Source organism: Chloroflexota bacterium (assembly GCA_023475225.1).
Classification (GTDB): Bacteria; Chloroflexota; UBA6077; order FW602-bin22; family JAMCVK01; genus JAMCVK01.
In genome coordinates this window covers 1-57671 of sequence record JAMCVK010000034.1, presented here as the reverse complement: position 1 = coordinate 57671, position 57671 = coordinate 1, and the positions used below count along the sequence as shown (strand labels likewise).

46 protein-coding genes, 1 other RNA gene, 2 pseudogenes and 1 riboswitch (1 of these 50 running past the window's edge) are annotated in these 57671 nt (G+C 52.1%); of the genes and pseudogenes, 26 read left to right on the top strand and 23 right to left on the bottom strand.

The window, feature by feature from the left end:
* Positions 1–519, bottom strand: the start of a protein-coding gene (gene mnmE, locus M1136_08090) for a tRNA uridine-5-carboxymethylaminomethyl(34) synthesis GTPase MnmE (protein MCL5075593.1). Its footprint begins 846 nt before the window's first position; 519 of the gene's 1365 nt are visible here — the first part of the coding sequence; it begins with the start codon at positions 517–519; its stop codon lies off the left edge, out of view.
* Between the two features lie 145 nt (positions 520–664).
* A riboswitch (TPP riboswitch) is annotated at positions 665–767 on the top strand.
* Positions 768–888: 121 nt separating this feature from the next.
* Here mnmE and thiC point away from each other — a divergent pair.
* From thiC to hflX, 6 genes are all read left to right on the top strand, one after another.
* On the top strand, positions 889–2187 hold the full coding sequence (gene thiC / locus M1136_08085) for a phosphomethylpyrimidine synthase ThiC (GenBank protein MCL5075592.1): 1299 nt from the start codon (positions 889–891) through the stop codon (positions 2185–2187).
* 32 nt (positions 2188–2219) lie between these two features.
* Complete coding sequence (locus tag M1136_08080; protein MCL5075591.1) at positions 2220–3014, top strand: sulfide-dependent adenosine diphosphate thiazole synthase; 795 nt, start codon at positions 2220–2222, stop codon at positions 3012–3014.
* A 76-nt stretch (positions 3015–3090) separates the two neighbouring features.
* A complete protein-coding gene (locus M1136_08075; GenBank protein MCL5075590.1) occupies positions 3091–3909 on the top strand; it encodes a hypothetical protein in 819 nt (272 codons plus the stop codon).
* Positions 3909–4553 carry a thiamine phosphate synthase gene (gene thiE, locus M1136_08070; protein MCL5075589.1) on the top strand — a complete coding sequence of 215 codons (645 nt, stop codon included), beginning with the start codon at positions 3909–3911 and terminating at the stop codon, positions 4551–4553. Before M1136_08075 ends, thiE begins: the two co-directional genes overlap by 1 nt.
* 48 nt (positions 4554–4601) lie before the next feature.
* Positions 4602–5552, top strand: coding sequence for a tRNA (adenosine(37)-N6)-dimethylallyltransferase MiaA (gene miaA, locus M1136_08065; protein MCL5075588.1), 951 nt, complete (start codon positions 4602–4604; stop codon positions 5550–5552).
* Positions 5553–5697: 145 nt separating this feature from the next.
* On the top strand, positions 5698–6972 hold the full coding sequence (gene hflX, locus M1136_08060; protein MCL5075587.1) for a GTPase HflX: 1275 nt from the start codon (positions 5698–5700) through the stop codon (positions 6970–6972).
* Positions 6973–7009: 37 nt separating this feature from the next.
* On the opposite strand, the gene M1136_08055 is transcribed toward hflX, so the two are convergent.
* Entirely contained in the window at positions 7010–8020 is a 1011-nt protein-coding gene (locus M1136_08055) for a tyrosine-type recombinase/integrase (GenBank protein MCL5075586.1), read from the bottom strand.
* Between the two features lie 178 nt (positions 8021–8198).
* Here M1136_08055 and M1136_08050 point away from each other — a divergent pair, with 178 nt between their 5' ends.
* From M1136_08050 to M1136_08020, 7 genes are all read left to right on the top strand, one after another.
* Complete coding sequence (locus M1136_08050; GenBank protein MCL5075585.1) at positions 8199–9416, top strand: S41 family peptidase; 1218 nt, start codon at positions 8199–8201, stop codon at positions 9414–9416.
* Positions 9416–9688, top strand: coding sequence for a PaaI family thioesterase (locus M1136_08045; GenBank protein MCL5075584.1), 273 nt, complete (start codon positions 9416–9418; stop codon positions 9686–9688). The genes M1136_08050 and M1136_08045 overlap by 1 nt, the downstream gene beginning before the upstream one ends.
* Before the next feature lie 11 nt (positions 9689–9699).
* Entirely contained in the window at positions 9700–9861 is a 162-nt protein-coding gene (locus M1136_08040) for a hypothetical protein (GenBank protein MCL5075583.1), read from the top strand.
* The gene (gene smpB / locus M1136_08035) at positions 9848–10318 is read left to right on the top strand and encodes an SsrA-binding protein SmpB (protein ID MCL5075582.1); all 471 of its coding nucleotides are present in this window, start codon (positions 9848–9850) and stop codon (positions 10316–10318) included. The genes M1136_08040 and smpB overlap by 14 nt, the downstream gene beginning before the upstream one ends.
* A 5-nt stretch (positions 10319–10323) precedes the next feature.
* Positions 10324–10676: a transfer-messenger RNA gene (gene ssrA / locus M1136_08030) on the top strand.
* 37 nt (positions 10677–10713) lie between these two features.
* On the top strand, positions 10714–11310 hold the full coding sequence (locus M1136_08025) for a hypothetical protein (GenBank protein MCL5075581.1): 597 nt from the start codon (positions 10714–10716) through the stop codon (positions 11308–11310).
* A gap of 126 nt (positions 11311–11436) precedes the next feature.
* Positions 11437–11940, top strand: a complete 504-nt coding sequence (locus M1136_08020) for a hypothetical protein (GenBank protein ID MCL5075580.1) — start codon at positions 11437–11439, stop codon at positions 11938–11940.
* A 1164-nt stretch (positions 11941–13104) separates the two neighbouring features.
* Here M1136_08020 and recJ read toward each other — a convergent pair.
* On the bottom strand, positions 13105–14901 hold the full coding sequence (gene recJ, locus M1136_08015) for a single-stranded-DNA-specific exonuclease RecJ (protein MCL5075579.1): 1797 nt from the start codon (positions 14899–14901) through the stop codon (positions 13105–13107).
* Between the two features lie 115 nt (positions 14902–15016).
* On the opposite strand from recJ, the gene M1136_08010 reads away from it, so the two are divergent.
* Positions 15017–16234, top strand: a complete 1218-nt coding sequence (locus M1136_08010) for an AI-2E family transporter (GenBank protein ID MCL5075578.1) — start codon at positions 15017–15019, stop codon at positions 16232–16234.
* A gap of 75 nt (positions 16235–16309) precedes the next feature.
* Here M1136_08010 and M1136_08005 read toward each other — a convergent pair whose 3' ends face one another.
* The 6 genes from M1136_08005 to M1136_07980 all read right to left on the bottom strand — a co-directional run bounded on the left by M1136_08005 (position 16310) and on the right by M1136_07980 (position 25768).
* A complete protein-coding gene (locus M1136_08005) occupies positions 16310–18577 on the bottom strand; it encodes a DUF3488 and transglutaminase-like domain-containing protein (GenBank protein MCL5075577.1) in 2268 nt (755 codons plus the stop codon).
* Positions 18552–19601: a DUF58 domain-containing protein gene (locus tag M1136_08000; protein MCL5075576.1), complete on the bottom strand. Its 1050-nt coding sequence runs from the start codon at positions 19599–19601 to the stop codon at positions 18552–18554. Before M1136_08000 ends, M1136_08005 begins: the two co-directional genes overlap by 26 nt.
* A gap of 214 nt (positions 19602–19815) precedes the next feature.
* Positions 19816–20769, bottom strand: a complete 954-nt coding sequence (locus M1136_07995; protein ID MCL5075575.1) for a MoxR family ATPase — start codon at positions 20767–20769, stop codon at positions 19816–19818.
* A gap of 55 nt (positions 20770–20824) precedes the next feature.
* A complete protein-coding gene (gene secA / locus M1136_07990; GenBank protein MCL5075574.1) occupies positions 20825–23524 on the bottom strand; it encodes a preprotein translocase subunit SecA in 2700 nt (899 codons plus the stop codon).
* 12 nt (positions 23525–23536) lie between these two features.
* The gene (locus M1136_07985) at positions 23537–24481 is read right to left on the bottom strand and encodes a ribose-phosphate pyrophosphokinase (GenBank protein MCL5075573.1); all 945 of its coding nucleotides are present in this window, start codon (positions 24479–24481) and stop codon (positions 23537–23539) included.
* A 30-nt stretch (positions 24482–24511) separates the two neighbouring features.
* Positions 24512–25768, bottom strand: a complete 1257-nt coding sequence (locus tag M1136_07980; GenBank protein ID MCL5075572.1) for a hemolysin family protein — start codon at positions 25766–25768, stop codon at positions 24512–24514.
* Positions 25769–26112: 344 nt separating this feature from the next.
* Between M1136_07980 and M1136_07975 the strand changes: the two genes are divergently transcribed.
* The 3 genes from M1136_07975 to M1136_07965 are packed head-to-tail and all read left to right on the top strand — an operon-like array spanning position 26113 to position 30016.
* Positions 26113–27921 (top strand): hypothetical protein, encoded by a 1809-nt coding sequence (locus M1136_07975; protein ID MCL5075571.1) that lies wholly within the window; start codon positions 26113–26115, stop codon positions 27919–27921.
* Positions 27922–27941: 20 nt separating this feature from the next.
* Positions 27942–28637 carry a hypothetical protein gene (locus M1136_07970; protein ID MCL5075570.1) on the top strand — a complete coding sequence of 232 codons (696 nt, stop codon included), beginning with the start codon at positions 27942–27944 and terminating at the stop codon, positions 28635–28637.
* A 5-nt stretch (positions 28638–28642) separates the two neighbouring features.
* Entirely contained in the window at positions 28643–30016 is a 1374-nt protein-coding gene (locus M1136_07965) for a hypothetical protein (protein ID MCL5075569.1), read from the top strand.
* Positions 30017–30077: 61 nt separating this feature from the next.
* Here M1136_07965 and M1136_07960 read toward each other — a convergent pair whose 3' ends face one another.
* Entirely contained in the window at positions 30078–30917 is an 840-nt protein-coding gene (locus tag M1136_07960; protein ID MCL5075568.1) for an SAM-dependent chlorinase/fluorinase, read from the bottom strand.
* Positions 30918–31161: 244 nt separating this feature from the next.
* Here M1136_07960 and tatA (M1136_07955) point away from each other — a divergent pair.
* From tatA (M1136_07955) to M1136_07945, 3 genes and pseudogenes are all read left to right on the top strand, one after another.
* Positions 31162–31281: pseudogene (tatA, locus tag M1136_07955) on the top strand (twin-arginine translocase TatA/TatE family subunit).
* Between the two features lie 187 nt (positions 31282–31468).
* On the top strand, positions 31469–32299 hold the full coding sequence (gene fdhD / locus M1136_07950) for a formate dehydrogenase accessory sulfurtransferase FdhD (protein ID MCL5075567.1): 831 nt from the start codon (positions 31469–31471) through the stop codon (positions 32297–32299).
* Positions 32286–33572 (top strand): molybdopterin molybdotransferase MoeA, encoded by a 1287-nt coding sequence (locus tag M1136_07945; protein ID MCL5075566.1) that lies wholly within the window; start codon positions 32286–32288, stop codon positions 33570–33572. Before fdhD ends, M1136_07945 begins: the two co-directional genes overlap by 14 nt.
* A gap of 15 nt (positions 33573–33587) precedes the next feature.
* On the opposite strand, the gene M1136_07940 is transcribed toward M1136_07945, so the two are convergent.
* Entirely contained in the window at positions 33588–35963 is a 2376-nt protein-coding gene (locus tag M1136_07940) for a YfhO family protein (protein ID MCL5075565.1), read from the bottom strand.
* Between the two features lie 115 nt (positions 35964–36078).
* Here M1136_07940 and M1136_07935 point away from each other — a divergent pair, with 115 nt between their 5' ends.
* The 6 genes and pseudogenes from M1136_07935 (at position 36079) to M1136_07910 (ending at position 39549) form a co-directional block, all read left to right on the top strand.
* Positions 36079–36954 (top strand): GntR family transcriptional regulator, encoded by an 876-nt coding sequence (locus M1136_07935; protein MCL5075564.1) that lies wholly within the window; start codon positions 36079–36081, stop codon positions 36952–36954.
* A 23-nt stretch (positions 36955–36977) separates the two neighbouring features.
* Complete coding sequence (gene lgt / locus M1136_07930; GenBank protein MCL5075563.1) at positions 36978–37742, top strand: prolipoprotein diacylglyceryl transferase; 765 nt, start codon at positions 36978–36980, stop codon at positions 37740–37742.
* Complete coding sequence (locus tag M1136_07925) at positions 37742–38566, top strand: sulfite exporter TauE/SafE family protein (protein MCL5075562.1); 825 nt, start codon at positions 37742–37744, stop codon at positions 38564–38566. The genes lgt and M1136_07925 overlap by 1 nt, the downstream gene beginning before the upstream one ends.
* A gap of 74 nt (positions 38567–38640) precedes the next feature.
* Positions 38641–38781, top strand: a pseudogene (gene tatA / locus M1136_07920) (twin-arginine translocase TatA/TatE family subunit).
* Between the two features lie 9 nt (positions 38782–38790).
* Complete coding sequence (locus M1136_07915; GenBank protein ID MCL5075561.1) at positions 38791–38904, top strand: zinc-ribbon domain-containing protein; 114 nt, start codon at positions 38791–38793, stop codon at positions 38902–38904.
* A 96-nt stretch (positions 38905–39000) separates the two neighbouring features.
* Positions 39001–39549, top strand: a complete 549-nt coding sequence (locus M1136_07910) for a DUF1003 domain-containing protein (protein MCL5075560.1) — start codon at positions 39001–39003, stop codon at positions 39547–39549.
* Positions 39550–39554: 5 nt separating this feature from the next.
* On the opposite strand, the gene M1136_07905 is transcribed toward M1136_07910, so the two are convergent.
* From M1136_07905 to M1136_07850, 12 genes are all read right to left on the bottom strand, one after another.
* Positions 39555–40547, bottom strand: coding sequence for a flippase-like domain-containing protein (locus M1136_07905; protein ID MCL5075559.1), 993 nt, complete (start codon positions 40545–40547; stop codon positions 39555–39557).
* Positions 40548–40600: 53 nt separating this feature from the next.
* Positions 40601–43636 (bottom strand): TIGR03663 family protein, encoded by a 3036-nt coding sequence (locus tag M1136_07900; protein MCL5075558.1) that lies wholly within the window; start codon positions 43634–43636, stop codon positions 40601–40603.
* 36 nt (positions 43637–43672) lie between these two features.
* On the bottom strand, positions 43673–45397 hold the full coding sequence (locus M1136_07895; GenBank protein MCL5075557.1) for a glycosyltransferase family 39 protein: 1725 nt from the start codon (positions 45395–45397) through the stop codon (positions 43673–43675).
* The gene (locus tag M1136_07890; GenBank protein ID MCL5075556.1) at positions 45394–47889 is read right to left on the bottom strand and encodes a DUF2298 domain-containing protein; all 2496 of its coding nucleotides are present in this window, start codon (positions 47887–47889) and stop codon (positions 45394–45396) included. Before M1136_07890 ends, M1136_07895 begins: the two co-directional genes overlap by 4 nt.
* Positions 47889–52121, bottom strand: a complete 4233-nt coding sequence (locus tag M1136_07885; GenBank protein MCL5075555.1) for a DUF2298 domain-containing protein — start codon at positions 52119–52121, stop codon at positions 47889–47891. The genes M1136_07890 and M1136_07885 overlap by 1 nt, the downstream gene beginning before the upstream one ends.
* Before the next feature lie 71 nt (positions 52122–52192).
* Positions 52193–52729: an ECF transporter S component gene (locus tag M1136_07880; GenBank protein ID MCL5075554.1), complete on the bottom strand. Its 537-nt coding sequence runs from the start codon at positions 52727–52729 to the stop codon at positions 52193–52195.
* Between the two features lie 12 nt (positions 52730–52741).
* A complete protein-coding gene (locus M1136_07875; GenBank protein MCL5075553.1) occupies positions 52742–53590 on the bottom strand; it encodes an energy-coupling factor transporter transmembrane protein EcfT in 849 nt (282 codons plus the stop codon).
* Complete coding sequence (locus M1136_07870; protein ID MCL5075552.1) at positions 53554–54432, bottom strand: energy-coupling factor transporter ATPase; 879 nt, start codon at positions 54430–54432, stop codon at positions 53554–53556. Before M1136_07870 ends, M1136_07875 begins: the two co-directional genes overlap by 37 nt.
* On the bottom strand, positions 54423–55292 hold the full coding sequence (locus tag M1136_07865) for an energy-coupling factor transporter ATPase (protein MCL5075551.1): 870 nt from the start codon (positions 55290–55292) through the stop codon (positions 54423–54425). The genes M1136_07870 and M1136_07865 overlap by 10 nt, the downstream gene beginning before the upstream one ends.
* Before the next feature lie 218 nt (positions 55293–55510).
* Positions 55511–56704, bottom strand: coding sequence for a bifunctional phosphopantothenoylcysteine decarboxylase/phosphopantothenate--cysteine ligase CoaBC (coaBC, locus tag M1136_07860; GenBank protein MCL5075550.1), 1194 nt, complete (start codon positions 56702–56704; stop codon positions 55511–55513).
* Positions 56691–57473 carry a type III pantothenate kinase gene (locus M1136_07855; protein MCL5075549.1) on the bottom strand — a complete coding sequence of 261 codons (783 nt, stop codon included), beginning with the start codon at positions 57471–57473 and terminating at the stop codon, positions 56691–56693. The genes coaBC and M1136_07855 overlap by 14 nt, the downstream gene beginning before the upstream one ends.
* On the bottom strand, positions 57457–57671 hold a 215-nt coding region (locus M1136_07850), incomplete at its 5' end, for a hypothetical protein (protein MCL5075548.1). The genes M1136_07850 and M1136_07855, both read right to left, overlap by 17 nt.

Here is a 57671-nt window from a genome sequence, read left to right as displayed (position 1 = left end):
AAGGTAGGCCAGGAGATTCATAATCTGTTGACGAAGCGACCGAATCTCCTTGGAGAGGTGCCCTCCGAGCTGGCCAACGGCCACGCGTAGGCTAGCAGCCGTCTTGGCGCGTACGATATCCATCACCGACTCAGATTGAGCCAGGTCGATGCGCCCATTGAGGAATGCCCTTAAGGTGAATTCGCCAGGCTTGGCTAAGCGTGCTCCACAATGCAGTACCAGCGTAAGGATGCTTTGGAGTGGTACAGGGCCACCGTGACAGTTGATCTCGACGATGTCCTCACGGGTATAGGTGTAAGGTGCTGGCATGTAGATTGCCAGCACCTCATCGATCGTCTCCCTTGTGGCTGAATCGACTATGTGGCCATAGCGCAGATGGTACGGTAAAATATCAATTCTACGTTTAGGGACGAATAGGTCACGAAGGATGCGCAGGGCGTCGGGTCCGCTGATACGGATAATGCCGATACCTGATTCCCCGATCGGCGTGGAGATAGCAGCAATAGTATCGCTAAGCATTGCCACTCTTGTCCATATCTAGTAGTGATGAGTTATGACTAACCCAAAACATTTTTGATTTTAACATAAAGTAGAGACTCATTTTGAAGATTTCAATTTTATTTGCTTTGGTTGATTTAATCTAGTATAATTATGTACAAAGTGAAGAGACCGCTAGGGGAGCTTGACGGCTGAGAGCGTGCACTGTCCACCGACCCTTAGAACCTGATCTGGGTAATGCCAGCGTAGGGAAGCGGAATTAAGGATTACAGTTCCTGATTATCGCCTTCCCGTCTGGCAAGGCGATTTTCTTTTGGCTGGAAAGAAGCTGCTCAAAGAGAACGATGGTGGATAAGTGATATTGCGCTTGCCTTTGTATGGAGGGAGCTTATGACACAGATAGAGATGGCACGGCGGGGAGAGATAACGGCGGCGACGCGAATGGTGGCTGAGGATGAGGGTGTTGCTGTTGAAGTTATCCAACAGGGTATGGCTGAGGGAATGATAGTCATCCCTTGCAATGTCAATCATAAGGGCTTGCTACCGCTGGGTATCGGCAAGGGCTTACGAACAAAGATCAATGCCAATATCGGTACCTCCTCAGATTACCCCGAGATGGAGCCGGAGCTGGAGAAGGTGCGGGCAGCGGCTGAGGCTGGAGCCGATACTGTTATGGATCTGAGCACGGGTGGTGATATTGATGCTACACGGCGCGGTGTGTTGGGCCTTTTTAATAAGCCGGTAGGAACCGTCCCCATCTATCAGGCTGCCATCGAGGCTATCAATGACCAGGGCACGATCGTCGCGATGACAGTTGATGGCCTCTTTGATACCATTGAAAGACAGGCACGCGATGGCGTCGATTTCATAACGGTTCACTGTGGTGTCACCCAAGAGACGATCAGACGGCTTAAGTCCGAGGGGCGTGTGGCCGATATCGTCTCACGCGGTGGTGCTTTTCTGGTGGGATGGATGCTTTACCATGAAAGAGAAAATCCCCTCTTTGAAGAGTATGATCGCTTGTTGGAGATAGCCTATCGCTATGATGTTACCCTTAGCCTGGGGGACGGACTTCGTCCCGGCTGTTTGGCTGATGCTACGGATCGAGCCCAAACCCAGGAGTTAATCATCTTGGGAGAATTAGTTGAGCGAGCCAGAAAGGCGAATGTCCAGGCGATGGTCGAAGGTCCAGGCCATGTGCCACTTGATCAGATTGCGGCAAATGTGCAATTGCAGAAGCGCATCTGTAAGGGCGCACCATTCTACGTTCTTGGCCCTCTAGTAACCGATGTAGCCCCAGGCTACGATCATATTACAGCGGCCATAGGGGGAGCGATCGCCGCGGCCAGTGGGGCTGACTTCTTGTGTTACGTTACGCCGGCGGAACATCTGGGCTTGCCGAATGTCGATGATGTGCGTGAGGGGGTTATTGCGGCCCGCATTGCCGCTCACGCAGCTGATATCGTCAAGGGCGTGAGAGGTGCCAGCGATTGGGATCTCCAGATGTCTCGCGCGCGTAAAGCGCTTGATTGGGAGCGGCAGATAGCCCTGGCTATCGACCCAGTGAGACCCCGTCATCTAAGAGAAATGCATCGGCTGCACGATCAGGAGGTATGTAGTATGTGCGGACAGTTCTGCGCCATGAAGTTGGTCAGTGCTACCCTTGGGGTGGAGAAAATAAGGTGCTAAATGCACCATAAATTAGAAAGGAGATATGAAAAATGCCATTGTTTCATTCGGTTGCGGAAAAGGATGTCACCAGGGCCATCGTAAGTAGCTTTCTCCGTCAATTCGAGCAATACGCTGATAGTGATGTCATCATTGTTGGGGCCGGCCCCAGCGGCTTGGTAGCTGGCAAGGAGCTGGCGGCGCGAAGGCTTAAGGTGTTGATCGTTGAACGAAACAACTACCTAGGGGGCGGCTTCTGGATCGGTGGCTACCTTATGAACAAAGTTACCCTGCGTGCTCCGGCCGAGACCATGCTCGATGAGCTCGGTGTGCCCTATGAAGAGGCCGTCGAAGGTCTGTATGTAGCTGACGGTCCCCATGCCTGCTCGAAGCTCATTGCGGCGGCCTGTGATGCGGGCGTGAAGTTCGCTAATATGACCATCTTCGATGATATTGTTCTGCGGGAGGGGAACCGTGTTGCGGGCGTCGTCGTGAACTGGACACCTATTGCGGCCTTGCCTCGAGAGATCACCTGTGTTGATCCGGTGGCTCTAGAAGCGAAGGTTGTCATTGATGCTACAGGGCATGATGCTTGTGTGGTTCGTCGCCTCGAGGAGCGTGGGCTCACTCGTACCGTTGGTTTTGGGGCTATGTGGGTAGAAATGTCGGAGGATCTGGTCGTCGAGCATACCGGAGAGGTGCATCCTGGGCTTGTGGTGGCTGGAATGGCCGTGTCTACCACGTACGGACTGCCCCGTATGGGCCCGACCTTCGGGGCCATGCTGCTCTCTGGCAAGCGAGCCGCCGAGGTAGTAATGGGTATTCTGGAAGGGATCACAGTCGCTTAAGGGAGGGCTTTGTCCGCCAGGTCGGAGTCCGACCTGGCGGACAAGCATAATACTTGACATAAATAACGTGCTATCTTTGTTCATTTACCTTTACGACGAAGCGGCGACGCCTACCCTAGATCTCGGAGGCATCACTAACTATATCAAGGACAAGCTACCATCGAGCCAAATCGAGGTCAGGGAAAACTTTATTACCTTCCATCTTGCCCGGCTTGAGAGAAGGGGAAGAGAGGAGAAAATGTCTCACCTGGCCGAGGAATTGGCCAGGGCAAAGGTGAGAAAACTTGGTGCTCCTCTAAATGACCTCTTCGTTCCACTGAAGGGTGAGATTGGATACGAACGACGGCGACTGGAGAACCAGAACAAGAGAGTTGCTGGGATCCTCTATGACGGTTTCGTCTTGAGTGGGATACTGCAAGGATTACTCCCTCCAGAAGAATGCGCGCTGAACCAGGTGCATATCGTGTTCACGAATCAGCTATTCGGCACCTGGGACGAGCACGATCGACGCTACCACGCCCGCGTGAGTATATACAATAAGCCCTCGCTTATCTCCACCACCGGTATCGTCGAGGCTCCGGCAAAACCGAGGGAGTACTATCTCCTTAAGCAACAATATACTGCCCTTGGAATGTACGACGCGGCAGAGGTTGGCTTAAAAGGTAATTTCCGGGGTCGTTTCATCGACTATAACGATGAGCGAATGACAAGGGTGATGAAGGGCTATGTGCTGCAAGCCCTGATGCACCAGCTGACGGGTGAACCCTTTTGCACGGATAAGAGCTGTAGGCTATACAACGCCCATTGGCAAGAAGAGGTTATCCGGTCTCAGGTGGAAAATCCATACGATCTTTGCCCAGCCCATGAAAGAATGCTCGAGGCACTGCTAAGTTGATGAGAGGAAGTTTAGAATTACAAGTCATACTAGATAGCAGATTCTCTCGTGGTCGTAGCCTGGTGGAGGTGGCGCGGGAGGCCATCGCTGGCGGTGCTACGGCCATCCAGTTGCGTGGTAAGGAATTTACCACACGGCAATTACTAAAGGTTGGACAGGAAATACGGCAGGTTACCCATCGGGCAGGGATGCTCTTCATCGTAAATGACCGCGCAGACGTAGCCCTGGCCCTGGAGGCCGATGGTGTGCATCTAGGACAGGATGACCTTCCAGCCGGGTTGGCCCGGAAAATCCTGGGCGAAGATCGCCTCATCGGAATATCTGTTGGCTATGTGGCCGAAGCCTTGCAAGCAGAAAGGGAGGGGGCCGATTACGTCAGCGTTGGCTCTATCTTCGCTACGATCAGCAAAGATGACGCCGGCGAGCCAACGGGCCCTGCTTTGATCAAAGAGGTTAAGCGGGCCGTCCGCATACCGGTAGTGGCCATCGGGGGCATCAATGCAAATAATGTCTTAGAAGTGATCATTTCCGGGGCCGATGGGGTAGCAGTCATTTCAGCCGTGGTAAGTGCCTCGGATGTCAGAGAGGCTTCCTACCGATTGCGTCAGGCTATAACCGCAGCGTTGAAACTTCGCTCAGGATAACTGTGGTCATTTTGTAGCTGTCTCAAGAGAAAGACGGGAGGCTAGAGGATGCTGGGGCAGGCTACGTCTGGGCCAGAATTGATCGCTTTAGTTGGGCCGACCGGTGTGGGGAAGAGTGAACTGGCTATATCACTGGCCCCAGGATTAAACGCCGAAATAGTCTCTGCTGACTCACGTCAAATCTACCGCTACATGGATATTGGTACGGCCAAGCCCACCTTAGAAGATCAGGCCCGTGTACCTCACCATCTAATTGACATTGTAGACCCAGATGAGATCTATACCCTAGCAATGTACCAGGAGGAAGCCTTACATTGTATAGATGGGATCATCAAGCATGGGTGTGTTCCTCTGTTGGTTGGCGGCACAGGGCTATACGTCCGGGCAGTGGTCGAGGGTTTGCAGATCCCCCACGTTGCCCCCAACCCCAAGGTGCGTGCCGAGTTGGAAGAGAAGGCCAGAACCTGTGGCCCTGAAGCACTCTATCAAGAGTTATCAAGAGTAGACCCGGCAGCTGCCGCTAAGATAGATCCACAGAACCTGCGACGCATAATTCGCGCCTTGGAGGTGTATCATCTGACCGGACAGCCCATCTCCCATCTTCAACGAGCTGATGGATCACGCTACCGCGTACTGATGATTGGTCTGACCATGCCGCGGGAGGAACTATACCATCGTATAGATGCGAGGGTCGACCGAATGATTGCCCGAGGGCTAGTCGAGGAGGTTAAGCGTCTCGTAGCAATGAGTTATGGCTATGAGCTGCCGGCGATGAGTGGTCTGGGCTACAAGCAGATTGGCTCATACCTGCGGGGTGAGATCGGCCTGGATGAGGCCATCAAAATGATTAAGTACCAGACACATCGCCTTGCTCGCCAACAGTATATGTGGTTTCGCCTAAGTGACCCTAAGATTCGCTGGCTTGAGCAAGGACCCGAGGCGGCTTCCGCAGCTTACCGCCTTACCCGTGCCTTTCTGAGCGGTACGGGGTCTATTTGACTAGCCTTACAGAACGGACTATGATTATTTTGAAAGGGAATCATCTGGCGATTTGTTAGCTATTGGGAGGAGTAGATAATCTATTAGCCGGAATCAAGACCTATCATCGACTAACCGACCGATTGAGAGGGCCTTTCTGGTCGGTGTGGAGCTGGCTGAAGAACAAGGGCAGTGGTCAACAACCGATTCAATAGAGGAATTGAGGGAGTTGGCCATCACGGCTGGTGCCGAAGTAGTCGGCAGCACCATACAGAGGTTACGAGCTCCCAACCCGACTTACTATATAGGCAAGGGCAAGGTAGAAGAGCTACGTATTCTGAAGAATCGTCTGCAATACGATTTCCTTATTTTTGATGGTGAGCTCTCCCCGTCGCAGCAGAGAAACCTGGAAGAGACGCTCGGTCTCAAGGTTATAGACCACACTGGCCTCATTCTCGACATTTTTGCCCACCGTGCCCGCACCCATGAAGGGCGTTTGCAAGTAGAGCTGGCGCAATATCAATACCTCTTGCCCCGCCTAACTGGAAGGTGGACCCATCTATCCAGACAGATGGGTGGCATTGGGGCACGGGGGGGTCCGGGCGAGACACAGTTGGAGGTCGATCGTCGTCGGGTTAGGGAGCGTATCCGTGACTTGAGACGGGAGATTGAGGATGTACGGAAGCACCGGGCTCTGTATCGTCAGCGGAGGTCGCAAGAAGGGTTACCGGTAGTATCTTTGGTGGGGTATACAAATGCTGGCAAGTCAACTTTGCTCAATGCACTTACCGATGCTGGGGTGTTCGTTGAGGATCGGTTATTTGCTACCCTTGACCCAACGACGCGGCGCATTCGCTTGCCAAGTGGACGCGAGGTATTGTTGACTGATACGGTAGGTTTCATCCAAAAGCTGCCGCCAACAGTGGTGGCTGCTTTTAGAGCCACACTGGAGGAGCTCCATAGCGCTGATGCCTTGATTCACATTGTTGACATAATGCAATCAAGGGCCCTGGCTCAAAAGGAGACGGTTAAAGCGCTGCTGTCTGAGCTTGACTTGGCTGATAAGCCAAGCATTCTGGTTCTGAACAAGATCGACAAGCTGCTGGCGGATAATAGCTCAGGGAAAGAATCTATATCCCTGGCGCGGCGTCTAGCCTCCCCTCTAGCCAGTCGGCTTGAGATGGGGGAACGTAACGTCGTGCTTCTCTCGTCCCTTCGAGGATGGGGCATACTTGAGCTGCTAGCGAGGGTGGAGATGCTCCTGATGCAAGCCTCGCTGAAGGTGACGATAATGTTGCCCTATGATGCTCAGAACCTTGTTTCCTTGTTTCATCAAAAGGGGAGTGTAACAGAAGAAGAATACACTCCGAAAGGCACCCGTCTGAGCGGTCTTCTACCCTCACGATTATTGCCTCTCTTTAAACCGTATATCGTTCGCTAGCGACATTTGAGGATGGCCACTTTTCTGTCTTAAGATCTTAGCCCCTCCCCTTTTCGATCTCGGCAGCCAGTTCGGTTGCTGAGATACTATAACGGTCGAAGGCTTGTCTGAGATGGGATATCTCGTAGTGAGCGTAGATCTTCTTGGTGGTCTCTGGTGAGGCGTGGCCAAGGATATCTTGAACCTCGGAGAGTTTGGCTCCCTTGTTTAACATAACACTAGCCTTAGTATGGCGAAAATCGTGGGTGCTGACATTAACGCCTGCAAGATGGGCGTAGCGTTTGACTGTCTGCCAGATAGATTGAGGCGAGAGTCGAAAGTTGGTGCCATTCTTCTTCGGTTTCCCACGGCCCTTATCGTGGCGAATGAAAAGAGGAGAGTAACGGTCATTACGAGCGGCGAGATAGGTCCGTATAACTTCTAGGGTTGGGTTATCGAAGAAGACGACACGTTCCTTGTGTCCCTTACCTGTAATTATGGCCTGCGTTGACCGTCCATCATCTAAGTCTTCACGATTTAGCGAAGAGACTTCACCACGGCGCATCCCCGTAGAATAGAGGGTATTAACGATGGCCTTGTCACGCAAAATTTCGAGGCGCTTGGGCGGCTTGCCGGGAACGGGCAAATTGTTGACATAAACTACGAGAAGTGGAAGCCCCTTGTCCACCCGAGGGGTCTTATAACCAGATTTACCCATTACTTCTCGTAGGTTATCTCTCATCTGTTCAAAGGAGAGTCCAGCGGGCAAGAGGTTGCGACGAGACAGGAAGCGAACGAAGGCCCGCACACCGGCCACATAGGTGGCCACAGTGAAACGTTGATCTCGGCCATAAGTTTTTATTAACCAGAGGTAGAAATCTTCGAGGAGATCAGCTGGCAGTTCGGCGGTGTGCAAATTATCGGGTGTTTGCTGATTCAAATACTCCTGAAGGCGGTTGAGGGCGGTGGTATAGGTTTGGATGGTCTTCTGAGATTTGCCAGCGATGGATTGCCTGAATAACTGGATAGCCTCGGTGATAGTGGGGTAGGCTGGGGACTCGGTAGTCATCGAAGAATCCTCCTATCTATGATAGATATAATTATCATTATATTTAGCATCAGTATACCATATCCCGAGAGGCAAGGCAACCTTGCAGGTGCTGGTTGCAGGATGGTACAATGACAGCTGTGAGAGACGCTGACATCGGGAATGATCAACGCTCAAAGTCAGATGTTAAGGATAAGATATGCCTAAGATAGCAAAATTGGCCTTGATCGTGGTGCTGGCATTGGCCGTAGTGGCCGGTGCCTTCTTTGCTGGTTACACCTACGGGCAATACGGGGTGGCGGCCACCAGACCTAGCGAGGCAATCATAGGCCTTACTGGTCGCGAGCCAGAAGGTTTTAAGGTGTTCTGGGAGGTCTGGCAACTGGTCGAAAAGGACTTCTACAATCGATCAGCTCTTGATCCCAAGAAGATAACCTATGGATCGATTCGAGGCATGCTGGAGGCCCTGGATGATCCTTACACTATCTTCGCTAGCCCAGAACACACCCGTATGGTGGAGGAGGATATGCGGGGGACTTTTGAGGGAATCGGTGTGACCATCGAATTGAAGGATAAGAAGGTCACTATCGTTGCCCCACTGGAGAATTCCCCCGCTGAAAGGGCTGGCCTCCGCCCTGGGGACGTAATTATCAGGGTCGATGGCAAAGATGTGAGCAGAATGTCCATTCTTGAGATTGTACGCCTGATCCGAGGCCCAAAAGGGACGAAGGTGCATCTCGCCATCATGCGGGAGGGCGAGCCAGAGCCCATCGAAATGGACCTCCTCCGGGATGAAATCAAGATAGCGGGCGTCAAATACCGGCTGGAGGAGCCCCATATTGCTTATGTAAAGCTGATTAGCTTCGCTGCCCCGGTAAGTATGGACCTAAGCCGGGCTCTTGATAATCTCACTGAAAGCCAGCCAAAGGCTCTCATCCTCGATTTGCGGAATAATGCCGGGGGATTACTGCCCACGGCCGTCGAGGTCGCCAGTCAATTTATGCCCCAAGGGATAGTGCTCTACCAGCAGGATAAAAGCGGTAAGAAAGAGCCTCTTCATGTCGGGAAATATGGAAAGGTAACGGATTTACCTATGGTCGTGCTTGTCAATAAGGGCTCGGCTAGTGCTTCAGAGATCGTGGCTGGGGCCCTTCAGGACAGTGGTCGAGCGATTCTTATAGGCGAGAATACCTTTGGCAAAGATACGGTCCAGAGCATCTATGGGCTAAGCGACACTTCTAGTGTGCGCATCACTACAGCCCGTTGGTGGACACCCAAGGAGCAAAATATCCATCAGAAGGGATTGACCCCTGATATTACGGTGAAGATGACTGAGGATGATATCAAGATGGGACGTGATCCTCAACTGCAAAGAGCAATCAGTTATCTGAAACAAAGGGTGGAGAGCGGGAATTGATGCCGTACGTCAACGATGGTTGGTGTTTTGCCTGTGGTCCCCATAACCCAATCGGTTTACATCTCAACTTCCAACCGGTCAGCGATGGTGTGGCCACAATCTTCACTCCTCAACGCCAGCATCAGGGTTACCAGGGTATCATGCATGGTGGACTGGTGGCCACCCTCCTCGATGAGGCAGTGACCTACGCTATCGCCCATAAGTTTGGCATGGCTGTAACCGGCGAATTGACCACTCGTCTCCACCGCCCCGTACCGGTCGCCCTCTGTTGATTGAGGGACGAGTGCTAGGTAGGCGCAATCGGATGGTGGAAGGCGAAGCGACGATCAAGGATGAGCATGGCGCTATCGTTGCTCAGGCAAAGGCCAGGTTTATGTTGGCGCCCCGGCGCGACGATGATGATGAATTCAACTTAATTTTGTGCTATAATTATGGTAGTAAGTAATGAGCGCGTAGTGGCCACCAACCGGCGGGCTTACCACGATTACTTTATCGAGGAGACCTACGAAGCGGGGCTGGTGCTTAGCGGCAGTGAGGTGAAATCTGTACGGGCCGCTAAGGTAAGCCTGCAAGATGGGTATGTCCGAATAGAGAACGGCGAGGCGTGGCTCGTTAACGTCCATATCGGGACGTATGCCTCGGCTAGCCATGAAAATCAGGAGCCCAAGCGTCAACGGAAGCTGCTCTTGAACCGTCAGGAGCTCAATTACCTGGCTCGCCGGATTCAAGAGAGAGGCCTGACGCTAATCCCTTTGCGTGTTTATCTCAAAGGGAACCTGATAAAGATCGAGTTAGGTGTAGGTCGAGGCAAGAAGCAATATGATAAGCGGGAGGCGATAGCTGAAAGGGAAGCGCGACGCCAGATGCAAAGGGCGCTGCGGCGAGAGCCTAGCTCTCGATGACTTAGGGGGATGCCAGGCTTCGACAGGGAAGGAAGGCTAGGAGTTGCAAGCCGAGGTGCCACTAGCTCTCTCGTTAAACAAGTGGCAAGCCAGTAACTGGCAACATTTCTTACGCTCTAGCCGCTTAAGTAAGCAGCTACGTCCAATCTAGCCTCGCTCTGATGGGCGGGATTGGACGCCGTAATGTCAGAGTGCAGCGATCCGGACGTCGATAGGGGTCACTTAAGAATTATCGACTGGTGGGCATCAGCTCGGTCGGCAGTGCTGGTGCACATGAGAATCAAAACGCCGAATAAGCTTGTAGTAGATTCCTAGTTGAATTCTCTGGACGGGGGTTCGATTCCCCCCATCTCCACCATCAAGATAAGATAAAAGGTGGACAGGGAGTCGCAAACATGCCCTTGTTTGGGAAATCAAAAGAACAGAAAGCAGCGGAGGCAGGATCAGCGCTGTTGATCAAGGTCCCAGCATCGGCGGTGGTTTTAGTCAATCTTTTATCAGAAAGTCTTGGTATCAGTGACTCCAGGACAAAGTGGAAAGTCCACACTGAGGTGTTGGGTTTGCTATGCCACCTCGTCAGCCGTTGGGCATTTGAGATAGGCGGACCAGGTTTCAGGGCTCAGCTGCAGGATCGTGTCACTCTCTATACAATAGATACCACAGTGGACGCGTTATGGGATGCGTCCCAGGCTGACCAACAGTTCGACGTTGAAGGATGGAAACAACGGATGAAGGAAGAACTGCTGCACAATCTTAATGCGGCGGAGTTGGAGTACGCAGAGTGCAAGCAGCTTATAGGCTCGAAAGGACAATCTTGGCCGTATAGAGATGACAACGCCATTGGGAGATTTGTAGGAAACATCACCCGACTATCTGGCGACGATGACGATCTGGTCAGGAGGCTAACCGTGGCGTTGATGATCACACGATTCGTGCTAGACAGGTCCTGGATTCGCCCTGACATTGAAGACGTTTGGCGCAACGCACGATAGAGCGATCCTTGACAGAAGGCGTATCGTCAAAGCACAGATCTCGTGCTTCTTCGTGGAATTGTCAGATCATCGGGGGCCTTCTTTTCCGATTGCTAGCCTACATGCATCTCAGCTTAGGAGGCTGCCATGTTCCGACGAACAGTAGACCCTGATGAACGAGAGAAGGTCCTTGCGTTGCTGAATCGTTGGTATCGCGCCATAGCAAGGATTGACAAAGTGACGGATGCAATGAGGCTCACCATAGCTGTACAACCCTTGGGTATGCAATCGGAGGAATTTGAAAAGGCCCGATTGGCAGCTCTAGCAGTGTTCGACGAGGTGCAGCGCGAGACTAGTGACTCTCGATTCTGGCCTATCCTAAGGGACAACCACGGGGCCATGGTTATGCTGGAATTCCAAAAGAAACTAGAGGAAGCTCTTCGACATCAACTTAATCAATTGCGTCTTCTGGGTGCAGCGGCACAAGCATTCCGAAGTAGAAGAGATCGCGAAGCGCCCTCCGCTGATGAAATGATGTCATCCAGTAAGGCATTTGCCCGTGTGCTAGACGATATGGGAGCCATTGGCTGGAGACTGGTTAGGCACTACCGAATCTCTGCTCAGGAGTACCAGGCTGAACTCCAAAAGTAGAGCGGGTACCAATAGCGAGAGCTGTCAGCGCCATGACAGCTATTTCAATCGCATTCTGGATGGTGGTCAGTACAGCCGCACAAGCAACCCCATGGCGGCTTCATAGAACGGCTAGGTTCTGGTTGATTTACCAAGCACTTTAGGGACTCCTGGTGGGAAGAGAGGCTAGGAGTTGCTGTAGCTTAGGCACCAGGTCAGGCCGCAGAAGGTTCGAGTAGTGTCCAGGAAACCCCACCAGCTTGCAAGCATTTGTGAAACCATACGAGCACCGTGCAATGACTCCTAAGGAGATCGCGACATTCATAGCGAGCCTACCGTCTCTGTCTCGGTTTTGGACAGCTAGCTATATTGCCAAAGATGCGAAACGGGGCTTCCAGCAGCCCTGACTCAACAACTTAACGAGAGCAGACTCTGAAGAGGATACCAAAGCGAAACTGGGGAAACTCGACAGGTACTTAGACACTATATCCCTCCTGCCTGGGTTTAGCAAGCTGGGCCCCGGCGTTCGTTCCAAGAATTTGGAGCAGTTCTACAGCACGGTGGTTGAGATCAAGACCCTTGCCTGGATCGCGGGGTTAGAATTGCTAAAAGAGATCCGACCTCAATTACCAGTTGGCACAGAAGAGTCGGATTTCAGCATAGACTTGGAAGGCCAAGAAATCTATGGCGAGGTGTGGCTGCCTCGGGTGCTGCCTAATGAATGGTTGGTGAAGAGCCCAGACGTGAGCATAGCACTCGCGGATCAGAGGAGAGAGGAACCCAAACGCCTCCGTGCGCTTAGGGGCAAGGGTAATAGCCAGTTACCTCCCGAGGTCACAGGCATTTGGGTAGCTCATGTCTATCACGTTCCTTTGCTACAGTCTTGGATCAAATTCTTTGCCCAGGATATGGCAAGCCGCTCCAATGTCCTGGGTGTCGCGCTCTGGGTTCGGCCAGGGTCCAATAGGCTGTCTCCTCTGTGTGTCCGCTGTCGAGGCTTAGCAGGCGAAGGCCATGAGATTTACTGGTTGGACAACGGGAGTTGCAAGCATGTGTATCTTCAGCGAAATTTGCTGTGCTCGTTCCTAGACTAGTTGGCGAGGCTAAACGATAGGCAGAAAGTTCTTAATATCGTCCACGCATCTCCACCAATAATAAACCTCTGCCCAGCGCAGAGGTTTATTACTACTTACCTGATGGATTTATCTTCACCGAGCCACTGGCCTCATGAGGGCATATGCCCTTTATGTTGAGTTCCAGGGCCGTTAATCCATTTCTCTCGTTACCCTGTAGGCTGTAGACAATATCGATTATGCCTGGCAGGCGGTCGGCCAACTCACCCATCCCGAAGCTGACCCCATTCCAGTAACGATAGCCATCGTGGAGCTTCAACTTTAGATGTCCGGGATATTCCGGTCTTAGTACCCGACTTTCTACGACTCTTACCCCCCTGGTCAAGAAACAGGGTGCTGGATTGCCGTAGCCAAAGGGAGACATCTTGCTTATTTCTTTATATAGGTTCCAGGTCAATTCCGGCAGGGCCACCTCGCAATCAATCGTTATTCTTGGCTGCAAATCTACTTCCTTAAGTTTATCTTCGGCTATTTGGTAGAGTCGTTCCTTAAACGCCTCAAAGTTCACGTTGGAGATCGTAAATCCGGCGGCTTGGGCGTGTCCCCCGTAGCGGGACAAGAGGTCTTGGCAAGCATCGAGAGCCTCGGTGATGTTGAATTCAGCGATACTACGGGCTGATCCTTTGCTATGCTCGTTCCCTATCTCTACGACTAGTGCTGGGCGATAGAATTCTTCCATCAATTTTCCAGCGACTAAACCGACAATGCCAGCTGGATATTCGGTGCCAGAGATGATCAGAAGGTTCGTGGGTTGTCCTTGGGTGATGATCTCTTCCCTGGCCCGATTTAGGGACTCCTCCATCAGGCGCTGTCTCTCCTGGTTCGCCCTCTCAAGATATATAGCCAACTGCTCGGCCTGACTCTTAGAGCGAGTCACCAGTAGCTGGTAGCTGATAGTGGCATCGTGCAACCGACCAGCTGAGTTCAAACGTGGTCCAAGTATATAACTGATCGTCGAAGAGGTGACCCTCCCTGGCGAAATTCCGGCCTGATTCAACATCGCTGCAACGCCCGGCCGTTTGGCTTCATTTATCTTCGCTAACCCTTGTCGCACAAGGGTGTGATTCTCCCCTAACAAAGGAGCGAGATCGGTTACGGTACCTAGGGCCACCAGGTCCAGTAGATCTTGCTCTACTTCAGCCGAAGACCGACCATCGCCAGAGGGTGCCTGTTGAAACAGCGCCTGAGCTAGTTTGAAGGCCACGCCGACGGCCGCCAGCTGCTTAAAAGGATAAGGGCAGGTCGATCGCCTTGGATTCACGATGGCCGCTGCCTTAGGAAGTGAACCAAGGACTTCATGATGGTCGGTAATGATTATGTCAAGACCCAGAGTCGCGGCGTACTCGATCTCCCCAGCATTGCCGATCCCGCAATCAGTAGTAATGATTAGTTGTACCCCTTGTTCAGCCAGCCCCTGTATAGCCGCACAGTTTAAGCCATAACCCTCCGTCATCCTGTTGGGAATGTATGGTATGATCCTCATTCCGACGGCCGTGAGTACCTCAGTGAGTAAGGCAGCAGCAGTTACGCCATCAGCATCGAAGTCACCATAGATGGCCACAACCTCATTTCGTTGTCTAGCTATAAGGATACGGTCTATGGCTTCGCTCATCCCAGCTATCAAAGAAGGGTCATCCGGATGACTATGTCTACCGTTGAGGAATAGGGCTGCTTCGGATGGATCGCGTAGCCCACGATTATATAGAAGCTGGACGATGATAGGGGAGAGCTGGGACAAGGCGCACCTGTACGCAGAAGGTGCCGAGGGAGCCAAATCCCATCTCTTGGCAGAGTGTTTCAACCTCCGACTCCAGGCAAAGTATTTTTCGCTGCGGAAATCTAGGCGCATTGTAGCATACTCCAGGGAGTAAAGGAAACTTGACTATTCTTGAGAGAAGCTTTGCGGTACAATAAGAGTCGGACAAAGATGACTTTTCCTGTCTATGGCTACCGGAGATAGATAGATGGTTATGGAACAGAATCCTTGGCTAAAGGCTCTAATCATTCTCCTTGTTATCTCTGCAGCAATATTCCTGGCTAGCCAATTCTGGGCCCTTGTTATGTGGATCGCAGACATCATTATGCTTTTCTTCCTCGCCTGGTTGCTGTCTTTTGTCTTAAAGCCTCTGGTGAGCTTTCCTTGCCGATACTTGAGGCTATCACGGGCGGTGGCCGTTATTATCGTCTACGTTGGGCTCATCCTGACTTTGGTATCGGTTATGATTCTCATCGTACCGGTTATCGCCCTGCAGTTGACCCAACTTGGCACGAATCTACCAGACTACGCTGAACGCCTGACGAAGTGGATCATTCCCCTCCAGTCCGAATTGCACAGGTATAATATAGACCTTGACCTAGCTAAAATCTGGCCTACGCAAGATCTGATGAACCGTGTCGAGCGACTAGGTACAGCGCTGGTGCAGAATGCCCTCACCCTAATCACTGGATTGGCCTCACTTATCTTGGGGATGATCATCGTTTTAGTCTTGTCCTTTTACATCACACTCGATGGCGACGCGATCGCTGAGCAAGTTCTCGACCTGGTGCCAGAGCGGTATCAGGATGAGGTTCACTTCCTATCCACCAGCATCGATCGCACCTTTGGGGGCTTTATCCGTGGCCAGATGATTCAATCGGTGATTTATGGGCTAGGAACGGCGCTGATTATGTGGCTGGCCGGCCTTGGCTATGTTCTAGTCGCCAGTATCTTTGCCGCCATCGTGATGATCATTCCTTTTTTGGGGCCGATCCTGGCGATCATCCCCCCGCTCCTCATCGCTCTATTTCAACTTTCCTTAGCTAAAGTTCTTTTAGTATTCGTGGGATTATTTGTTCTGCAACAAATCGTCTTCAACATCATTGCCCCCAAGGTGATGAGCGAGAGCGTGGGGATGCATCCTTTGCTAGTTTTTTTGGCCATCCTTCTTGGAGTGCGGGTGGCCGGTTTAGCTGGGGCGATCTTCGGCATTCCAGTAGTGGCTGTAATCTATGCGATGTTTCACCTCTTCTGGGAGCGGTCGCCATCTATTCAGGCCCGACGGGCCAGACGCTCAGAAGCGATCGCCGATAGGGCTAAATCTGCTCCAGGGAAGCCTCCACTGAAAGGCGAATTTTGGCTTGATAGCCTCAAAGAGAGAATAAGCAGGGCGGTGGACAAGGGTTCGCAACGGCCAATTAAGTAGCCTTGGTCTTGTTACTGGTCGAAGTGAGTGGATTGCCCTCGAATGGGAAGAATCTCCCAGGAATTGCCAGCGCACTTACCGGCCAGAGGGTGATCGCTTATGGTAGGGCCATAGAGCACGGATACGAGCCAGAATCATCTTCTCTCTTATCTCATGCCAGGCGGAGGACAGCCGCCCTTCATCGGCTGGACTTGGCTGGTGTCGTCCAAAGCGTAGTCGCACATAAGTCTCGGCAATGAATCTGAGCTGCTTGCCCACGGCAGGAGCAAAACTAGCGAGGTATTGTGTATACTCGAGGGGAGTATACGATGGAGGCGATTTGACCCGCAGCCAGTCAGACAATTGGCAGACCCTGGCGTAAGCAGCCTCCACGGTTGAGAGGTGATTAAGGTTACGCCGCCAGAGGTAGAATAAGACAAGGATGGCCACGCCGATAGCAGAGGAAAACACTGTAAGGATGGTGCTAACCTTCAGTAACCTCTTACTCAGGTCGCTGGTATCAGAGAGGCTTTTACCCCCAAAAGTGCCCACTCCACCAAACTCGTCGAGAAGGAACTCTTCCTCAAACATTCCTTCGTCTATGGCCCCCATAGATTCAAGGGGCTCTTCAGACCGAGCGATGGCCGGCCGATAGGGCGTCGGCTCAAATTCTATCCAACCATACTTGGGAAAGAAAACCTCCACGCGGGAGTGAGCAGCCGAATCAGTCACCACATAAACGCCACGCTCGGCGTCGTAATTGCCTGAGATATAGCCAGAGACGACCCTGGCCGGGATGCCTATGGAGCGGAGCATAACGGCCATGGCGGAAGCAAAGTAGTCGCAGTAACCCCTCTCTGAATCGAAAAGAAAGAAGTCTACGCTGTCCCTGCGGGGAGGAGGCAGTGGCACACTCTCGCTATAAGTGAACTTACGCAGGTATTGCTCGATCGCTGCTGCCTTATCATAGGCATTGCCGTAATTTCTGGTCAGATCCTGGCTCAGTCTCTTGACTCGATTAGGCAAGGCAGATGGTAACTGTAAGTAGCGCCTTGACCATTCCGGATAATCATCTCCTGCTTGACGCAGTGAATTCACATCAGCCATGGACACGGAGGAAACGACGGTATACTCCTGGCCCCGACTAAGTACTAGTGCTGAATGGAGAGCAAGAGACTCAACGGGTTTCTCTGCTGATTCCCCTTGCGTCCGGCTCACTTCAGCCAGAACAGGAATGCTGATACGCTTCACCTGACCGGCGGCGAAGATCAGGTCAGCGCGGGGTTCGAGGACCTTCGCCGTCTGGGTGATCTCCCGGCGCAGCTCATAGGTCATTCCTGCAGCTAGGCGCTGATCACCAGAGGTCAGGAAAGAGGACGTAGTATCAGCGGCCAACCAGCCCTGCCCTGTATATACCTCATAGGTCATGCCGCGCCAGAAATGTGGCTCAGGCGAGGAAACGTTCATTATTACCTCGTTGCCTAAACTAACAAAACTCTTCAAAGGCAGTGTTCGCCCAAATCCGCTAATCATCTGTTGCTGTCTGGATTTTAGTCCCCCAAAAAGGCGGTTAAATTCGGCCTGGGCATCAATCCAAGGACGGCTTATCTCTGTCCATCTCTCGGCGATCTGTTGGCTAGTGATAGCCGTGGGTAACAACCAGGCGATGGGGACCAGTATGCAGGATACGACCAGGCTTGTTCTAAACAAATGCCAACACAAGCCGGGATGATATTTGACGCCGCTGGACTTCCAGACCTGCTCTTGGTGAAAAGTATTAAGGCGTACCAACAGTAGGATGGCGCTGAAAAGATAGAGGAAAAAGTATCTAGTCAGATCGGGCGCATAGGAGAGGTTGACCACCAGGCCGCTCCCGCTGGCTACCATCGCCAACCAGGGGCCGTGAGATCGAAAAACAGACCAAGCACTCAGGTAGCCGATGATCCAGACGATGCTGGCCAGCAGGAGGAGGAAGAGCAGGTTGTCAGTACCGATACCGCCAGCCCGAGTAGTCTCCGCCCACGTGCTTAGCCTGTTCCACAGCTCAGCTAGTCCCTTCGAAGTCACTCCTTGAGGTAGAGTTGTAAGAATAGTGTAGACGATAGCCGCTGGACCGAAGACGAAGGCCCAGGCGTGAAGCGACCATGAGGGAAGGCGTGTCTTGGCAAATACCAGACCACAAAATAGGGCTAGTAGTCCAATCCAGGTCAGTTTATCCAGGTGATCGACCCAACTGGCAGCTTGAACCGACCAGATGGCGCTGAGAACGACCAGGCATAGGATAATGAAGGTGAACCAACCCTCCTGGGGGCTCAGGTGGGAGACGACCAAAGCGAATCTATGCCGGAGCGGTATTATGCCCATAGCCCCCTTCCCTTCCATAGAAACGGACGAGGGTACGACTATATCCAGTGAGAGCCTTGTCTAAAGCGTCACCTTTCTTGATCAGGAAGGTGGGAATCTCGGCTGCGGCCAGGGCACCAATGGTAAGAAGAGCGCTTTCCTTGCTCCCAAAAGTGCTTGGTTCCAGCAGGATAGCCACGGCCTTGACGCCCTGTCTGGCTACCTCTCTGAGGGTGTTTGGCCAAGCCTCGTTTAAAGAGGGTGTAATAGTGATCAATGTTGACCGTCGTCCAAACCGCTTAGACTCAGTGGCGATGACCTGAGAGATGGGAATCCAACCGATACCCTTAATGACGGCCAGTTCTTCCAGTATTTTCAACAGTTGACGAGAGCCACGATCAGCAGGAATGATTCGATGCTGATCAGCGTAGGAGACGAAACCAACCGAGCGATGGGATAATAGAAAGTGGTTTGCGATTGAGGCCGCTGCTGTGACCCCTACCTCTTCTGTGCTCTCCATACCACTTCCCACCTGTACCCTAGCTTGCATGTCTAGGATTATCCAGATATCGGAGTAAGGGTCGAAGTCAAATTCCTTCGTCATCAGACGGCCCATTCGGGCCGTTGAAGGCCAGTGAATGCGATTGAAGCTATCCTCTGGTCTATATTCACGAATGCTTGAGGCGTTGGGGGTCACTTCGTAGCTGTGCTCACGTACGGTTATTCCTCCCATCAACTCCCCACCGGGGATGCTGAAGTGAGGCAAATCGACTATGCCCGGATAGACAATGAACATCCGTTGTTCGTTGATGAGACGGACTTTCTTGAAGAGTCCGAAGGGGTCGCCGCCAACAATGCTCAAGGGGCCGAGCGTGTATTTTCCACGCTGCGTACAAGTGGTTCGCACCGTCCATGCCTTCCTTGTCTTGGGCGGTAAGTTGAATACCCGACTCACCTGATGTTGAGGCAGGGTGGAGTGGTCTTTTATCTCTACCCAGAGTTTGGGAAGGATGGCCATATTTTCAAGGCTAAAGCGCTCTTCCATCTCCTGACCCACCTGGGCCCGCGTTGTTGGCGTCCATCGCTCGATCCCTAGCCATAAGGTATTGAACCAGCTCCAGGCAAAGGTAAGGGCGAGGATAGCTAAGACAGCGTAACCAAGATGATAGAGGAGCTCAAAGTTGCTCCCGATCCCGATGACTAAGACGACGATCGCAGCCGTAAAGGCCTTAAACGCGTTCAGTTTAGCACCTCGCTATTCAGGAACGGATGCGGGCCCCAGGCACAGGAATCATATCCAGAATCTCATGGATGATGGACTTTGAATCTACACTCTTTATCCTGGCTGAGGGGCTGACGATCAAGCGATGCGCCAGGGTCGGCTCAGCTAACATCTTGATATCATCCGGAATAACGTAGTCACGCCCGCGTATGGTGGCCAGCGCCTGCCCAGTGCGGAACAGGGCTAACGAACCGCGGGGACTGGCTCCAAGGTATACCTCTGGATGGTGCCTGGTCGCCGAAACGATGGAAACGATATATTCGCGAACCAGGGGATCAACATAGATGGTGCGACGAATGACTTCTTGAATACTCAGCAGATCAGAGATCTCGATAACCTGCCCTATCTTTTCCAAGGGATGGATAACCTTCTGTCGATCTAAAATGGCGATCTCATCTTGTTTAGAAGGATATCCCAAGGTGATACGCATCAAGAAGCGATCGAGCTGCGCCTCCGGTAGAGGAAATGTGCCTTCATACTCGATCGGGTTCTGCGTTGCCAGGACGAGAAAAGGTAAGGGCATAGCCCGGGTGACTCCATCTGCCGTTATTTGATGTTCCTCCATGCATTCGAGAAGGGCGGATTGTGTCTTAGGTGTGGCCCGATTGATTTCGTCAGCCAACACAATTTGGGCTATCACTGGGCCGGGTCGGAATTCAAAATCAGAGGTCTTTTGGTTGAAGACCGATACGCCGGTGACATCGCTGGGGAGCAGGTCTGGCGTAAATTGGATCCGTCGGAAGGTACAACCGATGGACTTAGCGATAGCCTTGGCCAAGACAGTCTTACCCACGCCTGGAACATCTTCGATCAATACATGTCCCTGGCAGATCAAAGCAATGAGCGTCAGTTCTATCTCCTGGTGCTTCCCTACGATCACCTTTTCGACATTACTAATCACTTTCTCAGCGACGTTTTGTACCTCTTGCATCGGCGGTAACTCCTCAAAAAAGATCGTATTCACTATCATATGCCCTGCAGGAAAGCTAACGTCCGTGGCATTTCTTGTATTTCTTGCCACTGCCGCATGGACAGGGATCGTTGCGTCCAATCTTATGCCCGGCCCTGACCGGCTCACGTTGACTACTTATTTCCTCTCGATTGCTTCGCATCGATGGCCGTGGGGCTTCTTTTTGCAAGGTAACGTGATAAATGGTATGAACTATATCCCGTTGGATATTGGCCAGCAGATCCTGGAACATCCGGTGAGCTTCAGCCTTATATTCAACGAGAGGGTCTCGTTGTCCATAAGCACGCAGACCTATGCCCTCTCGCAAGTCTTCGATAGCTGTGAGATGCTGTACCCAGAGGTGATCAATGACGTGCAACACGACGAGACGTTCCAGTTGACGCGCCGTCTCACTGCCAATTTGTTGTTCTTTCTTATCATAGGCTTGAATAGCCATTTCTTGTAAAATCTGCTCTACCCTATCCGGGCTGAGCGATTCTAGGTGGGTAGGGTCAAAGGAAGCTGGCAAGGGGAAGATACTTCCCACAGCAGTTACAAGGGCTTGGACATCCTGTTCATCAGGATGGGTATTTCTAACATAAGTGTCCGCCAGTTGCTCAATCTCGGCGGCGATCATCCGTTGTACGAGCGGCTTGGAGTCAGACTGACTGAGGATCTTGCGCCGGTCACCGTAGATGACCTCACGCTGTTTGTTCATTACGTCGTCGTATTCAACCACGTGTTTTCGAATATCAAAGTTGTACCCCTCCACCTTGGTCTGCGCGTTTTCGATTGCTTTCGAGACCAAATGATGTTCGATTGGCACGTCATCCTGCAAGCCAAAACGATCCATGAGTCCAGCAATGTTACTTCCTCCAAAGCGTCGCATCAGCTCGTCCTCCAACGACACATAGAACCGTGAGGAACCAGGGTCGCCTTGTCGTCCAGAACGGCCACGAAGCTGATTATCGATACGCCGTGCTTCGTGCCGCTCAGTTCCAATGATATGTAGCCCGCTAAGCTGAAGCACTTTTTCTCGATCAAGGGCGCAGATTCGCTCTGCCTCCTCCTGCGCCGCGGCCATCTCTTCAGGAGAGGCGGTATGAATATCGCGTCCCTGTCGTCGCAGGATATCAGCCGCGATGCCAGCCGGATTACCGCCCAAAAGGATATCTACGCCTCGCCCGGCCATGTTGGTGGCGATGGTCACTGTTTTAGAGTGGCCAGCTTGGGCGATGATGGCAGCTTCTTTCTCATGATGCTTGGCATTTAACACTTGATGAGGGATGCCTTTGTGGCTGAGTAATTGACTCAGGTACTCTGATTTCTCTATGGAAACAGTACCGACGAGAACAGGGCGGCTGAGATTGTAAAGTTCTTCGATCTCATTTACGACAGCATGGAATTTCGCCTCCTCACTTTTATATACTTGATCCGGATTATCCACCCGAATCATGGGCTTATTTGTAGGAACAACAATCACCTCCAGTCCATATATCTTATGAAATTCCTCCTGCTCGGTGGCTGCGGTGCCGGTCATACCGGCCAGCTTCTCGTACACTCGGAAATAATTCTGGAAAGTGATCGTAGCGAACGTTTGACTTTCACGTTGGATACGCACGTTCTCCTTCGCTTCGATAGCCTGATGCAGCCCCTCGCTGAAGCGGCGACCAAACATCAATCGTCCGGTGAACTCATCTACAATTACTACCTCTGCGTCACGGTCATGGTGATCAATGACACGTCCATCTTTCACTAGCACATAGTCGCGATCACGCTTAAAGATGAACTGAGCTTTAAGGGCTTGTTCCAGATAGTGTGTGAGCTCATAATTTTGAGGGTCGTAAAGGTTCTTGAGGCCGAGCCATCGTTCTACCTTGGCGATTCCCTCCTCTGTAAGCATTACAACCTTGATCTTCTCATCGATGGTGAGGTCTATCTCCCGTTGTAAGCGAGGCACGAGGCGGGCAAAAAGGTAATACTTATCGGTTGATTCCTCAGCCTGACCGGAAATGATTAAGGGTGTGCGGGCCTCATCGATAAGTATATTGTCAACCTCATCGACTATTGCATAATTCAGCTGGCGCTGAACACATTGGCTGAGATCGAGGACCATATTGTCACGCAGGTAATCGAAGCCGAACTCATTATTGGTACCATAGGTGATATCAGCCAGGTAAGCCTCACGCCTCTCAACCGGCCGCAGGTGATGGAGACGGGGATCGCTGGCTATATAAGTGGGGTCATAAAGGAAAGCACTTTCGTGCTGAATCACACCGACACTTAACCCGAGCAGATGGTAGATGGGCCCCATCCATTGCGTATCCCGTTTGGCTAAGTAGTCGTTAACAGTCACCAAATGAGCCCCCTCGCCAGGCAGGGCATTCAAATAGAGGGGCAAGGTGGCTACGAGTGTCTTGCCTTCGCCAGTTTTCATTTCAGCGATTTTGCCTTGATGAAGAACAATCCCACCGATAAGCTGTACATCGAAGTGCCGCATTCTGGTAGTGCGACGGGAAGCCTCGCGCACCGCAGCGAAGGCTTCAGGCAGCAGGCTATCTAATGATTCCCCGGCCAAGTAGCGTCCCCGCAGGGTGGTCGTCTTATCCCGTAACTCCTCATCGGAGAGACGCTTGAACTCGCTTTCTAAAGCATTAATCTGCTGGACGACAGGTTCGAGCTTATGGAGTTCCCTTTCGCTGGCATCTCCAGCCAATTTAGTCAGCCATTTGAACATAGTCCCAACCTTCTACAGATGAAATAGCTCTCCCACCGAGCCTCCGCCGTGAATGCGCTGGATAGTCTCGGCAAACAAGGGGGCTACAGATAAAACGCGAATCTTGTCTAAGCACTTATGTGGCTGAAGAGGAATAGTATCCGTCGTAACTAGCTCCTTAATAGTACTGGAACGGAGGTTCTCGATAGCTGGGCCAGAGAGCACCGCGTGCGTGCAGCAGGCGTATATCTCCAAGGCCCCGGCTTCTAGGAGGACCTTTTCGGCGTCCATCAATGAGCCGGCCGTATCTACTTCATCATCGATAATAACCGCTCGTTTATGGGCCACATCACCAATAATATTCAGTATCTCACTCCTTGACTGGTTTCCTAGGCGCCGTTTCTCAATGACGGCTAAGGGAGCGTTGAGCCTCTCGGCGAAATTACGTCCTCTTTTGGCACTGCCGAGATCAGGTGAGACAATGATGACATCTTCTAGTGGCTTTTCCATAAAATATCGAACGAAGGTGAAAAAGGCTGTAAGCTCATCTACGGGAATACTAAAGAAGCCTTGAATCTGTCCAGCGTGTAGGTCCATTGTCAGCAATCGATTAGCTCCAGCCACCGTGATCAGGTCAGCGATTAGGCGCGCTGTGATCGGCACACGCGGTTGGTCTTTTTTATCCGTTCGACTATAACCGTAATACGGAACGACGGCCGTAATGCGAGCCGCAGAGGCTCGCTTTAAGGCATCGATCATAATTAATAATTCCATTATGCTCTGGTTCACTGGTGAGCAGGTTGGTTGGATGACAAAGACGTCTTGTTCTCGCACGACATCGTTGATCTTCACGAAGATATTCTCATTGGAGAACTCGAAGACATCGGCATTACCCAACGGTACCCCAATATGTTGACAAATTGCCTTGGCCAAATCAGGGTTAGCATTACCGCTAAAGATACTTAGCTTTCCAAACACGCTTTGCCTCCCATCTCAGTATATGGCGCATCAGGGACATCTGACCTCAACCCGCTTAATCCGCACCCCATCCATTTCGGCTATCCTCATCGTGAAGCCGTTAAAGTCGATGTGTTCACCTATCTTAGGAATGTGACCGAGCTCACTCAGGAGGAATCCAGCCAGGGTCTCGTAATCGCCGCTAGGTATGGTGATATTCAGTAATTCATTGACCTCCTCAATAGTCATTTGCGCTTCTATAGATAATGTCTGTTCATCGATGACTTGGACCGCTGGCGGTGTTATAGTCAATTCATCGTGTAGCTCGCCAACTATCTCCTCAACTAGATTCTCTATGGTCACCAATCCAGCAGTTCCTCCATACTCATCGATGACGATAGCCATTTGAGACTGCTGATTCTGCATCTCATAAAAGAGATCGCCTACCTGTTTCGTCTCTGGGACAAACATGACCGGGCGAGACAACGCTGTAACCGGGGTTTCCACTGGGTTACACTTCGTTGCCAAATTAAGAAGAACATCCTTAATCGCTAGCACACCCACAATCGTATCGAGGTTTTCCTCAAATATAGGGAATCGACTATGTCTCGACTCGGCGAACAGCTGGAGGAACTCAGCCAGGTTGCTCGTTGCAGGTATCCCCTTGATCTCCGTCCGCGGGACCATCACCTCGCGGACAAGCCGATCGCCGAATTTGAACACTTTGTGCAGCATCTCAGCCTCATCCTCCTCCCACACGCCTTCAGCCTCCCCTATGGTAATAGCTGTGCGAAACTCCTCCTGGCTAATCGTTGGCCTTGGTTCAGCACTTTCCCCAGCCAGTTTGGTAAATCCTATACCAATGCGGTTCAGAACGTAGACGAATGGATAAAGGATGGTCGAGATAAATTCTATGGGTACGGCATAGAGCAAAGCTATTTTCTCCCCATAGCGGGCGGCTAAGCTTTTGGGAATGAGCTCGGCAAAAACCAAGGTTAGTATTGTGACGACAATAGTGGCTATAGCTGCGCCTAAGTTCTCACCCCACAGAGATATAGCGATTACGGTGCCTAGGGTAGCGACGGCTGTCTCAAAGAAATTAATACACAGAAGGACAGTAGACAGGAACTTCTCCGGCTGCTCCACAATCCTAGCCACTATTCCAGCTTTAGGGTGATTGGTGTGTATGAGGTGCTTGAGACGAAGCTTCTGCACGCCAATGAAAGCCGTCTCAGCGCTACAGAAGAAGGCCGATGCCCCAAGGGAAATTAGAAACAGAATTAAATATAATCTGTTAACGCTTTCCATACGCTGCCCAAACGATTATCTAACCGGGTCATTCAATTTATCATGCCATTGACCCCTTATAGTGTCGAAGGATTTGAAATGAGGGCGTTTATCAATGGTCCATCCTAATGTAGCGGCGACCATTTGGTTCAAACCATAACGGTGCCTCTTCCACTTTATTATGACAACCTCCTGGGGCACCCTGGCAGCCCTAGTCATATTATATCATAGTCGGTGGGATCGGGATTGGAAAGATTTTCAAGGATGTGTTATACTCGGCAAGCAGCTGGTAGGTCATCTCGCAAAAATGGCCATGGGGGAAGCACAATATGACTTTGGCTAAATCCGGGTAGTGGAGGACGGGTTTGACCGGCTTAGCACCCCTTGTTCCTGTAATTTCGCTCCTAATCGGGTCCATCATGGTGCTCTCGTTGCAAAAGGTCGCCCGTCCCCAGGACCTGAGATGCCTGTCCTTCCTAGCCAGCGTATTTGCTCTCCTTGCCCTGGTGAGGCTATATCCTGTTGTGTACGAGACACCAATAGAGGCGACGCTCGCCACCTGGGCCCAGCTGACACCGTTTCCGGTGGATCTGTCCTATCATCTTGATGTCCTTTCCCTCATCTTCGCCGCCTTGATCCTGATGGTTGGCTCATCTTTGCTATTAGCCAGCCTGGAACGCTCCATCCTGCCCTTTAACGAAGCAGGGCACTTTTATGCACTAGTGCTAGTCCTATTGGCCGCTTTTCTTAACCTGGTTATGAGCAATAACCTGCTTATTATTTATCTCAGTTGGGAGACTACGACGATCATTACATACCTATTGCTGCGCACCATCGGAGCCGGGCAAGGGACAGCCAGAGCCTTAGTGGTGATGCACATCACTGGTTACGGGCTTTTGGCCGCAATCCTTTGGCTGGCTTGGGCTAACGGGGGGACATTTCTGTACTCGGCGATCTCTCCCCAATCTGCTACAGCTCCCCTCCTGTTGTTGATTACGGTTGCCGCTATAGCCAAGGCAGCCCAGTATCCATTTCACAACTGGCTCAATTTCCCATGGTCAACACTTAAGGTGGGCGGGCTTTATGACGTCTGTCTGGCCAGCGCTGGGATTTATGCTATAGCTCGTCTCTACACCTTTAGTGGAGGCTCCCTCCCGCTGGAGGTCAAAACAGCTCTTATCGTTATTGGTAGTCTCAGCATAGCCCTGGGCTCCCTGGCCATCTACTCATCGAGGAAAAGAGATCATCCCTTTTTCTATTCGACGATGACCGAGGTCGGATACATTGTGGTGGCCTTGGGGATCGGCACTCCAGCGGCGCTCAGTAGCGGGTTTCTGATCCTTTTTGGCTACTCTCTCTCCAAGGCAGCACTCTACCTTTTGATCAATGGCTATTCCGCTGAGGACAACGGTGGGGTTACTAGCCTTAGGGTGGTCAGGCGGCCAATGACCCGTTTTTTGCTGGGAGGGGGCATAGTCTCTCTCCTGGGCTTGCCACCATTCGCCAGCTTTGCTGGGAAATGGCTTCTGTATACCACCGCCGTGCAAGCTGGATATTGGCCTTTACTGCCCATCTGGATCGGTGCAGGGGCACTTGTGCTGGCCGGCTATCTGCAGTTTGTCGATGAGACATTTTGGCCTCTCGATAGCAAGCCCGCAGAGAGAATATTGGGCGATAGAAAAGTGGTGTCGGCCGTAAGCACCGCACTTCTGCTGGCATCCCTAATTTTAGGGCTTGCCCCTCGGGCGACCACTCATTACCTGCTGGGCCCTACAGTAGCTACATTGTTTGAGGGAACCTACAGGATAGCGATGCCCCCTTTTAGTGCTATGTCTCTAGCCCCATGGATAGGTGCAACATCCCTTATGCTGATGATCGCCTCGTATTGGTGGGCCTTTCGTTCTTATCCTTTGCCAAAGGCTAAAGCAACAGTGCTGCGCGATATAGAACCAGCAGCACCTGACTCAACCCTGGCGACGAAGGCCGCATTGCCCCATCCTATCGTCCTCCTTGGTGAGTTCGTTCAGGTGGATCGATTTTACCAGATGTTGCAGGCTCCACTTATTCTTCTGGGGTTTTCCGTTGGACGCCTAACGGCTGTTCTTGAGGAGCGTTATTATTTGATGGTTATGTTCTTCGCCTCTACAGCCGTTGTTCTCATAATGATGAGCTAAATATCACGCTGGGGTTAGCGATGGTGCTGATCGTCGTATTATTGATCTTTGCTGCTACCTGCCTGATGGTGGCTAGAGGATGGCTTATTCTAAGCCTGTCCCTGGCCTTAATCTATCTCGGAATAGCCTTGTTGTTTTGGCAGACAGCTGGGCCACACTTAGCGTTGGTGAAGCTCATCGCAGGAGCGACTGTGACCGGCGTTCTAGCACTGACCGGGTTTATTGTCCAAAACCTTAACCAACGATTGGAAGAACAAGTATCAGGAAAGGCCGGGAAGGCTAGCAGCCATGATTTTGTAATCGAGCGAAGGGAGGTGATAGCGAATTATCCGTTTGTGCTGATGACCGCTGCCTTGGCTGGTACGATCGCCTACGGATTGGCTATGGCCGTTCCCCTCGGCACTCCTGGATCCAGTCTTGTTCCCCTGAATTTTTCCTGGTATTGGTTACTGGTGAGCGGATTGTTGACCATCCTGCTGAGCAGAGAATCACTGAAGACTGGCTTTGCGGCTATGGTTATTATCGGAGGGGCTGACCTGCTCTACAGCGTTTTAGCGATACGTCTGGAGCAAGGTTACCTATTGCTCAGTACTATTTTGCTGGTTTATCTCAGCCTAGCCTTCGCCTACTTGTCTGTTCGGGAGGCGCTTGCTGTTTTCCGGATAGCGATGGTATCAGATCTAGAAGGCGAAGAGGTCGCTACAGATGGTGTTTGAAAATTTTGAATGAATTGCCGCATAGTCTCCTCATAATTGCTCTGCCTTTAGCCACAGGAGGAACATTGCAGCCGTTCGGCCGCTTAAAAAGGCTCCAAGGGCCATTCAGTGTGGCTGTTACTGTAGTGGCAGCTTACCTGACCCTCGGGATCAGCCTAACTGGCGTGTCTAACATTCTCGGCTATGAGCTCGGGTTAGATGCCCTTTCCAGGCTACTGTTGCTCACAGCCTTACTTGTGTCCGGCTTATTCTTTTATACGGCCTGGCATCTAAAAGAGGAGAGATTCTCTTTGCCGGCCGCCCTGGTTATGTTAGGGTTTTTGGCCGCTGCTTTACTGGTTCAGCGAAACATACTGCTGGACTGGCTTTTCGTCCAGGCAGCGGCTACTACAGGTGCACTTTTGGCCGCCTATCACGCCGAACGCCCCGAACAGGTTCAAGCGGCTCTCAGGTACCTGGTAGCTATCACTCTGGCCTGCGCGTGTCTATTCCTTGTATTTGTCTTGGCTGACGTTTACCAAACGAATCGGGAGGAGAGCGTCGCTAGGTTAATCACCGCCTTCTTGACCTTAGCTACTGGTATCCTCATTGCCGCCTTCCCTTTGCACTTTTGGTTACCATCGCTGGCGAAGCAGACATCACCATTGACTGTGGGCTTTTTAACCAGCGTCAACAGCATAGTTGTTATCGGGCTATTCCTTAGGACCCAACAGCACTTTCCTTGGTTGTTATCTGATACGCACAATCTAACCGTTCTTAGCGCGGGAGGGACGATAGCTGCCCTTGTTGGGGCCTTGTTGGCGCTCTCTCAGACAGATCTGAGACGACTTCTCGCCTATGCGAGCATCAGCAACCTTGGTAGTATTTTAGTCGGACTAGCGACATTTTCTAAGCTTGGGTTGATTGGTGCCATCTTCACCACCATCAACCACCCTCTCAGTTTGGCTCTACTTTTTATATGTGCCGCTGTCTTGGGGCGGATAGCGAAGAAAGACGGGGCGGCGTTGACCGATGTCCCTGGGCGGATGGTGTTGATGTATATTGGCCTTGGTGTTGGTGCCTTGAGCCTGGTTGGTGTGCCACCATTTAGCGGATTTGTGGGGAAATGGATGATCTACGAGGCAGCGTTGGCCTATAGCGGTTATTTTACCGTTGGTTTATTGTTGGCCAGCGTCGTCCTTTTTCTCGCCTTCGTCCGTTACTTCTATCAGATATCTTCAAGGGTGAGCAGCATAACCGTGATAGGATATCGCTGGTTGTTCCTCCCGATCCTCATTCTGGGATTGACCAACCTAATATTAGGACTATACCCGGCGCCGCTGATCTCCTGGCTGACCCAGGCCATAGCCGGCTTACAGCCAATAGTTGGAGGCCCATAGGTTGGTTGCTGTTCACCTTTCGAGGAGGCGAGGACGAAAACATCAGCTGATACCCCCTCCTTTATCGCGCAGTCCGAGACCGGACGATGAGCTCATCTCCGCGTTTAAGATTGAGCGCAGCCGCAGCATTGCCATCGGCCAGGGCGATCTCTACCCGATCGGAGCTACCGACTAGAGCAAGAAGCCCCCGGCCAGCGGCATAGTAGGGAGAGAGCCCAGCGATGCGCTGTCCCTTCACCTCGATCTCTATTTGTTCATCCAGTGCGCCGATATCTTGCGACCGCACGTCGGTTATGGCGTTACCAAAACGGTCGATGTGGATGACGTGTCCTATCAGGGAGCCATCTGGACATCGTACCGGTCTGAAGCGGGGAAGGAGTACGACCTCTGAGGCAGGCTCGCCAAAGGCTGCAGCTGGCACACCAAGCGAAAGATGGGCGGCGACAGGAGCGAAGATGTCTCGACCGTGGAACGTCTGGCTGACTGAAGGTAGCCAATAGGAACGATTACTGATAACGGTGATCGTAGGTGGAGGGTAGACCGCTGCTTCGCCGGGTGTGAGTAAAGTCTGCTCCTGTGTCAAAGATGCTTCATCAAAAACGTAACTTAGAACACCATTGTCCGGAGCAACGAAGATGGCCCCAACCATTTGAACGATTATGCCCCGTCTGGCGCTGCCGACGCCTGGGTCTACGACTACGACGTGGATCGTTCCTGGAGGAAAATAGGCGTAGGCACTGCTGATGATATAAGCCGCCGCGCTGATATCCTGGGGAGCGACACTATGACAAAGATCAACGATAACAGCATCGGGATTAAGGCTGAGGATAACCCCTTTCATTATTCCGACATAGGCATCGTCCAGCCCAAAATCGGTAGTGAGTGTAAACAATGCGCGCATCGGTTGACCTTTCTGGGTAGCGCTACACCTCAAGGCACGTTTGAATTCGGCGTTATTTCTTTTGACATCAATTGAGTATCATTTTACCTTATCCCTAAATAGTTCGTCCACCACGCATCGCCATTTGATTTGCAGCAAGCAACTATTTTTGTTACACTTTGCCTGAGGCCGGGGTGCAGGCAAGGGCACCCACTATGCCAGAAGTCGACCGTAAAAGCGATAATTTTTTAAAGGAGGCCATCGAATGCCTAGTATTGGTGTACCAGAGCTACTGATCATCTTCTTTATCATCCTTGTTATCTTCGGCGCTGGTCGGTTGCCGGAGATAGGGGCGGCTCTAGGTAAGGGAATCCGAGAATTCCGTGGGTCTGTGCGGGATGAGGGAACATCGAAGGAGGAAAAGAACGATACAGCCGGGAAGGCGAGCTCCTAACTGAGTCCAACGTGTAAGGCTCTGCTGGTTGCATCAGCAGTGCTATCCAACTGGAATAAGCTGTTAGCCGCTAAGTGCTTTACTAGCTGGATGGTTCTCATCCGAGGATAGGTCTTCTATGCTGGAACCGAAGCTGTTCCACTACATACGTTACTGTGGGCCCTTCACACAAGCGGCCGCTCACCCCATAGTACGTGAGATTCCATTGACTATCTCTGTTAATGGGACAGAGCTAGTTACGCTCCTCTGTAGCCCTCCTAAATTGAATTGCCTTGTAGTTGGATTCCTCTCTTTGGAAGGATTGCTCGATGATGTCCAAGACATCGAAATGATGCATATTTGCGTCGAGGACGGTCTAGCAGAAGTGAGATTACGCGGTTGGGATGCAAGTCGTATACCGCGCAGATGGATCCGCACCTCCGGTTGTGGTGAAGGGACGACCTTCTCCTTGCCTGGCTTAACCTTACCGGTAGTTGATTCGTCCCTCCGAGTCGAGGCCGAACAAGTCTATAAGCTGATGAAGGATGTAGGGAGGATGTCTCTAAATTACCAGCAGAGTGGGGGATTACATGCCTCAGCGTTAAGCGATGGTGAGACGATACTCATCTTAGCAGAGGATGTTGGTCGCCATAACACCCTGGATAAGATTTACGGAGAATGCCTTTTGACCCAGACCCAAACTAACGGTAGGGTAATCTTAACTACTGGCCGTGTCTCTTCAGAGATGGTCTTAAAAGGGATAAGGATGGGCGTGGCCGTAATGGCCTCACGCACCTCCCCTACCGACCTGGCTGTAGATATCGCAGGGCGATCGCAGATTACGCTGATTGGATATGTCCGGGGTCGGACCATGAATGTTTACACCCACCCCTGGCGAATAAGGGGGATAGAGGAGGGGGCAAAGGTGGGCTCTGGGTTTAAGAGGGATAGCATAAATGCTCAGTGTTGATGAAGCCGTCCATCATATTCTTGAGCAGATTCCGGTCATGCCTCCTGAAAGCAAGCCAATCTTGGAGGCGCTCGAACAAGTATTAGCGGAGGATGCCCAGTCCGATATCGATATTCCTCCTCTAGACAATTCGGGCATGGACGGTTACGCGCTGCGAGCGGCCGACACCGTGGGAGCCACGCCACAGACACCCAAGGTGCTCCGCGTCATTGGTCATTTGCCAGCTGGTGAGCTGCCCAGGCTGAGGGTTGAACCAGGGACAGCGGTTAAGATAATGACTGGGGCACCGATACCCCCAGGGGCCGATGCGGTTATACCAGTAGAATTTACCAGGGGGATCAAACCCCTGTCTATTCCCTCATGCCTGTCCACTGACCAAAAGTCAGGCTTCACTCTTCAGATGGTCGAAAGCGATACGCTAGTCAATATCGAGCAAGAAGTTGAGATCGGGGCGAACATTCGTCCGGCAGCGGAGGATATTCGACGAGGTGAGATAGTTCTGCAGAGAGGCTGTCTCCTTGGACCAGCGGAGATAGGTGTGCTGGCCTCGCTGGGACGGGCAGAGGTAACTGTTATCAGGCGTCCTAAGGTAGCCATTCTGGCTACGGGTGACGAGCTGACTGAGGTGGGAAAGGCACTTCCTCTCGGTAAAATCTATAATAGCAATAGCTATGCTATTGCTGCTCAAGTGCAACGTGCTGGGGGGATTCCTATCCTGTTGGGCACAGCGAGGGATTGCGCTGAGGACATCAGGCGAAAGATCGACCTGGCGACGACCGCTGATCTCCTCATCACTACCGCCGGCGTCTCCGTCGGTGACCGCGACTTGGTTAGGGAGGTGCTCTCGACCCAAGGAGATCTTTCCTTTTGGCGCGTACGCATGAAGCCGGGAAAGCCCTTGGCCTTTGGACACATCAAGGGAGTCCCTCATCTCGGTCTTCCGGGTAATCCGGTGTCAGCTATGGTTGCTTTCGAACAATTTGCTCGTCCGGCTATCCTAAAGATGCGAGGGCTTATCAGATTGCGTAAGCCCGAGGTCGAGGCTATCTTGGATGGGTCTGCGGAGAACCCTGATGGTCGGCGGGTGTTTCTCCGGGCTAAGGTGACCAATCGCGATGGCCAATATTATGCCACTCTTACTGGCCCCCAGGGCTCTGGCGTTTTGACCTCGATGCTGCGGGCTAATGGCTTGGTCATAATTCCAGAAGATATTTCCAGAGTTCGCTGTGGAGACCGGGTACACGTCCAAATGTTGGATTGGCCAGAGGAGTAAGAGGCCCCCTGGAGATTAGGCTAAGTAGCGTCTGAATCTTCGCCAGATGAATAGTCCAGCCAGAGCAGCTAGGGCGAGTGTCCAGGTCAGCTTGGTTATCAGCAATCCCATACTAAAGGAGCTCGGCTCGAAGACCAGCCTGACCTCGTGCTCACCCTCATCAACCGCGATCGCCCGGAAGAGATAGTCGGCTCTGAGGACGGGCCTGGCCTCGCCATCAACATAGGCCCGCCAGCCATCGTAATATACCTCGCTGAGCACGAGGTAACCACGCGCTGTCGCCTCCACTCGAACCGTAATTTCGTTCTGGGAATAGCGTGTGATGTGAGCAAAGGATGGCTTTGTGGGTGCAAGTGAGATAGGCATGCCTGATTCAAGCAGCACGGCTCTTGATGGATCAAACCCAGGGGGCTGAATCTGGCGCAAAACAGCGGCGTGATCAGGTTGAATCAGCGCTTTGTGGACGACGAAGGCCCGAGGCATCACTTTCTTATTTACATAGACGTTTAGATTGGGATCGCCAGCGAAGACAAGGGCGAATTTATCCCAATCAAGCGGCACATTTTTGTGGCCGATGATGTATTTAACATTGAACAGATCATAGAGAGGTGTTGAGCGGCTGCCGAGCGCATTCCAATAGCTACGGAAATCGGCCAGTTCTAGAGGATGTATTCCTCCCATCACGTCGAATATGCCGTTGAGGGTTGTGGTGTTTGGCTGCCAGTCGCCCCATATGCCGGTGTCGCTATCGACCCGGTAGAAGGAATGATCGCTTTTCAGAAACTGGATGATTTCGGGATGCTGGAACCCTCTCGTCGGGTCTGTGGTCGATATTTCCAGGTTGAACCCATTGGAGATCAAGTCGAGCGCCACAATGGCCAGGGCTGCTGTCCCCAGAATAGCCGTTCTAGCGCGCCGGTATCGCCGCATGAGCAACAGTGTAAGGCTAGCAGCCAGCAAGATGGTGAATAATACCCATCCCTCGACCATTCCGGTCACCCTGGGTAGGGCTATGTTGTCTCTGTAAAGCCCAAGTATGACCAGCAGAATCGAAGCTAGGAACATCGCTGCGCCGAGGACGATCAACAAAAGGCGCGAGAAGGTAGCCAGGATGGTGCGCTCACGACGGCGCATTGGCCGAAGAAGCGTGTCAATGCCAAGTCCTGCCAGCGCTGCTATGGCAAAATCAAAGAGTAGCACGAATCGAGCCGGCGCCCGGATGATATTGAAGCCGGGCAATAACTGGTAGATCCATCCATGAAGCGCAGTAGCTCCACCCATAGCGAGTAGCAAGGTTAGAGCCGCTAGCCCGCCAAGAAAGTAGATGATGCGCTCTCGCCGCAGACTTAGGGCCAGTGCGGCCGCAAGCAGGGGGAGAATGCCGATGTAGCCTGTTTCAGTCCGCAGCCATTGCCCCCAGTAGGCGCTCGGCCCTCTGCCGAAGAAGCCTGGCACGATAAGGCTGATAAGCTGTGACGGCGGCAGCGAGTAGGCCGTGGAAGCTGCGTAGGACACTTCCGAACGGACTGCTTGACGGCTCAGTTCGTAGGAAGGGAGCAGCAAAACTGCGCTCGCCCCCAAAGACGTCACGGCGAACACGGTGAAGATGACGGCTATCGTCATAGCCTCCTTAACCGGTTTCCTGGCGCTTATGCTCGTATAAAAATGGAACAGAGCATAAAGGCTGATGGCGAAGATAATGTACAGGAAGGATTGGATATGTCCTGCCAGGAAGGCTATGCCGGTGATGAGTCCGCCGACGATGGCAAGGTCAAAACGTTGATCGGCGAAGGCGCGATATATCAATAAAAAGACCAGTGGCAACCAGGCAGCGACAGCGATTAAGTTCAGATTTCCGATATGCACGATGAAGACGTCAGAGAACATAAAAGCTACCGCAGCGGTCAACGAAGCCAGCCTGCCAACCTGACTGGGGCCGCTGAAAAGATGGCGCATCATAATGTAGGTGAACAGGCCGCTGAGGAAGAAATGAAGGTAGACGAGCATCTCCACTAAAGAGTATGTGAGTTCAGGAGCTAACAGCATGACCGCCAAGTTAACCGGGTAAAAGATACCGGCTTGAATGTCGCCAACGAAGGGTGAACCGCAGGCCAGGTAAGGGTTCCACAGTGGGAACACCCCTTGCTTGAAGCTCTCCGACGCGAGGCGGTAGTTAGGATAGATCATTGAGGCGAGATCACCGCCGCCTGCTGGAATCCATACCCCTTGTTTGAAAATCGGTCGCCAGAAGAACCCCACGACCAGCAGGACCAGAAAACAGACCGCCAGTAGGTCACGGTGGTACGGCTCTGCAATGCGCCGCTGGTGGTAGAGCTGGTGGAAAGCAGCGACAAGTATCAGCACTATTGTGACTAAGACAAAGGTAGACATGAATCTAAATCACAAACCCCTGATGTTTATTCCAGGAGCGAGTCGTGTCAGTGGTCACCGTGCTTCTCACGGCCATGCTGCCTGGGCTATTTTACCGCCTTCGTAGTAGATGTCAATGAGCGGGTCACTCCCTCATTCCCATCCTTCGGAACTTGCCCAAAATGCCCATTTGTGGTATTATATGTACGGACATCTGGACATATATGAGCAGCTAACTATGGAACGACTCTCTCGCATCAACAAGAGCATACCTACTCCGCTCTATTATCAGTTGGAGCAAATATTACGGGAGGAGATCACCCGTGGGAGATTTCCTATCGGCCGACCTATTCCCCCAGAGATGGAGTTGGCTAAGCAATACGGCCTTAGTCGCTATACAACGAGACAGGCTATAGACCGCCTGGTGAGGGAGGGGTTACTGGAACGTCATCGGGGCCGAGGTACCTATGTCACTAAGCCCCGCCTTATCGAGCAAAGTCTGGCCGGCTTCTACAGCTTCGCTCACGAGATGCAGGAGAAAGGCTTATCCCCTCGGTCAGAGGTATTGGAAGCCAGTATTGTTCCTCCCTCCGAAGAGGTACGAGAAAAGCTGCAGCTCGAACCGGGAGAGGCGATTACCCGAGTCAAAAGGCTCCGTTTTGCTGAAGAAGAACCACTCATTCTTGAAATAACCCACCTACCCACTGCCCTTGTTCCTGGAATCCTGGAGGAGGACTTGCGCATCGCCTCCCTATACGACCTGTTAGAAACGAAATATGGGCTCTCGGTGACCTCGGCCAGGGAACTCATCAAACCAGTAGTGGTGAGAACCCATGAAGCCCGCCTGCTGCGTATGTCCAGAGGTTCGGCTGCGTTCTTCGTCGAGCGCTTGGCTTGGTCGGAAAGGCTTCCCGTGGAATGGCGTCAAAGCCTCATTCGTGGCGATAGGTATCTTTATTCCATCGAGCTGCCCAGAAACAGTGCTGGGCAGATAATCTCAGCCAACTTTTGATAAATCTCTAGTGGAGGTAAGTTATGTATCCACTGCTCTTCGAGTATGGCCCCCTGGTCATTCGCTCCTATGGGGTAATGATTATGTTGGGGATAATTTTGGGCACGTTTGTGGCTCTACGGGAGGGAAAAAGGGTCGGGTTATTGCAAACGACTATTCTCGATTTTGCCCTTTACGCGGTTATCGCCGGCATAGTGGGGGCACGGCTGTGGCACGTAGCTAATGAGTGGTCTACGCTCTACCAGGATCATCCCTGGGAAATATTAGCTATCTGGAATGGCGGACTGGCCATCCAGGGGGTGGTATTAGGTGGTATCATCGTAACCGTTTGGTATACCAAAACCCACCATTTGGACTTCTGGCGCTTTGCGGATGTAGGTGCTCTGGGGCTCATTCTCGGACAGGCTATAGGACGCATCGGTTGTACGCTCAATGGCTGTAGTTACGGCGTGCCAGCTAATCTTCCCTGGTCGATCTACTTAGCGGGTCGGTGGCGACAACCAGTGCAGATTTACGAATTCCTCGCCGACCTGGCCATCTTTGGCCTCCTGTGGTCCCTTCGTCGGCGTAAGCCCTTCGAGGGGTTCCTCTTTCTGCTCTATATCATCTCGTACTCCACGGTGCGAATTACACTTGATTCTTTGCGAGCTGATACAGATATCGTCATATATGGCTTACGCTGGGCCCAGCTGGCTGGGATGGCTGGGTTAACCTTAGGATTGTTGTTGCTGGTTTGGCGTTATCGCCAATACCGCAAGGAGACGACTATTAAATTGGGGAGGCTTTAATGGACATAGCGTGGATGATAGGGACGATTGCCTTCGGGCTCGCCGTAGGTGCCTACGGCACTCTGGTCGGAGCCGGTGGTGGGTTTCTTATCGTGCCAGCGATGCTCCTTGTTTACCATTCTACACCTCAGCAAGCAGTCGGTACCTCTCTGTGCGTGGTTATGCTCAATGCCTTATCAGGAACTATATCCTACGCCAGGCAGAGGAGGGTAGACTATCATAGCGGATTCAAGTTTGCCCTGGCTACCCTGCCTGGGGCCGCTATCGGTGCCTATCTGTCGTCATATCTCAGTTCAGGGGTATTTAACCTCATCTTCGGCCTGTTACTGATCATCATTGCTCTCTTTCTCCTGATGAGACCTGAGGCAGCGGTGAAAGAAAACGATGCCTCGGAGGGAGAATCACCACTTTCGGTGAACCACACCCATCGTATCCTCGTGGATGCGAGGGGAGACGTCTTCACCTATGCTTTTAACGAACGTAATGGGGTCATCATGAGCTTCTTTGTCGGCTTTTTCTCCAGTATCCTTGGCATAGGCGGAGGCATCATCCATGTGCCAGCTTTGGTACACCTTTTTTCCTTTCCTGCTCATGTAGCCACAGCTACCTCCCACTTTATCCTGGCCATCTCGGCTGGCGCGGGCTCGTTATTCCACCTGGGGTTGAGGCACGTATTGTATACCCCGGCCGTTCTGATGGGAACAGGGGCAGTAGCCGGCGCTCAGGCCGGAGCAGCCATCTCGCAGCGGCTTCGTGGGAGATCAATCGTGCGCTTCCTTTCAGTGGCGTTAATATTTGTCGGTGGGAGACTTCTCCTCGCTTGATATTATCTGTACTCTTATCTATCATAAGACCTGGCACACAGAGAGGATGGTGAAAGGAGATGGAGTTTTTCGGAATGGGACCAGCAGAGATCATCTTGATTCTGATCATTGCCCTGATCGTTTTTGGTCCGGGGAAATTGCCCGAGATAGGGAGTGCTTTGGGAAGGAGCATCAGGGAGTTCAGGAAAGCCTCAAGTGAGCTGACTCAAGAGTTGTCAAAGACTATGGAGGTGTCGGAAAGCGAGACTAAAGAGAAGGCAGGGGTCTCCTGCCCCAAATGTGGAGCTACCAATCAGCCAGGGAATAAGTTCTGTGGACAGTGTGGGGCTGAACTGTAAGATCCCCAAAATAAGCAACCTGGTGGAGAAGGGCGACCATTCTCGTTTGGGAGGGACATTTTAATAAGTTAGACAGCATAAGGAGGGAGGTAGCCCGTGGCAAAGGACACAATCAAGGACGAGCTCAGCCGAATAGCGGCGTGTGAAAAACGCGTCCTCGATAAAATCCAACGTCGGAAGCATATTTCTCAGAATATCAATGTGCTCCATGAAGAGTCGTTGACCTTCGGGGAAAGGATGGCTGACCGTTTAGCCGATCTCGCTGGTAGCTGGGGCCTCATCCTCAGCTTCCTGGCGCTGGTCATGATTTGGATAATCATTAACGTAGTAGAAGTGGTAGTCAGGCCATGGGACCCCTACCCCTTTATCCTGCTCAACCTCTTCCTCTCGCTCTTAGCCGGTATCCAGGCCCCAGTGATTATGATGAGTCAGAATCGCCAGGAGGCGAAGGATCGTTTGCGGGCTGAGCATGATTATGAAGTAAATCTCAAGGCTGAGATCGAGATTGAACAGCTGCACGCAAAGATGGATCTGCTACGTGAGAAGCAATGGCAGGATCTGGTGGCGCTACAGCAGCAACAGATCGCCATGTTAGAGAGACTGCTTCAGCAGCAACCGCTGGCAGCGGAACGGGCCGATGGCTAGCTCACCTAAAGCTTCAAGTCTTCCTCTTGTCTTTCAATGGCCCGAAGCGAAAGGCTATATCTCCACAGATAGTAGAAACCGAGCAAGGTAATGGGAATGAGAAGTGCGGCGTGCAGGACAACGGTATAGCCCAAGGCTACGTTGGGATCAGCGCCGAAAAGTTTAAGGGTGAATACGGTGAGAGCATCGAAGGTACCGACGTAGCCGGGGGATGAGGGAACGATGGTGCCAAGATTAGCTACGGCTGTCGCCAGCAATGAGGCGCTAAAGGGCAACGATAGATTGAAGGCGAACATAATCGTGTAGTACATCGAAGCCTCACAGAGCCAAACAGCAAGCGACGATCCAAGTCCCAGCAATAATAGCTTACCACTCTGCAATACCTGCAGGCCAGCCAGGAATGAGGTCAGGATCCCAGCGAGCCGACTGCTTAGCTGTGGAGGCAGAATACGCAATACAAGATCGGATGTCTTTAGAGTCAATTGGGGCCATAAGACCATACTCAAGAGAAGGATGCTGAGGCAAGCCAAAAGCAGAGCCACGAAATAGAGTATCCGCTGCAACTCCTGTTCCATTGGCATAGCTAAAGAAACGATCAAGATAAAAACAATCAGGGCAATAACATCAAAGACCCTTTCAATAACGATCGTGGCCAAGATAGCACTCTTGCTCACCATCCGGTACTCGCCCAGAATGTATGCCCGGAAAAGCTCTCCCATCCGGGCGGGTAATACGTTGTTAGCCATATAGCCCATCACCACTATCGGAAATAGCTGTCTCACCTCTATTGTTTGTATTGGCTCTAAAAGGAAACGCCAACGCAAGGCGCGCAGGTAGACACCAACAAAATAGACCAATAAGGCCGGGATCAAATAGAGATAGTTAGCCTGGCGGAGCCATTTCCCTACCTTCACTAGATCGGTGGCTTGTTGGATAGCCCACCAAAGGAAAAGGAGACTGATCAGCAGCCCCAGCCAAAACAGCCATTTCCTAGCCAACGCTAAACTCGTTATGTAAAGATTCCCCCGCGCCGTAACCCAGGTTTTAAGCGTCAAGGTACCGGAGCGAATTTCAGGATACGATGATTCAGGCTGTCGGCGATGAAAATACTGCCCTGTGCATCAATGGCGATGCCGGTGGGGATTCTGAGGTACGTCGCATCCTCACCAGGTTTGCCCCAATCGGCCAATAGTCTACCGTTAGGATCGAATTTTAACACCTGACATCCTTCAGGATCTGTAACATAAACAGCGCCAAATCTGTCGGTTGCCAGATAGGGCTTATTCAGGACCGATTCGCCTGCCCAGCCAATTACGGGCCATTTGGCAAGCAGATTGAAGTTTCGATCAAATTTTTGGATGCGTCGGTTCCAGGTATCTGCTATCAGTATGTTACCACCAGCGTCTATAGCGATCCCTACCGGCTCGTTAAATTGTCCATCGTCCGTCCCCTGTGTCCCGTATTGAGTGAGATATTTTCCTGTATTATCGAACTTTTGAATGCGATTGTTGCCGGTATCGGTAACATAGACGTTGCCCATAGCATCAATGGCGATGCCACGAGGTCCATAAAACGTGCCCGGCTCACCGCTTCCATCCTTGACATTTCCATAATGTCCCCAGACGGCGAGGAAGCGACCAAGGCCATCAAACTTCTGAATCCGATGATTCCAGGTATCAGCCACGAATACATTACCGGCTTGGTTAACGGCGATGCCCCACGGTTCATTGAACTGTCCCACTGCCCCACCAGGACTACCCCACATCAAGACGAAATGGCCCTGTTTATCGAATTTTTGTATTCGGGCGTTTCGAGAATCGACGACGTAAATGCTGCCATCCAGGGCGACAGTGATACCTTTCGGCTCGTCGAATTGGGACAGTCCCTTTCCTCGACTGCCCCAGTGCTGGATACTGCTCACCTCTCCCTTGGCGGCCTGCGCAGCCACCCATGGCCCAGTGGCCAGGTCCCGCCGTTCGTACATCATAAAATCGAGTGAGCCAAGGGGACTGAACGTCTCCCGATACAGGAAATAGCGCCAGACCCTTTGATGGGCGGTAGCATCGCCGAGTCCTCGCCAGATCAATTCTGGGGTCAACTCGCGATAATCCTCGGGAAACCACCAGCGCAACTTATATCTCTGCCCCACATATGCGTTCCCCAATTGGGCTCTTACTGCACCGTCGTGACCGCTCTCGAAGCCGGTAAGAACGATGGGAGCTCCTGGGCGGATTAGGCGAGGGTCGTTTCCGTAATAGTTTCGATTCTTATAGTCGCGCAAGTACCACTCAAATGGCCAGGATACATCGTTATCGTAAGCTATTACGATGTCGGTATCCGTCCCCGTTCTGAAGGAGACTCGTTTGATCTCTCGCATCACCTTGGCGATATCGGGTGAACTCTGCGTATAAACGAGCATCTCCACCGGAATATCGCCGTGATAATAGTTCAGTTGCCAGCTGGCCCGGATTGAGAAGGCCATAAGGATAGCTAGAACGGTCAGAGCTGTTATGCGCCAGGCGATCGCATGGCCTATTTTCACCCAGTAATAAACAACACCTCCCACCAGTATAGCTACGACAAGAAGGATGGCCAAGCATTGAAATGTTTGACGCAGCGTTTGGAGCGGTTGGGCCAGTGATAAGGCTGGTGGTATCGCTCCTCCTAGTCCGAGTAGGGCGAAAATGAACAACATTAGACCGATGGAAAGCAGTACACCACCCCTGGCTACGGCTTCTTTCCACGGTGTGGTCTCCAAGATATGGCCAACGAAGTCGGCGGCCAGCAGCACCAAAGGGATGGTTATGTGAATGACCAGCCAGGGCATCTTCTCGCCCGCCCAGCTATAAATCACCAGGCTCAACACAAACCAGTAAACTAAGAACCATCTGAACAGGTTATACCCTGAGGTGCTATCGGTTATTTCGGCTTGGGGCAGGGGCGTTAAGGGCTCACGATGACTCCTTTGAAGCCAGCGAACCAGCGTGATCGGAAGACGCGCTATGGCCAAAAGGATTCCAGTGAGTCCGAATAGAAGGGGGACGAATTCGTATAGAGGCAGGAGTAGCAAGTAATAGAACCAGGGCTGTCCCCCCCGACGTACACCCTGTTGGCTAAGCCAGTACTGCAATGACCCGATAGCTCCGGAAATTAAACCCGGCGGATTTACGAAGAGACTAGAGAAGAGCAGGGCAAAGATCACCCAGAAGATGATCGCACATCGTCCGAAGATGCGCCTATTCCACCAAAGCCCCAAAATGAATGCGAGGGACAGAAGCACGAAAAATGTGATGGCCAAGAGAGTATTGGCGTCAGTGGTGGGAGCAATCCGACGCTGGATTAAGAGCACGGTTGGTGTGCCAAGGGGGACCATCAGAGCGGATAACAGGATAAGAAAGTCGGCATAGGGTGAAAGAAGGGAACGCTTGCCCCTCACCAAGGCTGTCACCAGCGTTGGTCCGGCCACCAGGAGCAAAAAACTGCCCAGAATGAAGACACTGATATAAGTTAGCTCATGACTGGCAAACGAGATGGCTAGGGATATGGTCGCCAAGTACAGCCATAACGGTCGTCTGTCATCAACGTAGCGCCATAGACATATCATTAACGAGAGGGTGGCGGTGGCCGCAAAGATGTCGTGCCGCAAGGAACGGGAGTAATAAAGGATGGATGGCGAAAGCGCCAGCAGGAACGCCGCTACTAGCGCGCCAGTCCGGCCTAATCTGTCTCGCAGGAGATAAGGTAAGCCGACGAGAACCACTCCGCTGAAAGCTGGAGCAACACGGGCCGTGTAGTCGGATACTCCAAAAAGAAAATAGATCAGGGCCGTCGCATAGTAGAGAAATGGGCCATGAAACATCGGGTCATGTTTGTATCCCATCCCGTTGAAAAGATACCAGGAATAGGCCGCGTGGATGCTTTCATCGTGATGCAATACTCGCGAGCCAAGATCCCAAAAGCGCACGATGGCAGCTAGGAGCAAAATGGCCACATAAAGAAAAGTTTCCCAACTCCAGGGTATGAGCGGCAAGGCTCGTCTATCTAAAATGCTATCCTTGAGCGTGGTGCGCGGCGCCTGTTTAGCCATACTTTATTACAAACCCCCAACGACGCTCTTTGATTCCTATACTTTTACCCAAAGGACGACATTGTCATATTTTTCCGGCCAGAGTGGCTCCTGATACATCCACCAGCGCCATAAGCGCCTAAATTCCAGAGATGATATCTTCTGGGATTCGCTCAACTGATATTGTTGCCCCCAATAGTGGCCTTGGGGCGAACCGACGCCAGCGGGCACAATGATAACATAAGCCTTGTCCCCTACAGGCTTTGTGGCGAAGATGACCCCTTTGTAATCGCGTAAATACCATTGCAAGGGTTCCTTATAAGTTGTGTCCACGATAATTGAGACGGCCATGCCTGCTGGTGCCGCCGCAAGGACATCATCCGTCTGCCTTGTGAGGGCTCTGACATCCTGGGACGTCACCCGTCTAGTCAAAAGGGTGCTTGTTGCCGCAGTTGGTTGGGTGTTGAGACCGAGGGAGTGATGGATATGCAGGGTGAACAGGAGACCAAACAACAGTAATCCACCGAGTGGCACTATTTCTTCCTTGAACCACCACCAGGCCAGTCCGATCGCGGCCATCAACAAACCTAATATGGCGAGGATGATTTCCCAGCCGAGCCTTTGTCCGGGTAAGGTGAAATGGTTCAGGGCGAACCATACCAATAATAGCGGTGGTAGAAGCAGGAGCAGGAACAAGGCAACCCTTGAGAGCACTAGATAGGGTCTGAGCTCGGAGATTAAGCGGCTCAGGGTCACCGATGCCAGGAGCAATAGAGGTAGTAACACTAGGAAGAGAAGGCTGACCTGCCCAAAGGCTAACATCAGGATGAAGCTAGTAACTGTCCACCAAACGAGGAAGGCGAGAAGGAGATCACGGCTAGATCGCCATATAATAGTCGCACCCCCGAAGACCGAAGCCAAAGTTTCATAGCCTAACAAGGCTAACAGGGCGACTGGTTGAAGAGAGAAAAAGTTTCCTGAACTGATTGAAACAAGCCAGGTGCCCAAGGGATCGATCAGCCCTTCCTGTACCCCGTGAAGATTTGATAAGCCCCCAGTGATTACCAGGCATAATGATCCACCGCTCAGGAGAAGCCATTTGCTAGCCTGCTCTCTGGTCAGAGGTATGGCACTTTCCAAAAGACTAGCGGTACCTGTCCGGGCTGTCTTCATCCAGGGAAGGCGAGCCGATGCCCAAAGTCCAATTCCAGAAACGACCAGAACGATAAGGCTGTTGTAGCCTGAGGGGCCTACCGCCACAAGTGACCCAGCAGCTATGGCGCTTAACCAAAGCCATTGTGAGGTCTTATCTCGAAGGTAACGAGATAGACAGATGACCAGGAGTAAGGTGAGAAAGGCGGCCAGAACCTCTGGCACAGCTTGGCGAGAGTAATAGAGGGATATGGGCGATAGAGCCATAAGTAGGGAAGCAAGCAAGGCCCCCACTCTGCCCAGGTAGTCACGCCATAAATAAGGCAGCATTACCAGAGCCGTACCGGCCATGGCTGTTCCCACACGGGCACTGGCATCGTTCGCTCCAAAAAGGAAGAAAATTAGGGCCTGGGCGTAAATTAGAAGTGGCGATCGCTCCATAAGGGCCGCATGTCCACGATATAGAGACCACGCTTGGAAGGATAGGTCTCCTTCTGTTGGACTCAGGGGCCAGGAACCAAGCCCCCAGAATCGTAGCAAGGCGGCCATAGAAAGGATGACTAGATAGAATACCATCTCCAGACTGAGATCAAGCTGTACTCGCTTAGGTAAGGTGCTCTCTTCAGTCATTCGTGGTCATCCTTGACGTGGTAAATAGTCACGGCTGGATTCTTGTAAACTATGTCCATAAAAGCATCGAATTTCTCCAGTGCTCTAGGGCCGGCTGACGCATAGGTCTGGCGTTCCAGCTGCCCGACATAGACGTACTTAACGTTGTACTTCTTTAGAAGCGTCTTGGCCAGCGCCTGATCCATAGTTCGGTAAATCGTCTCGACATCGCTCTTGCGGCTGGTCACCTCGGCCAGCGATCCGCGCCATTGAGCCTCATGGAATTCCCAACCGAGCACCGTTGGTAGTCCTGTATTGGCCGAGACACGAGCGTAAAGACTAAACGATGGGCCGGCAGCCTCCAGAATGACTGGGGCGCCGCTAATATGATCGTTCAGCCAGGTGATGGCCTGGTACTCCTCTGGTTGCGTCTGGGCCAAGTAGGAAAGCCCGTCCAGGGTAGGATGGCCAAGGAAGCCGTTGGACTTGGAAATGGTAGCTGCCAGTGGATAGACGAAGCCGGCCATCAGCACGATGAGGTTCAAGGCCAGCAATAGGAGCACCGCTAATCTTTTGGCTAAATGAAGGGATATGTGTATTAGGGTTGAAAGTTGGTATAGAGCGAAGGCAGCAACGATCGCCAGCAGTAGCCAGGACTGGTAGTAAAGCTTAAAGACGGTATTCATCCGGTTGCCAAAGAGATCCCGCACGAAGAGCAGTTCACAGCCAAAGATGAGGAGCATTCCGGTGCCCAGCATGAGCAAGACAAAACCGGTAGCTGGTAGCGATCGTCCCCCCTCGTCAGGACCATTGCCCATTGGACGTATGACAACCTGCCCATCAACGTTGCCCAACGGGGTGATGCCCGTTGAGGGATCGCTCTGGCGAGTATTCCATAGGCGTATTGTGAGGTTAATTGTGCCGATCAGCAATGGATAGATCACCCCTAAAACGGGAGCGCCAAGGAGAATCAGAAGCAGCACTATCAAGGCAGTGCTGCCCCAGAATAATATAGATCGACTCTCAAGAGGTGAATGTCCGAGGGTAGACAAGGTCATCCCCCGCTTAATTCCCATCTCCTCCGATTTGGCCAAGCCGAATAGACGTTGACACCAATTTATGACCAAGAAGGAAAGCGCTGGAAGGAGCAATGGTCCCCAAAAGAGCAGGAAGTGCCGCAGCTTGGTATGTATCCCGACGATACCTATGCCAGACGCCTGTGATTGAAAGGTGAAGTAGAATAGTGTGTATAGAACGATGCTCAGGAGAAGTAGGATAGCACCGAAGATGAGGCTGTTCTTAACCAGAGTGCGGTCAAATCGGCGTTGCTGTCTATATTGAAGAGCAACGAAGGATAAAGTTATGAGGAAGAGATAGGTGGGTAAGTCCCAGGTGTTCAAAAAGGCAAGCCCACCCAGGCAGAGGGCGATAAGGAACAGAGCCAGCGATTGGTGGCACAACCCGGCTAGCGTCACCTCACCTCTTGAGCGGTATAGATTAAAGGCCAGACTGATGCCCATCAGAGTGAAGGGTAAAGATAGGACATGCGGATGGAGGTCGCCTAACAAAAAGCTGAAAAAGGGGGACTCATTGATGGTGTAGTCATAGCTGATGCCGCTCACTGGATCAAAAGTGCCTATGACACGGGAGGCACGCCACCACCAGAGCCAGTCCGAGGGCAGCCAGGAGGCGCTGATGTATGGTCGGGGGAGGTCCTTGATCTGTAGCCAACGCCACGCTTCGAGGGAGAGCCATCCGTGGGAGTTCAGTATTTCGACGACTCCCTCCAGATTGCCCAAGATGGCCACAAACAGGGCAGCCAATAGCCCGCAACCAATAGGTCCTAGAGAATTGTCCCCCACATCGTTTTGAGCGCCTCTATCCTCTTTGAAAGCCCTCGCCAGGTTGTAGGCTAATGAGAAAGACCCACCGACTGTTAAGGCAAAGAGAAGAGCGATGGAGAGGTTGAAGGAGACGCTTGATGGTATGGAGGCAAGCCTGGTGAGCATGGCCATCATCACATAACCAAAGTAATAGTAGCTAATGGGGTGACCAGAAAGCCAGGGATCGTGGGGAGGGAAACGTTCACTTCTGAGGATAGCGTTCAGATAGGTAAACTCCATCGGCTTCTCGGTGGCCGCTATTGCCGGATCGAAGGAACGAATCATCGCCCAGCCTACTAAGGCTATGAAGAACAGGATTTCTGTACTAGCGATGATCCAGCGCCTGTTTGACCAAAATGTAATTAGTTCCCTACGAGTCACCGCTGGCCACCAGCAGACGAGCCCAATGGCGATGACCAGAAAGATGATAGTTCGCCGGGTATTATCCAGGATACCGAAGGTGGCTCCCAACCATAAGATGTATGCTGAGAGGAGTATCCCCAGCGGTTTGGCTAAGGTGTAGCCCTTATCGGGTAGATTGCGAAAAAGCCTTAAGGAGAGAGGTAAAACAGCCAGTCCGACAAACTGGACGGTGAGAAACCAGATGCCAATCCCTTCCCAATCGGCCATCAGCGCCAATCCCGATCCCTAACCTTATAAATCTTGACTCCATCTCGATTATAGACCAGGTCCAGTTGTTTGCCTACCATCAGATCAAACTTACGTAGCCCAGCCTGCGGATAATAGTTTCTCTCCAGATCACCCACATAAATGTAATGGATATCGTATTTATCAAGCAAGGGCAGCGTTTGTTCCGGTGAGATACTTGAGTACATGGTCTGAATATCCTGCAGGCGCTCATCGATCATCCATTGGTAACCCCAGCGTTGCTGTCTCTGATGCCAATCCCAACCAAGCACCGTCGGTAAGCCCGTATATATAGAGACACGCCCACCCCAGCGGTACACAGGGGTGTGTCCTTCCAGAATGACCGGGGTGCCAGAAATATGATCCTGAATCCAGGTGATGGCTTCCAGGTCGCGATGCAGGCACATCGTCCCTCTCTCATCGTGATAAACAGCGTGGCGCATGAACACCGTGCCATCCAGGGTCAATCCGATAGCTGTATTGAAGCGGTCATGCAAGCGGGACCAGGTGCCGAGCGGTGGATAGACAAGACTGGCGAGGAGAAGAATCCCCAATCCGACGAACCAGGGGAGGCGCAAGGAGAAGGAGTGGGGGAGAGCCCGGAACAAAAACATCACGCAGGCACCACTGGCCACGGCCCATAGTATCCATACCTGTAGGTAGAGCTTAAAGACGGTGTTCATCCTCCCGATGTCACCCTTGATGGCATACAGTTCACAAAAGATGCTGAGCACGAGCCCAGTTCCGATCATTATCAGTACGAATTGTTCCTCAGGCTTATTGCGCTGCACGGCCAAAATAAGAGTCAGAATGAGCAAGAAGGATAATAGCCCGATCAAAGTCTGCTGCAGAAGAACCAGGGGCACGGCCACAACGCTGGCTAAAACAATTTCCCAAACAGGTATAGTCTTTCTGGACACTGAATTTAAGGCCAACCTCAGCAATAAATAGCTGCCGATGATGAAGAGGAAAAGACCATGAATAACGAGGTAGAGCCGTGGATCGGTGGGTTCATTCCAGCGCGTGAGCCCGAAGTAGAATTGCTGGTAACTGCGATGGAATGGCCAGTAGAGTAAGACACTGCCCAAAGTGATGGCCCCTATTTGAGCAGTAATCACGCTCAGGCTGCGCAGGCCACCTCTGGCTCCTGCGAACCAGCAGGTAAGAAGGCCCACGCCGCTGATGAGCAGATAAGTGGGGAAATCCCAGGAGTTGGTGATGAAGAGACCCCCTAAAGTTAGGCTCAAGATTCCCAAGAGAGGCAGTTGCCCAGATATGATTGAAATGGAAGCTCGTTGTGCCGATGTAGCCGACCCCCTTGTGCATCCCTTGACGAGATTGAGGACCAGTCCCAGGAGGAGGATTGTGAAGGGCAAGGCAATCAGATGGGCATGGAGATCAGCAAAAAGAAAGGTAAAAAGGGGAAACTCATTTACTGTTGCCCCAGGATAGATGCGACTGCTAACCCAGTACCAATCAGGAGGGATGGAGAAGGGCACTACTCCGCTGAGGAGTCGCCAGGCACCGATCAGGACGTGATTCACCATTGCACTGAGTGGCTCCCCGCCATGTCCTCCACCAAGATGGGCTACTTGAGCGATGATTTGGAGGGCACCGCCCAGGTTGCCTATGCTGGTAGCGAAGATGGCGGCGGCAAGTCCACTGAGAAAGGTGGGTATCCTGCCAGCCCTGATCCAACCTGCACTGATATTATAGCCAAGCGAAAAAGTCCCACTAAATGTTAGGGCAAAAAGGGTGGGTATGACCAAATTAAAGGCTGTGGTGGGGATGATACCTGATAGCTTGATGAGAGTGGCGACGATGATCTGCCCAAAGTAGTAGTAGTTCATATAGCCGCCAGCAAACCAGGGATCGTAGGGAGGGAAAGAGGCACTCTTGATCGTCGCTATAAGATAAGCCAGATCCATCGGCTTTTCCCCACCGCGGTAGGGGTGCCAGAGATCGGGGTTGGCCAGACGGATAAGAACGAACAGGGAAAAGGCTATCCAGAAGATGGCCTCGTACCCGAGAATTAATCCTCGCTTTGTGCGCCAAAAAGAGATGAGCGCTTGTCGCCTCATATAACCAAGACAGCCGCCGGTTATCGTTAGAATTATGAATATGGCGAATACCGTCCCTCTAGTATTTGGCCATACCCCAAGGCTAACGCTTATCCAGGTCAGCCAGGAGAGGATAAGGAGACCGATCGTTTTGGTGAAGGGATAACCACCATCCGATAAGTTGGGGAAGACAGCCAGAGCTAGAGGCAGCATGGCCACACCGATAACCTCGATCATCACCGCCCAGATAAGTATGGGCAGCTTATTCTCCAGTCCATTCCGGTCGAAGATTTTGTAATAAGTTCCACCCGTAGAGATGGTTTTCAGTTGAGCAGGTGTTAATAACAGCCCCTGCTTCTTTCCGGAGAGCTCTGCATCCATCTTCATCAGGACAGGCGCGAACGCTTCACGCAACTCCTCATCAGATAACATCTTAGTTCTCTCAAAAATTAATACCTTTGGATGATCATAGACAGTGAAGCTCTCATCTGCCCAATCGTCTACAAGCTGGAGGCCGAACAGCCCCGGATACGAAGTGAATACCTTCTTGAGGTGATAACCAAGCTTCTCATCAAAGAGCAACTCATAGAAACGAGTCGTAAGTGGATAGCGTTCTGGGGACTTTGGTATCGAGCCATACAGCCGGTTACTTGAAAACACGATATAATCGCTCTGGCCCAAATTGCGGATGATGAGATACAACTTAGCCTGATCGTCCTTCTCGTAAAGAGGCATTTCCAGGAATTTATATTCGTTCGACGCTCTATGTTTCCCATCAACTACAAGATCGAAAGGCAAACGATCATCCCAATGTTCGTAGGAAAGGATCGATCCCGGGGGTATATGTTCATATATCCAGCGGGAGGCAGTTACCCGGGTCAAGGGACGGCTGTAGATGCTGACAAAAGCGAGGCTATAAAACAGTGAGGCCAAAACGACGCTGGCTATGAATGCATTAACCATTAGCATCAGTGGTGGATTCTGTCGCTTTAGCCTGTCTCGCAACCAGAGTAAAGCAGCGGCGCCGTAAATGGAAAGCAGGGGCATGATGGGCAGTAGATAACGCATAAACTTGGCGTAGAAGCTGCCGGTGATCAGGAAATAGGGGATTACCCAAGCCAGCAGTAGCCACTCCTCCTGCCGTGGTTGGCGAAGTCCTCTGACGATCACCAGTATGGTTCCAGCCACCGCCACTGATCCAAGCAGCGGCCCCATACCCCATATGGTAAGGTTTGTCAAGAAATATAGATAAGATATGGTGCCCACATATTGTCGTGTGTAGGGTAAGTCGATGATGCCTCTCACCATATTGTTCTGGTAGATTACATCAGAGAGATAACTAGTCCAATCGAGAAGGGCATATGGTTGCGTGATGAAGAAGACGACCACGGTTGAGGTGAGGGCTAAGGACAAGAGGGCTATCTTATGCCACAAATAAGGAAGAGAGGGCCTCCTCTGTGAGAGGTCTTCAGCGTGCTGGGGTGGTGACGCTAATAAAAAGGCTCCAACCAGTGGCACTATAATCGGCAAGGCGCTCACCTTACAGGCCAAGGCTAATCCTACGCTGCTGCCGGCAAAAATGGAGTTCGATATAGTTGGACGTCGCAACACGTGTAAAGCAGCAAGCAAGGAGAGGAGAACAAAGAAGGTGAGTAGGGTATCAACCGCGTAGAAATGAGCGGCCTGGATATGGAAAACGGTGAGGGCGATGAAGGCTGCCGAGAGTAAAGCTACACTTCTACCGTACACTATGGTGGCCAGGCGGTAGGAGACGAGGATGATCCCCAGATCAAAGGAGGCTGAGATGAAACGTCCTACAAGGTTCAAATAGTTATAGCTATCGAGATTCGGATTGGCCAGGGAAGCGATGAGGGCGATGAGGCGCAGCAAATAAATAGGGAACGATCCATAAGCGAAGAAGTGGGGGTTAAGCGTACTGAGATGCGGGTCAACCAGGTTGCTCCAATTCGGTGGCCACGGCAGCGACAGATTCAGCGCTACCATCGTAATTTGGCGCTCATCGGGATGCATATGCTGCGACTGATCCCAGTTGACCCCAAAGTAGCGGAAGGCGGCCGCCAGGATCAATATGCCGAGAAGGGCTATAGAATGGCCCTTCCCCCGCAACGTATGTCCGATAGTGAGACTGGCCACGGCCTCCACCCTCCTTGACGCCAGAGTATTCTAGCATTAGGGTGGAGGCCTGACAATCTTGCGAGCCCCTCTTATAACCGGGACCGACGGGTGCCTAGTTCTACTCCCATCAAGGCCAGCCCCACAGCCACGACGACGATGATAGCTACAACCACCTCAGGTATACCGTGAGTTATACCGACGGCCAGGGCGACGGAAGGGGGCATATAGCCACGCACCACGGCCATGGTCAGGACCAGGATAGTGTTCGTGAGCGTCCCCACAGCTGCCGCTACGCCCAGGGCCAGCGGTTGATTCAAGCGGCGCAGCGGAGCGTAAGCAAGATAGGCTGTGATCCCAATGAAAATGCGAGGTAAGATTGATACAAAGGGGTCTTTAAATATAGGGTTGGGAGAGGTCAGGAAGCTGAAGATGCCGAAGATAGTGCCAATAATGGCCCCTACCAGCCACCCTTCCATAATGCCACCAATGATGGCCGGTATATGCAGGATTGTGGCCCGTTGAGCCGGGGTAGGGACAGGGATGAACCCCCATTGGGTGGATCCCAGCAGGATGACGATGCCGGCCAAAATGCCAGCGACAACGATTCTCCTGACGGTCAGAGTCATCACTTTTCCTCCTTACCAAGAAAATTTATATATACCCATGGCCAGGGCGTAGAGGCCCAGGCCAAGGATAGCCCAATAATCCAACCTTGATGCTTGAAGATGTTTTAGATTAGTTCTACCCCTTCCACCGGCGTAACAACGCGCTTCCATGGCCACGATTAATTCTTCGGCCCGGCGGAAGGCATTGATGAATAAAGGAATCAGCAGGGGGATCATTTGTTTTGTTTGTTTTACGAAGCGAAGTTGGCCTTTTGGGGAGAAGTCGGCTCCTCGTGAGGCTTGGGCTTTCATAATTCTCTCCAGTTCTTCCGCTAGAGTAGGCACGAAACGAAGGGCGATGGTAATGATCATAGCCAACTCATGGGCTGGGAAGCCGAGGCGAGTGAAGGGGCGCAGTAAGCTCTCCACCCCATAGGTGAGTTCGGTGGCGGTTGTTGTAAAGGTGAGCAAGCTGATGAGCAAGAACAGCTCTGATAATCTGAACAGGGAGACCACGGCTATTTGAATACTGGTTGAGGTTATGTGAACAATGCTCCAGTGCCACAGCGTTTGCGCCTGGTCGCTTGGTGCTGGGTAGTTGCCGTAAAAAAGGAGCTGGAGTGTAGCTAAAACGATAATGAATGGCAGGGCCGGACGCAATCCCTGAAGTGCGTAACTAACTGATACGCCAGAGATGAACAACAGGGCGAGGATAGTAGCGAGCAGGATGACGTTACCTGTATAGGAACCACTGAAGGTGATTATACCGATTAACAGGATCGTCCCTAAGATCTTTGTCCTGGGATCCAGACGGTGGATCAACGAATGCCCTGGTAGGTATTGTCCTATGGTGACGTTCCGCAGGAATTCAAAATTCTCCATATCTCCCTTTCCGCCTCGTCTATGGTTATGATGTCAGTTCGTACCGGTTCACCACGGCTTCGTAGTTCTTGAAATACAGCTGTGACCTGGGGGATGGTTAATCCCCAGGAACGCAGCCTTCTCGCCTGGGAGAAGACCTGGCGCGGTGGGCCATGCAGGACCGTACGCCCCTCGACGATAACGTAGATGTGGTCAACCAGCTCGGCCACCTCTTCCATATCATGAGAGACCAGGATGACCGTAATCCCACGCTCCCTCTGGAAAGACTTGACCATCGTCAGTAGCTGATTCCGTCCTTGTGGGTCAAGACCCATCGTCGGTTCATCCATAACCAGCACCTCTGGTTGAAGAGCAAGGACCCCAGCGATAGCCAGGCGGCGCATCTCACCACTGCTGAGAGAGAAGGTATAGCGGTCTTTGAACTGCTCGAAGTTTAATCCCACCAGCTCCATCGCCTCCCTCACACTTTGACGGATCAGTTCCTGGCTGAGCCCGAGATTACGCGGCCCAAAAGCTACATCATCGCCAGCCATAGTTTCGAAGAGTTGTTGTTCTGGATATTGAAAAATGAGTCCTACCTTGCGCCGAATGGCCCTGAGGTCAATATCTTCGGCCCCAAGATCTTGTCCATCAACGTACACCTTGCCTCGCTGTGGGCGCAGGAGTCCATTGAAGTGTTGCACCAATGTTGATTTTCCGGAGCCGGTGGGGCCGATTAATCCGACGGCTTCGCCCCGTTTGACCTCCATATCTACACCGCGCAGGGCCACCGTTTCCAGTGGCGTTCCGGCTAGATAGGTATGCCATAAACCTTCGACTCTTATGAGGGTATTTACGTCCACACTCTCACCTGTTTGCTTTCCTTGGCCGCTCTTTCTATCTCTGCGACCATTTCAGCGACGCTGAGAATCCCAACGGAGAAGCCTGGCTGCCGCTGATTTAGCCGATACGCTAAATTGGTTAGCGGCGGGGCATCTAGTTGCCAATTTTGCAGCCTGGCGACCTGAGGGAAGACCTGCCGCGGGGAGCCATCCAGCACTATCCGACCGTTGGCCATGACCAGGATACGGTGTGCCTGGGCTGCCTCTTGCATCAGATGGGTGATCATAAAGATCGTGATGCCCTGGCCATTTAAGCGGTGTAACATTTGCAGTACCTCCTCTCGGCCGATGGGGTCCAGCATAGCTGTGGCCTCGTCCAGAACGAGGCACTCTGCATTCATGGCTATCACACCGGCGATGGCTACGCGTTGCTTCTCACCACCGGAGAGGAGGTGGGGGGCACGGGTGCAGAAAGACGACATACCGACTGTCTGCAAAGCCAGGTCGACCCCTCTTCTGATCTCATCGCTTGGTATCCCCAGGTTCTCCGGGCCGAAAGCGATATCCTCCTCAACAGTGGTGGCCACCAGCTGATTATCCGGGTTTTGGAAGACCATCCCTACCGTCTGGCGAATCAGCCTTGTCTGGGAGTGATCCTTTGTGTTCATCCCCTTAATCCAAACGTCACCGCTTGTGGGCAGCAACAGAGCATTAAGATGTTTGGCCAGGGTCGATTTACCAGAGCCATTCGCTCCAACGACGGACACGTACTCGCCTTGCTCAACCCTCAGGTTGATGTCGGTCAAGGCGGTAATGGGGTTTTTCGCCTTATGGTTATAAATAAAACTTATGTTCTCCAGGGTGATCAATGGTCTATACATAGAGTCCTCAAAATGAAAATGCCTTCTCGGGGCATACCCAAGAAGGCATCATTTATTGCTTACTCAGCGCGGTCTTATCTTCGCCGCGCTCTTTTCTGAGCCGTCTCGGTCGTCTCCGATCCAAGCGAGCCTTGCCGTATCTCTTTTGAGAGCCAGCCCGCAGGCTAGGCCTTGTGCTTGCTCACCGCCCTATTGGTCGGTTGCCAATCAATATTATATCAGGCGAGGCCAATCATTGCAACAATCTTATCGACGATCTTTTCTGCCACTTCACTCTTTGGTAGAAGTGGTAGCTCGGTCAAGCCATCGCCGGGCTCAACAAGGGTCACCTTGTTGAAATCGCTGCCAAAGCCTCCCTCTCCAGAGGAGATGTCGTTAGCCACAACAAGATTTAGGCGTTTTCTGATTAACTTTTCTCTGGCGTTAGCGATCAGGTTTTCGCTTTCGGCGGCAAACCCGACCTTAAAGACTGGTTTATCGGCCGCTCCAGCTAAAATATCGGGATTTTCAACCAATTTCAGGGTGATCTCGTGGCCTACCCTCTTCATTTTTTGGGGAGCTGACCGTTCAGGGCGATAATCGGCAACAGCCGCAGCCATAATTAAAATATCAGCCGCGCTCAAGGCTTCCTCCACGGCGGACTTCATCTCAAGAGCGGTCGTGACTTGGACGAGTTCGACACCTACTGGCACCGGCAGCGCCGTAGGCGCTGAAATAAGGGTCACCTTGGCCCCTCGATCACGTAGCGCTTCAGCCAGGGCATAACCCATCTTGCCTGAGGAGCGATTGCTGATGAAACGCACCGGATCGATGGGTTCCTGCGTTCCTCCCGCCGTTATTACCGCTCTTTTACCAGCCAGCTGACCATGCTGCCCCAGGACCTGTCTGATTGTGCCGAAGATAGCATGGGGCTTGGCTAGTCGTCCTTTGCCTATTCGTCCAGAGGCCAGGCGTCCATAAACAGGTTCAACGATCGTCATTCCACGGGCGCGCAACCTGGCTAAGTTCTCTTGAGTGATTGGATTGCTATACATTCCATCGTTCATCGCTGGGGCAATAACCACCGGTGCTTGCGTGGCTAGAATAGTAGCTGAAAGCATATCATCGGCCAGGCCACAGGCGATCTTCGCGATGGTATTAGCTGTGGCTGGAACAATAGCGATCAAATCAGCTCGTTCAGCAAGGGAGACATGGGCGATTTTGGTCTCTTCAAGGAGACGAAACATCTCAATGATGACTGGGCGGCGTGTAAGCGTTTGAAAGGTGAGGGGAGTGATAAATCGTGTTGCCGCCTCGGTCATGATCACATCGACCATCGCTCCGGCTTGGGTCAGCATGCTGGCCAATTCGGCCGCCTTATAGGCGGCAATGCCCCCTGTTACCCCTAAGATGATATTCTTACTGGTCAGCATCATCGCTCTCCTTGTTAAACTCGTAGATTAGACGCATCCCCTCCAGGGTCAGGAGGGGATCGACGATCTGGATCAGCGGTGTTTCTTTGGCGATTATCTCTGCTAGTCCCCCGGTGGCGATAACACGGCATTCCCCCAATTCCTGTCGGAAGCGGTAAATTAGTCCCTCGACAAGACCAACATAACCGAAAATGATGCCCGACTGCATGCTGGCAACAGTGTTACGACCGATCGCCGTCTTCGGCCGTACCAGTTCCACGCGTGGCAGTTTGGCTGTGTGGAGAAAAAGAGATTCCGAAGAGATGGTGATCCCTGGGGCGATGGCTCCACCAAGATAATCTCCTTGCCTGGATATGGCATCGAAGGTAGTAGCTGTACCAAAATCGATGATTATGGCTGGACCACCATATAACCTATGGGCCGCAAGGGCATTGACGATGCGATCAGCGCCGACCTCCTTGGGGTTTTCAGAGACGATCCGCACACCAGTCTTAATACCCGGACCGACTACAAGCGGCCCTACACCCAAGTAGCGTTGGGAGAGGTCATGAAAGGTGGTGGTTAAGGGTGGTACTACGCTGGAAACGACGACGGCGTTCACCGCCTTCATATCCAGTCCAGCATAGGCGAAGAGGTCCCCTAAAAGCATAGCGTATTCATCGGCCAATTTATGCACTTCAGTGGCTATCCGCCAATGGGCTAGCAGCTCACTGCCTTCGTATACGCCCAAGACAATGTTCGTATTACCTATGTCAATAGCCAAGAGCATGGAGGCTCTCCTCCGTGTACTGAGATAGTCCTATTGTATCACGACCGTTCACCTTTAGCCAAAGGTGTTCGTGATTGCGTTCAGATGCCTCCGTGACAGTTAGAGGATGTTGATAAGTAGTAGTGGGGAGGGGGTATGGGGGAGGGGTATCCACATGTGGATAACTTCTTGCCCCAGGACTGGTCAAAAAGAGAGCCT

Coding starts and splice junctions, on each gene's coding strand:
- thiC (MCL5075592.1), top strand. CDS start 889: ATGACACAGATAGAGATGGCACGGCGGGGAGAGATAACGGCGGCGACG.
- M1136_08080 (MCL5075591.1), top strand. CDS start 2,220: ATGCCATTGTTTCATTCGGTTGCGGAAAAGGATGTCACCAGGGCCATC.
- thiE (MCL5075589.1), top strand. CDS start 3,909: ATGAGAGGAAGTTTAGAATTACAAGTCATACTAGATAGCAGATTCTCT.
- miaA (MCL5075588.1), top strand. CDS start 4,602: ATGCTGGGGCAGGCTACGTCTGGGCCAGAATTGATCGCTTTAGTTGGG.
- M1136_08055 (MCL5075586.1), bottom strand. CDS start 8,020: ATGACTACCGAGTCCCCAGCCTACCCCACTATCACCGAGGCTATCCAG.
- M1136_08050 (MCL5075585.1), top strand. CDS start 8,199: ATGCCTAAGATAGCAAAATTGGCCTTGATCGTGGTGCTGGCATTGGCC.
- M1136_08045 (MCL5075584.1), top strand. CDS start 9,416: ATGCCGTACGTCAACGATGGTTGGTGTTTTGCCTGTGGTCCCCATAAC.
- smpB (MCL5075582.1), top strand. CDS start 9,848: ATGGTAGTAAGTAATGAGCGCGTAGTGGCCACCAACCGGCGGGCTTAC.
- M1136_08025 (MCL5075581.1), top strand. CDS start 10,714: ATGCCCTTGTTTGGGAAATCAAAAGAACAGAAAGCAGCGGAGGCAGGA.
- M1136_08020 (MCL5075580.1), top strand. CDS start 11,437: ATGTTCCGACGAACAGTAGACCCTGATGAACGAGAGAAGGTCCTTGCG.
- recJ (MCL5075579.1), bottom strand. CDS start 14,901: ATGCGCCTAGATTTCCGCAGCGAAAAATACTTTGCCTGGAGTCGGAGG.
- M1136_08010 (MCL5075578.1), top strand. CDS start 15,017: ATGGTTATGGAACAGAATCCTTGGCTAAAGGCTCTAATCATTCTCCTT.
- M1136_08005 (MCL5075577.1), bottom strand. CDS start 18,577: ATGGGCATAATACCGCTCCGGCATAGATTCGCTTTGGTCGTCTCCCAC.
- M1136_08000 (MCL5075576.1), bottom strand. CDS start 19,601: ATGGAAGAGCGCTTTAGCCTTGAAAATATGGCCATCCTTCCCAAACTC.
- M1136_07995 (MCL5075575.1), bottom strand. CDS start 20,769: ATGCAAGAGGTACAAAACGTCGCTGAGAAAGTGATTAGTAATGTCGAA.
- secA (MCL5075574.1), bottom strand. CDS start 23,524: ATGTTCAAATGGCTGACTAAATTGGCTGGAGATGCCAGCGAAAGGGAA.
- M1136_07980 (MCL5075572.1), bottom strand. CDS start 25,768: ATGGAAAGCGTTAACAGATTATATTTAATTCTGTTTCTAATTTCCCTT.
- M1136_07970 (MCL5075570.1), top strand. CDS start 27,942: ATGGTGCTGATCGTCGTATTATTGATCTTTGCTGCTACCTGCCTGATG.
- M1136_07960 (MCL5075568.1), bottom strand. CDS start 30,917: ATGCGCGCATTGTTTACACTCACTACCGATTTTGGGCTGGACGATGCC.
- fdhD (MCL5075567.1), top strand. CDS start 31,469: ATGCTGGAACCGAAGCTGTTCCACTACATACGTTACTGTGGGCCCTTC.
- M1136_07945 (MCL5075566.1), top strand. CDS start 32,286: ATGCTCAGTGTTGATGAAGCCGTCCATCATATTCTTGAGCAGATTCCG.
- M1136_07940 (MCL5075565.1), bottom strand. CDS start 35,963: ATGTCTACCTTTGTCTTAGTCACAATAGTGCTGATACTTGTCGCTGCT.
- M1136_07935 (MCL5075564.1), top strand. CDS start 36,079: ATGAGCGGGTCACTCCCTCATTCCCATCCTTCGGAACTTGCCCAAAAT.
- lgt (MCL5075563.1), top strand. CDS start 36,978: ATGTATCCACTGCTCTTCGAGTATGGCCCCCTGGTCATTCGCTCCTAT.
- M1136_07925 (MCL5075562.1), top strand. CDS start 37,742: ATGGACATAGCGTGGATGATAGGGACGATTGCCTTCGGGCTCGCCGTA.
- M1136_07915 (MCL5075561.1), top strand. CDS start 38,791: ATGGAGGTGTCGGAAAGCGAGACTAAAGAGAAGGCAGGGGTCTCCTGC.
- M1136_07900 (MCL5075558.1), bottom strand. CDS start 43,636: ATGGCTAAACAGGCGCCGCGCACCACGCTCAAGGATAGCATTTTAGAT.
- M1136_07895 (MCL5075557.1), bottom strand. CDS start 45,397: ATGACTGAAGAGAGCACCTTACCTAAGCGAGTACAGCTTGATCTCAGT.
- M1136_07890 (MCL5075556.1), bottom strand. CDS start 47,889: ATGGCCGATTGGGAAGGGATTGGCATCTGGTTTCTCACCGTCCAGTTT.
- M1136_07880 (MCL5075554.1), bottom strand. CDS start 52,729: ATGACTCTGACCGTCAGGAGAATCGTTGTCGCTGGCATTTTGGCCGGC.
- M1136_07875 (MCL5075553.1), bottom strand. CDS start 53,590: ATGGAGAATTTTGAATTCCTGCGGAACGTCACCATAGGACAATACCTA.
- M1136_07865 (MCL5075551.1), bottom strand. CDS start 55,292: ATGTATAGACCATTGATCACCCTGGAGAACATAAGTTTTATTTATAAC.
- coaBC (MCL5075550.1), bottom strand. CDS start 56,704: ATGCTGACCAGTAAGAATATCATCTTAGGGGTAACAGGGGGCATTGCC.
- M1136_07855 (MCL5075549.1), bottom strand. CDS start 57,473: ATGCTCTTGGCTATTGACATAGGTAATACGAACATTGTCTTGGGCGTA.